Origin of the sequence: Streptomyces sp. NPDC001568 (assembly GCF_042893755.1) — a bacterium.
GTDB lineage: Bacteria > Actinomycetota > Actinomycetes > Streptomycetales > Streptomycetaceae > Streptomyces.
Map to the genome: position 1 here is coordinate 293,321 of NZ_JBIAVF010000007.1, position 55,157 is coordinate 348,477.

Below are 55,157 nucleotides of genomic sequence, written 5' to 3' on the forward strand. Positions count from 1 at the left end.
CCAGTACGTCCTGGCGCACAACCCCCCGCTGGACGACGTCCAGCGGGGGCTCGTCGCCACGACCTACGAGAAGTTCCCGCAGTCGGCGGGCATGCAGTCGGCGCAGGAACAAGGGCCGCTGCTGGCCTTCCTCGTCCGGCTCACGGGCGCCCGGCACATCGTGGAGGTGGGCACCTTCACGGGCTTCTCGGCCCTGTCGATGGCCCAGGCGCTGCCGGCAGACGGCCGCCTCATCGCCTGCGACGTGTCGGAGGAGTGGACGGCGTACGGCCGCGAGGCCTGGGAGGCGGCGGGCGTCGCCGACCGCATCGACCTGCGCATCGCGCCCGCGCTCGACACGCTCCGCGCGATGCCGGCGCAGGAGCACATCGACCTGGCGTACGTGGACGCCGACAAGCAGAGCCAGATCCTCTACTGGGAGGAACTCGTACCGCGGCTCCGCCCGGGCGGCCTGATCGTCACGGACAACACCCTGTTCCACGGGACCGTCCTCGACGGGTCCCCGGAGAGCCGGGGCGCGAGCGTGCACGCGTTCAACGAGCACGTCGCGGCCGACTCCCGGATGGAATCCGTCCTGCTGGCGATCTCGGACGGGCTGACGCTGTCGCGCAAGCGGTAGCCGTGGAGAGGTGGGCGGCGGGGCGGTAGGGGGTGGGGCGGGGGAGGCTTCGGGGAGGCTGAGGCGGGCCTAGCCGCAGGCGCCGCCGCCGCAGCAACCGCCCCCGCCGCCGCCACCCATCGCGGGGGCGGGAGCGGCGGAGCCGCCGCTGCCGCCGACCGCGACGGCGGAGAGCAGCTTGACGGTGTCGGCGTGACCGGCGGGGCAGTCGGCGGGAGCGGACGACTCGGCCATGGGACGGCTGACCTCGAAGGTGTCGTCGCAGGTCCGGCAGCGGTACTCGTAACGGGGCATGCACACCAGGCTATGCGGCCGGACGGCATCCCGGTATCCCCGAACCCCGGACACACCGAACCCCGGACACACCGGAGCCCCCGCATCGGGTCAACGGCAACCCTCGCAGCCGCCTACCGGTCCGGACCCCTGCGACCCGCCGCCCGCGCCTCGCGCGCGGCCTGTTCGGGGTGGCGGGCGCGCCAGTACGGATTGTCGTGCGGCAGGGCGCTGCCGACCCGCCCGTACATGCCGAACCACATCAGCATCACGCCGACGACGAAGCTGAACAGCACGTTCGGGATCTTGAAGGCCAGGAAGTTCAGCCCGGTGTCGAGCAACGCGAGGTTCACGAACCCGCTCGCGATGAACAGCAGGCCCAGCACGATGTTCAGGGTCGAGGCGACGTTGCCGCCCGCCACCATCCCGCCGAACAGCAACAGCCCGACCAGGATCGACAGCACGCTGAGCGCGCCGTTCGTGTTGAGGCCGGCGACCGTGTCGCCGCCGGTGTCGAAGAACCCGATCCGGTCGATCAGCCCCAGAACCCCGAACACCACCAGCAGCAGACCGGTCAACCCCGCACCCACCCGGTACACCTTGCTCAGCTTGTGGTCGACCGGAAGGTGCTCGTTCAGCCGTGCTCCCACCGGCCGGGGAATGCGCGGCGCCGCGTGCGAAACCATCACGGCCTCCTCTGCCTCGGGCCGCCCGTCCCTCCAGGATCCGCCGACCGGGGGTGGGGGACAACCGGGAGGGGCGGGGTCGGACCGACCGGGGGCGTACGTTCCGACGTCCGTGTCCGTTCGCGTTGGCTGCCGGGCCTGCCGGGCCTGCCGGGTTGACCGTTGCGGCGTCCGCGTCCGTGTTGCCCGTTCGGATCGGCCCCGGCCGTGCGTTCCTGCCGCTGGGCTCGCCTCCCCTGCCGCTGCGCTCGGGTCACGTTTCCGATCAGGCGTGTCCGCGTTCCGCCCGGATCTCGTTCACGACCCGGTTCACGGAGGCCCGTACGTCCTCCATCTCCTGGAGGAACGCCCAGTAGTCCGGGTGCCGCCCCTCCAGGCCCGCGAGGGCCCGCTCGACCCGCGCCACCGACTCGTCCAGCGGCCGGGCGTGCCGGGGATCGGGCACGCTGCGGCCCGCCATCGCCAGGCGCTGCGCGTCCCGGATCGCGAACCGCGTCCGCTGCACCTCCGCCTGCGGGTCCCGCGCCACCGCCTCCAGCCGGTCCAGCCGGTCCTGCGCCGCCGACACCGCCTCGTCCGTGGCGTCCAGGGAACCCCGAACCGCCTCGATGGCCGCCCCTACGTCCGCCCACCGCTGCTCGTCCCGCGCCCGGGCGGCCTCCGCCAGCCGGTCCTCGGCCCGCGCGACGTCCCGTACCGCCTCGTCAGGGACCTGCTGGAGGTCCTGCCAGCACGCCGCGCTGAACCGCCGCCTCAGCTCGCTGAGCACCGGATCCACCCGGTCCGCCCGGTTCCGCAGCGCCTGGGCCCGCGTCCGCAGGCTGACCAGCCGCCGGTCGATCTCCGCCGCGCGCTCCGGGAGCCGCTCGGCCTCGGCACGTACCCCCTCCGCGTCCCGCAGGATCCGGTCGGCCCGCTGCACGGTCTCCTGCACCCCGTGCTGCGCCGCCCCCTGGTTCAGCTTCGTCAGCTCCGGGCCCAGCGCCGCCAGTCGCGCCGCCAGGTCATCGGCCCGCATGCCCTTGGCGCGCACCGCGTCCAGCGCGTCACTCGCCGCGAGCAGCGCCGCCCTGGCCCGCTCGCGCGCCGGCGCCACCCGGGCCAGCTGCGTCTCCGCCTTGTCCAGCAGCGGTTGCAGCCCCTGCGCGAACCGCTCCAGTTCCTTTTGGACCCGCACCAGCTCGTCCCGGGCCCGCGTCAGCTGCTCCCGCGCCTGCGCGGCGACGGACCCCTCCAGATCGACCCGGTCCAGGTCGTGCGCGTCCACCGCCTCGATGTACACCTGGCTCACCTGGTCGATGCGCACACCCAGCGCGGCGAACCCGTCGGTCGCCTGCCGGGCCGCCGGCGACCCGTCCGCCGCGGCGATGGTCTCGATGGAGATCCGCAGATCCCGCTGCGCCGTGTCCAGCTCGTAGAACGCGGCCGCCGCGGCATCCTTCGCCGCCTGCGCGTCCGCCCGTCGACTCTCGTCCCGCCCGCCGAACCACCGCCGGGATGCCGTCGTCACAATCCCTCTCCCGTGCCCCGTCCGCCATGCCCCGGTCCATTCTCCCCCACCGGAACGGGTTTGCGTGGGGGGTGCGCCGTCCATGTAGGCTGTCCACTCATCCACGGGTGCGTAGCTCAGGGGTAGAGCGCTGCTCTTACAAAGCAGATGTCGGCGGTTCGAAACCGTCCGCGCCCACCAGCAAAAAGGCCCCTCGCCGATCATGGCGGGGGGCCTTTTGCATCCACATCTGACATCAACGGGAGCGGTCAGGGACGGCCGGGGCGCTGCCTCAACAGCCGGTCCATGTGCCCGATGGCCTCGCGCTGAGTGTCCTGGACGACGTGCGCGTACACGTTCATGGTGACGGCGATCTGCGAGTGCCCGAGGATCTCCATCACGACCCGGGGCGGCACGCCGGCGGCGGTCAACAAGGTGGCCGTCCCATGCCGCGCGTCGTGCAGCCGAATCACCCGAAGACCGGCGTCCTTGGCCACGCGGGTGAAGGACCGATAGACGTTCCGCGGCTCGATGGGCCGTCCGGTTCGGGTGGTGAACACGTATCCGGTCTCCTGCCAGGCGTCGCCGGCCTTGGCCCGCATCTCCGCCTGCTTCATCCGTTGCCAGCGCAGGGGAGCGACGCAGATTCCGGGCAGGGGGAGAGTCTGCCGGCGCCGCTTGCCCTTGGGGTCGTCCTCGTAGGCTTCGCCCCCGACGCGTTGCCGCTGGGTCCGGACCCGGATCTCGCGCTTGTCCAGGTCCACGTTCTCCCATCGCAGACCGACGATCTCACCACGCCGGAAACCGAGTGCGATCGCCAGCACGAAGGCGGCGAACAGCGGGTCCTTGCGGCCGGCGGCAAGGAAGTCCAACGTCTCCTGGAGGCTCCAGGGGGAGAGGTCCCGGGCTTCAACCTTCGGCGGCTCGACCAGCGTTGCGACGTTCCGGGTGACCAGCTCTTCACGGACAGCCGCGGCGAGAGCGGTCCGCAGGACGCGGTGGGACTCCTTCGCGGTCGCGGCGCTGGTCGTCTTCTGGAGCTGGACCAGGACCCGCCGGACGTCCCCCACGCCTAGGAACTCCACTCGCTTCGAGCCCAGAAGCGGCACCAGGTAAAGGAGCACGTGAACCTCGTACTCGGCCCCCAAGTCCGCAGACATGACGGCCGCCAACTCCTCACGGCGTGACGCGGGACGAAGCGGTAGCCCTGGTTGTACTCCGTCATGGACGGCAGCATCACCGACGAGTCCGCCATCAGCCGCTCAAAGACATGCCTCCGGCGGGGGTGCTCAGGCTCCGGGATGACCGGGCCACCGTGCGGCTGCGGGCCGGGTTGTGGCGGGGAGGTGCCATCCAGTCTGCCGTAGACCCAGGCAAGCCATAGCAGACCAGGATTCTGGGGCCCAGGTGGAGCGCCCTGCTGGACGAACCAACGACCTGGGCCCCAGAGGCCTGCCCCATTATCGCTCCGTGTGGTTGACGGAAGACGGGATGGCAAGGGGTCGACCACCTTATGCATTCGCTATTCTATTGGCCAGCTGTTCAACGCTCTCCAAGCAACGGGCCAAGCTCGGCGACGATTCAGCTGCAATTCGAGGTCGCCAAAGTCGCATACCGAAGTCCCGAATGTCAGACGCATAAGTTGGCCCAACGGATGCACCACTTCCCTGCCGGGGGACGATCCCTTCCCTGACATCTCTTCTTCGTGACTTCCTTGCCAGGTTTATGATCTCTTGCTTCGGATCGCGCAGTGTGTCTGGGTTGCGAGGGATCTTACTTACTGCGACACCAAGAAAATCTGCTATGGCTTCACGGTCGGCGAGTAGCCACGATTCAAGCTCTGCAATCGCCACCCTGAAAGTCATTAGCTCTGCAGGTGAGGGGAGCCACTCGCGTACCTTGGCGACGACACAGGCGTCCACTGAGTCCATGTCCACCAACACAAACCAAGGCATGAACTTGGCCGCCTGATTATAGGCCGGGAGTTTTTTAAGAAGTGATGATTTGCCGCTCTTTCCTTGGGTCATCCCAACGGACAGGCCAAACTCGCGGAGGATGGCGCGGACGGCTCCCTCGTCTGAGATGCCCTCTACAGCGATGGTCACCTTGCTCACTGATCACCCCACGAAGAAGCTAAGTTGCCCAGCCTCTTCCGGGGCTGTGAACTCCTTTAGGATATCCCCAAGGGGGACGCCGGAGTCGCGCATCAGATTAACCTGTCCATCGTCAGACAGGAGTGAAACTGCCGTCCCTTCGGACTCGGGTACCAGAATTAGGACCTCATCTGAGCCAATTCCCGAGTCGTTTAGGATTTCCGGCGAATGGCTGCTCACCAGGATCTGTCTCGAAGTTTTCCTCTGAACCCTGGCGAACATTTGCGGGATATTTCGGACGACCTCTGGATGGAGTGAAAGTTCAGGCTCCTCCAGGAGCAGGGGGCCTCTGGAGTCTGCTACTGCCCAGAGGAGCCCGAGCAGCCGAAGGGTCCCGTCGGAGAAGTGGTCCTCCGTCTGCCATGCACCGTTGGGGCGCCAATGTTGATACTTGCCCTTCAGGTGGGGGACGCCGCGGATGTCTGACTCCAGCTCCAGTTTCTGCAGTTGCGGCACTGCCACCTTTAGTGCGTCGACGATCTTGCGAAGACGAGCGTCTCGCGTGGCTTTCGGGGTGCGGGCGATCTGTTCCAGGAAATCGCCCCCAAACGGATCGTTCTTCTTGCCGACTGATCTGTCGGGCTCTCGTACGAGTTGGGGAACGATGTGCATGTAGCTCAAACTCGCGAAGAACTCAGAGACGACCCGAAATTTCCGGTTGACGTTCACCTGCTCTAGGTGTGTTTGGCGGAGGCGCTCTGCATCGCTACGATCCCCGGAGTCTGGCCTGCGAAGGATGTCCTTACCCCTGTATTGAACCACCTCTGATTCAATAACGGGACGTCTATTATTGTCCTGCTTGAATTTAAGCTCATAGCTCCACTCGTTCGGAATGACGTCATTCCCTAGTGTTACTTTGAGTGAAATGGATGGATAGCGTCGAGCTGCAAAGGAGCGAATCATGCTCACTCCGCCGCGTTTGGCTACAGCGGCTTCAAAGCCGCCGCCCACCGAAACGATCTCGGACAGAAACCGGAAGCAGTCGAGAAAGTTTGATTTTCCGGCTGCGTTGGGTCCTACAAGGAACATTCGCTGACGTAGGCCTACGGAGAAGCTGGTGAAATTTCGCCAGTTTGCCACCTGGAGACTCGTGAAACGCATGCTTCGGCGCTCCAACGGCTCATGCTCATCGTCGTAATCCACCTGACTCACGAATCCATCCTGGCTTGTTCAAGGCTCTCGTCACTGCAATACGGATGATAGCGCTCCAGGATGTGGTTCGGCTGAAAACGCTAGTTTTCTGGGTAAGTGCCCTCTGAGGGCAACGGTCGGATGCCCTGAGTCGGCGTGCCCCCGGGCTGAGTGCGGAACGGGTGCCGGCCACATACGGAACGAGGGATGCGGCGTAGACATCATCTGGCCCCTTGAGGACCTAAGACTCCCTACGCAAGGTACCTCCGGGTCCGTGTGACCGTAGTGCTCCCGTCCGTGCTGCTGCGCCTGGCAGGTCGCTGCGGTCGGCGGGACCGTTCCGGGGGCAGATCGTCGCTGAAATTAGGAGGTGGTGGCACGCTGACTCAGCCCAGGTGTGGGGCGCCGACGACCAAGAATCTTCTCCGTGCGAGGCCTGCGATCATGAACAGCTCTCGATGCCAGGACCATCAGGGCAAATGGTCGAAGTGTGAGGTGGAGCGACGTAGGGAAAGGCGGCTGAGGCCAGATGCGCGAGCTCCGGAAGAAGAAGTGGGGCGGCAGTCGACTAGCGGCTGACATCCGCAACTGACATCAATGGTGGCGCATGCCAGTAGCTCTAGCCGGTCGCGTAGATGCTTTGCGGGCCGGACACGGCCGTCGCTGCGCCCGTCCTGGGCGAGCTCACAAAGCAGATGTCGGTGGTTCGAAACCGTCTGCGCCCACCAGTGGAAGCCCCCAACCAATCATGGTGGGTCGACAGTTCCGAAGCGGGTTCGGGCAAAGTCCGGCCGTCCGGTGGAGAGCACGCCGCCGATTGAGGCGCGGGGGTTTTCGGCCGCGTGGGCGGGTTTCCGGCCGTTCGGGGGAGATGCGGGCGCCTTCGGTGGGTGCCTGGTGCGCGGGGGCATTCCTTGACGGAATGGAAGGGAGATCTCGTGCCGCTCTATCTGTCGCGGTTCAGCTACACGCCGGAGACCTGGGCGCGGCTGACCGGCCATCCCGAGGACCGGTCGGAGGCCGCTCGGTCGTACATCGAGTCCGTCGGCGGGAAGCTCCACGGCTTCTGGTACGCCTTCGGCACGCACGACGGCTACAACCTCTGGGAGGCACCGGACAACGTGTCCATGGCGGCCGTCGCCCTGGCGATCAGTGGTGGCGGGGCGCTCAGCTCGTTCGAGACGACGGTTCTGCTCACCGTCGACGAGACGTTGGACGCCCTGCGCACGGTCGAAAGGGTCCGGTACCGGGCGCCCGGCGCCTAGGCGGGGGGCTTGAGGTGGGCGCGGGGGCCCTTGGTGATGGCTCCCGGCGGGCTAGTGGAAGAGGGGGAGCGGGATTCGGGAGCAGGGTGCCGGCGTCGCGTACCGGATGCGGGCGTCGGTCTACGCGGCGCGGGGGTTCGCTCGGGGGAGGAGCGGCTCGTGGTGGTGCCAGAAGAGGTGGCGGTTTCCGTGCAGCAGACCGGCCGAGCCCCATTCGACCCTCATCACGCCCTGCTCCATCGAGCAGGCGTACGCCACGACGGTCAGGCGCAGGTCCGGGGGGAGGAGTGCCACGTCCGGGTGCAGGTTCTCCTCGTCGAGTCCTTCGATGCCGAGGTCGAGCGTCAGTTGGGTCGGCTTCGGGCCGTGGCGTCGGATCAGGTCGGCCCGGAGGCCGTACGCCTTGCGGAGCTGGGCCTCGGTGACCGGGAGGTCCCTCTTCGCGTAGCGGATGGGCAGGATCGCGTTGCCGCCGATGGCCATCAGCGTCCGGCCTTGCAGCCGTACGGGAGTCGCTCCGTCGAGGGGTGCCAGGCCGGCGGCGAGGGTCTCGTACTGCGCCGCGTGGAGGCCGTGACCGTACGCTTCCTGCATGCGTGTACCCACCTGTTCGTGGGCGAGACGGGCCCGCGCGTGGGCTTCCACGAGGCAGGTCGGGATGGTTTCGGCCAGCCGGTCCGCCGCGCCGCCGAACGTTCTCCTGGCCCAGAGTGACACCGAAGCCTGCATGCGTCGCCCTCCCCCTGCGTTGGCGGAACGCCGAGCCACGTCCTTCCCAAGGTGTGGGCGCCGGGCGGGGAGCGCAAGGGGGGTACGGGTGCACGGGCCGCGCACGGGTGCGAAGGCCGGCCTGCGCGCAGGACGTGACGGTGGATGAGGAGGCCCCCCGTCGGTCACGGCGGGGGGCTCGGGGTCAGGCGTTGGGGCGCTTGCCGTGGTTGGCCTTCTTCTTCTTGCGGGCGCGGCGCTTGTTTCCTCGCTTGGCCATGGAGCGTCTCCCTCATTACCGACAATTCGGGCGATCGCCAGTCTAGGTTCGGGGCGGGCGGCCCGCATCAGGGGCGGGTGGGTTTCCCGCGCCCGGTGACGGGGATCCCCGGATGGGGGTGAGGGACGTGACCGGTGTGGGGGAGTGGCTCTGGGCGATCGGGGCGGGGGTGCTGGTGGTCGCCGGGCCGGTGGTGTTCGGGTGGTTGGGCGCCGACCGGTTCGAGCGGAGGCGGGACGAGGAGCGGGCGCGGCTGCTCGCGTCCCTGGAAGTCGTAGCGGGGGCCGGTGGGCCGAGCGCGGGTGAGTCGCGGGCGGGTGGGTCGAGGGCGGGTGATCCACGGTTCCTGGACGCCGGGGCGAGCCGGCGGGGTCATGCCGAACTGGGCGACCGACGCGACGACTTCACGCCGATCCTCGTCGAGTACTACGCCTACGGACTGACCCAGGCCCGCAGCAGCTTCGCGACCAGCCAGTTGTTCTCGGCGATCGGGGCGGCCGTGCTGCTCTTCGGTGTCGGACTGGCGGTCTGGAAGGCGGAGAGCTCGGGGGACGCGTACGTAGGAGTGGTCACGAGCTCGGTCGGCGTGGTCGTCACCCTGATCGGGCAGCTGTTCCACCGGCGGGCCGACATCGCCCTGCGGCACATGGCCGCGCAAACGGCCTCCCTCCGTGAGGACCGGCGGGCCGCCGAGAGCACGCAGCAGGCGATCGGATTGCTGGAGGAGGTCGCCGATCCGGGGCTGAGGGCGCGACTCCAGGCCGGATTGATCATGAAATTGTCCGGGGCCGAGCTGCCGCGGTAGCGCCATGATGGAGGTATGTGCCGCTCCATTAAGACCCTGCGCCCGCCCGCCATCCCCGAGAAGGCCACCGAGGAGGAGATTCGCGCGGCCGCGCTCCAGTACGTACGGAAGGTGTCCGGGTTCCGGGCGCCCGCCGCGCACAACCGGGAGGTTTTCGACGCCGCCGTGGACGCCGTCGCGGAGGCGACGAGAGTGCTGCTCGACGGGGTGCACGTACGGGGGCGGGCCGCCGCCGAGGCGTGACCGCCACGGTCTGACCGCCCGGCGCTGTCCGCCTGGCGCTGTCCGGCCTTGGCCGGGCGGGTTCCCCGCGTCGGCCGCAAGGCCGGAATCGCACCTCGGGCCGGGGGTGCCCCGGCCCTGGGTCGGCGTGCGTCGGGTGGTGACGGGGTCGGTTCGGGGCCGGTGGTGGCCCTTCGGTCGGGTGGTGGGCCGATCGACCGGCTGACCGGCCGATCGGCGGAGCCGCCGGTGTGCCCCGCGTCGGTTCAGCCGACGGACGTCGAGCGGCGGCGCAGCACCCACACGCCGGCGCCGAGTGCGCCCGCGGCGAGCGCCCCGCCGATGGCGATCTGGCCGCTGCTGATCGAACCGATGCTGCCGCCCACGCCGCCGCGGGCGGCGCCCGAGGCGACCTGGAGGGCGACGGTGACGCGCTGGCCGCCCGTGCCGCCGCACTCGAAGGTGACGGGGTGGGAGCCGGCGACGGCGTCGCGGTAGACGGTGGCGGCACCGAAGAGGTTGGTCGCCTCCAGGTTGCCCGGGGTCAGCGTCACGTCGCCGAAGGCGCGGGAGGTGGCCCGGCCGGTCTTGGTGCCGCAGCCCTCGATGTTGAGGCTGACGCGGGCGCCGGGAGCGACGGTCCCGGGGGAGACGGTGGCGAAGGGTGCGGCGGCGGCGAGTGTGGCCGGGGTGACGGCCGCGACGGCGAGTGCCGCGGCCGCGACCCCTGCCAGGCGGTGCCGGTTGCGCGTGCGGGTCATGGAGAAAACTCCTCGGGCTCCTCGAAACGGCGCGGCCAGGGCACGGATGTGACGCGGATTCGGTTGCACGCCGTGCTCTGGACGCTAGAAGCCCCGCCCGGACGCGGCGATCGCTGCCGGGTGAACGGGTGACCGAGTGCCCCACTCGGGCTACTCCCGGGGCGGGCGCGGTACGCGCGGTGGTCGGGCTGCCCGTGGTGGTTCGGGGACCGGTGCCCGGGCCGTGGCCTCGGGGTGGCGCGGTGGACCCGTCTTTCGGCGTCGGGGGCTCGGAGGGGTGGCGGGACGCCCCTGCGGACGCCGCGGTTCGGGGCGGCGTACAGGAGGCGCAGCGGCGGCTCGGCCGGAGTGGGACCGGCGTTCTATGTTGCCGGGGCGGGGGACTCCGGGGGGCGGCGGATGAGGTAGGCCGCCAGGGAGCCGACTGCGAACAGGGCGATCAGGGAGACCGCGCCACCGAGCCAGGTCGTTCCCAGCCACTGGGTGCCGTAGTAGCCCAAGGCCACGCTGTAGCCGGCCCAGCTCATGCCCGCCAGTACGGACCAGGGCAGGAACTCCATCACCTTGCGCTGCGTCTTGCCGGCGCCCAGCGACACCACCGAGCGGCCGGCCGGGGCGAAGCGGGCGATCACCACCAGGGCGCCGCCGCCCCGGGCGAGCGCGGAGCCGAGGCGTTCGTGGGCGCGGGTCAGCCGACGTGAGCGGGCGATGGCCCGGTCCAGTCGGGCTCCGCCGCGCCTTGCCAGCCGGTACGCGGCCATGTCACCCAGTACGGAGGCGGTCGTGGCGATGACCAGCAGCGCCAGGATGTCCGGGACCTCGGCGGGAGCGCCCGCGGCTGCCGCGGCGGCCGCAGCCATGATCACCAACATGCCGCTCGGCAGCACCGGAAGGAACACGTCGAGCACGACCGACACCGCCACCACGACATAGATCCATGGGCTCGCGGTCAGCGACCCCAGCGTCTCAAGCAAAGCGGAACTCCCCAGTCCGAAGCGCCGCGTCGTCGCGGGGAGCGGCAGGGGCGGCTTGACAGCCATACAGCGTACGCCCGGAGCCCGCCCCGCGGAGCCGCGGGGCGGCCGTGATGACGTGGCTCCGGGCCACCCCGGCCCGGGCGGGCACCGGGCGCCGCCGCCCGTGCCCGTCGTACGCGAAGCGGCCGGTGTTACTCCGCATCGGTGAGTTCACGGTCCAGCACCGCCACCAGGCGAGCCCCCGACCGCCCCTTGCGGCTCTGGTCCAGCCGCAGTCGGGCGCTCCGGCCCGCCAGCGCCAGCGTCATCAGCTGGTTGCCGAACCACGGGCCGCCCGTACGCTGCCAGCTGAGCGGCGGCCGACCCGTGCGGCCGTGCCGGGAGAAGCCCCGGCCCAGCCATCGGCCCACGCGAGACCAGCCCAGCCGGAAGCCCAGCTTCACCGCTGTGTGGATGGAGTTGTGCACCGGCGAGCAGGTCAGCTGGAACACCCGCGAGGTGCTGGGTATTCGGGGCTCGGCCACGTAGGCGTGGTGGACGTCCCCCGAGAGCACGCACACCGTCGCCGGGGCGCGCGGGCCCGTCCCGACCTCCTCGATGAGATCGCTCAGCGCCTCGAACGAACTCGGGAACGCCGCCCAGTGCTCCAGATCGCTGCGCCGCCGCAGGTCCTCTCCGATCCGCGCCCACCGGGGACCCCGCTCGCCCCGGCACAGGGCGGCGTTCCACACCTCCGCGTCGTGGATGAGGGGAGGCATCAGCCACGGCAACGAGGACCCGATCAGCAGGTGGTCGTACCCGCCGTGCCCCGCCAGCGCGTTCTCCCGGAGCCAGTGCTGCTCCGCCGGGTCGAGCATGGCGCGGCCGTCCTCGGCCAGTACCCGGGCCGCCCGGGTGTCGACCATCAGCAGCCGCGTCCGGCCGAAGTCCCGCCGGTAGCTCCAGCGCACCGAGGCCGGGTCGGCGTCGGCTCGGGCGGCGAAGGTGCGCAGCACGTCCGTACCGTCCGGGGTGGCCCGGACCGCCGCGTACAGCGGGTCCGCAGCCAGCTCGGCGGGGGAGAGGTTCCCGAGGTGCTGGTGCACCCAGTACGACATCAGCCCGCTGAGCACCCGCTCCGGCCACCACGGCGTCGCGCGCATCTCCGCCAGCCAGGCAGCGCTGGTGTTCCAATCGTCGATCACGTCGTGGTCGTCGAATATGTGCAGGCTGGGAACGGTCGACAGCAGCCAGCGGATCTCGGGGTCGAGCCAGGACTCGTAGTAGAGCCGGGTGTACTCCTCGTAGTCCGCGACCTGCGCACCCGGTGCCTCGCGCAGGTCGCGGCGGGCCGCGAGCCACCGCCGGGTGTCCCGTGACAGTTGGTCGGCGTACACCTGATCGCCGAGCAACAGCAGGACGTCAGGCCGGACGGCCTCCGGCTCGGACGCCAGCTGGGCCGCGAGCGTGTCGAGGGCGTCGGCGCCGTGCGGCCCGCGTTGATCGGCGGGCGGTGCGGCCTGTCGGCAGGAGCCGAAGGTGACCCGTACCCCCGGCGCGGGCCGGCCGGAGCCGCCGCCCACCGCCGGCGCGCTGACGGTGCTCGGAGGGAAGGCGCTGTCGGCCACGGGCCAGACGAGGACCCCGTCGAGCAGGACCTCGTAGGCCGTGGTGGTCCCCGGGGTCAGGCCGGTCACGGGGACGAGCGCGTAGTGGTGGCCCGAAACCTGGAACGTGCGGGTGCTGCCGCCGGCCCCATCGGCGCAGCGCACCTCGGCGGTACACGGGCGGTCCGCCTCCACCCATATGGTGGCGGAACCCCCCGTGTCCCAGTCCACGTACCGCAGCAACGGCCCCAGACGCAGTCCGGCCATCCCCATCCCCCTTGTCGGCATCCCCTGTGATCACGGTACGGGGTGGAGGGTGGGCGTGGCCTCCCCCTGGCGGGGGAGAAATGGCCGGTTCGGGTGAGGGGTCAGCAGCCGTTGAGGACGTTCGTCAGAGCGGTCTTCTCGGTGGAGTCCATGCGCAGGCCCCAGTACTGCTTCACCTGGACCCACATGCGGGCGTAGGTACAGCGGTAGGCGGTCCGCGAGGGCAGCCACTTGCCGGGGTCGAGGTCGCCCTTGGCCTGGTTGACGTTGTCCGTGACCGCTATGAGCTGCGGGCGGGTGAGGTCGTTGGCGAACTGCTGTCGCTTGGTGGTGGTCCAGGAGTTGGCGCCCGAGCGCCAGGCCTCGGCGAGCGGGACCATGTGGTCGATGTCGATGTCGGACGCGGCGGTCCAGGTGGCGCCGTCGTACTCGGAGTACCAGCTCCCGCTGACGGCGGCGCAGGAGGAGTCCTGGACGACGTTCACGCCGTCCCGCTTGAGGACGGTCTCGCGGGTGTTGCAGCTGCCGGAGACGGTGCTCCAGTGCGGGAACAGGTCGCGGCTGTAACCGCTGGTGGAACCTTCCGCCGCGGGCGTGACCGTGGCCAGGTGGGCGCGGGCGGCCGACGCGCTGATGGGGGTGGGGGGAGCCGCCAGGGCTCCGGGGGCGTTGACGAGCGAGGTGAGCGAGGCGAGGGCGACCGCCGACGCGAGGACTCCGGCGCGGCCGACGTTACGCGCGTAGAGGGAGGGCGTGCGGAAGGAGGCGAGGGCCATGAGGGCTCCGTGGGTGCGGGGGGTGGTGGCCGTGCTGCCCCGGCGGGACGCGGCCATGCTGGCGCCGTGGGGTGTCGTCCGGGTGGGCGCCAGGTGACAGGGTGCCGACATGCGCACGTCACATCAAGGAGTCCAAGACCTTTTACTCAAGGGGAAGTTGAGATTCCGCACACGGGGGAGGGGCAAGGCGGGGTCAAACTCGCATTCGGGGTGCCAGGAGTGGCTCCGCGGGGGGCGATGGTGAGGTTTCGGCCGTGTCGTGCAGCGCGGTGCAACGGGGGCCGGGCGGGCGGACGCGGCGCCCCGATGGGAAAACTCCTTGCGGGCCACAGGGATTCGAGGGCACGCTCGCCCGCGTGATCACACCTGTGCCCGACCGTCGTTTCGGCTGGTCCAACATGTTCGTCCACCCCGGTGACGACGCCCGCTCGGACGGCGGCTTCCAGGGGGAACGGGACGTGCTCGTCGGCTACTTGCGCGACCAGCGGCTCACCTTGGAGATGAAGTGCGCCGGCCTCGACGCCGAGGGAATGGCCCGCCGGTCGGTGGCGCCGTCGAACCTGTCGCTGCTGGGGCTGGTGCGGCATCTCGCGGGGGTCGAGCAGTACTGGTTCCGGCAGGTGATGGCGGGGGAGGTGATACGCCGTCACTACCGCTCGGCCGACGACCGCGACGGCGAATTCACCGGTGCGGTCGCCGACCCGGAGGTCGTCGCGCAGGCGTGGGCGACCTGGCGGGCGGAGGTCGCCTTCGCCGAACGGTTGGTCGCGCGGGCCCCCGACCTCGATGGTGCCGGACGTGGTGGCGAGGAGCCGATGCAACTGCGCGAGGTCCTGGTGCACATGGTCGAGGAGTACGCCCGCCACAACGGCCACGCCGATCTCCTGCGGGAGTGCGTCGACGGGCGCGTGGGGCAGTAGCGGCGGGCCGCCGCCGCGCGCACTCGCTCCCCCGGTCGACGGGGGCGCGGGCGGGAGGCGGGCGGGGCGGGGCGAGTCGGAGGCGGCGGGCCATCGTCACCCGCTGCACGGTCCGGATCGGACCTCGGCCGCGGCCGTGCTGCCGCGGGTCCCGGGGCGTTGCCGTGCTGCCGTGCTGCCGTGCTGCCGTGCTGCCGTGCTGCCGTGCTGCCGTGCTGCCGTGCTGCCGTGCGGCCGTGTGTGCCGGGCCGTTGCCTTGAGGCCCTGCCGTGCTGCCGCATGGGCCCGGCTGCCGCTGCCGTGCTGCCGCGGGGCGGCCTGTCGTCGCGCTGCCCTTGGTTCGGGTCGTCGCGTCGGTCAGGTCGTTGCGGCTCCGTGCGGCTTCGGTGGTGATGTGGCGGGGAGAGGGGTGGTCGGGGCGCCCTGGTGGCTTCAGGCGGTGGGCGGGGTGAGGGTGAGGTGGATGGCGCCGTCCGGGGTGGTGTCCACGCGGATCGCGGTCAGGTCGGCGACGTGGGCCGTCGGGCCGTGTGCGGCGGCGCGGGGGCCGATGCCGATCACGCGCATGCCGGCGGCGAGGCCTGCGGCGATGCCCGCGCCGGAGTCCTCGAAGACGATGCAGTCGGCCGGGTCCATGCCCAGTTCGGCGGCTCCCTTGAGGAAGCCCTCGGGGTCGGGCTTGCTGGCCGAGACGGATTCGGCGGTCACGCGCACCCGCGGCATCGGCAGTGCGGCGGCCGTCATCCGGGCCGTTGCCAGTGCGGCGTCGGCGGAGGTGACCAGGGCGTGCGGCAGGGCGTCGATCGCCGCCATGAACTCGGGGGCGCCGCCGATGGGGACCACGCCGTCGGTGTCGGCGGTCTCGCGGGCGAGCATCACCGTGTTCTCGGCGTAGTTGAGTTCCATCGGTCGCTCCGGCAGCAGGATGGCCATCGTGGCGTAGCCCTGGCGGCCGTGGACCACCTTCAGCGCCTCGTGCGGGTCCAGCCCGTGCGACACCGCCCACTCGCGCCAGCAGCGTTCGACCACCGCGTCGGAGTTGACGAGGGTGCCGTCCATGTCCAGCAGCAGGGCCTTGGCGGTCAGGACGACAGGGGTGGCGATGGTGCTGGCCGGCATGGGAGGGGCTCCAGACGGGGCGGGGCAAAAGAGAACAAGTGGTTCCGTCCCCCGGTCAGGGGATGAGGACGGAACCACTTTGTTCCCACACGATACAAAACGCGGGGCGGTCCGCGCCACCGCGAGGGACGTGACCTATCCCTCCAAAGCTCGCCGGGTCGCCGGGCCGTAGACACCCCAGGGGTCGTCGTGGATGCCGAACTCCGCTTGGAGGTCTTCGACGGCGTTACGGACCGAGCGGCCGAACTTGCCGTCCAGCCTGCCGCGGTACAGCCCCTGCTCCGCGAGGAGTCGCTGCAGCTTCTCCACCTCGGCGCCGGAGTCGCCGTACCGCAGTGTGGGCGCCAGGGCGGCCGGGGGTGGCGGCGCGGAGGACTGGGGCGGACTGGCGGAGCGGCTGGCGGAGGCCGACGGGGTCGTGCTGGGCGGCGCCGACGAACGGGACGTGCTGGGTGAGGCGGACGTCGACGCGGAGCGGGACGCGCTCGGCGAAGCGGACCGCGAGGCCGACGAGGACGGGCTCGGCGTCGGACTCGACGCCCCCTCCGAAGGGCCGGTCGGATCGACCGGGACCACGCTGACCGCGGGGGCCGACGGCTTCGGGTCCGTCAGGGCCCGGTCGTCCGTCCCGGAGCCGGTGAACCCCAGGGCCACGGCCGCCGCGCCCGCCACGACCAGTGCGCCGACACCGGCCAGCAGGGGCAGCACCAGCCGCCGGGAACGCTTCCCGGTCTCCCGGTCGGCGCCGCCCAGGGCCTGCGCGGGCGGGGCGGACCGGGCGCCGGGTGCGACGTGCGGGGGAACGGCCCGCAGCTGGACGGTCTGATCCGGCCAGGCCAGTACGGGTATCCCGTACGCGGGGGTGTGCGGCTGAGGCTCCGACGGGCCGGCCGGTGGCACGAGCGGCAGCAGCGTCGTGGCCTCCCCCTCGGGGCCAGGAGCGGCGGGCGGGGCAGGGGGCGGGGGCGCAGCCGGGCCGGGGCCGGGAGCTGGTGCCTGAGCCGGGCCCGGCGCCGGGGTCGAGGCCCGGGTCGGGTTCGGCGTCGCGGCCGGGTGCGGGGACGCCGGCGGGCCGGCGTGTTCGGGCGGTCGGGGCGGAGCGTGCCCGGGCTGCGGGGGCGTGGCCGGCCCCGGCGCCGGGGCCGGCGTGGCCGCGCCCGGTACCGGAGCAGGGCTGGGTGGGCCCTGCTCCGCGGACGCGCCCGGTGGGGGCGGGTCGGAGGGGAACGGCGGCCGGTCAGGGGCGCCGGAGGGCTGGGCGACCGCGCCCAGGACGGGCTGCGGGGACGCCGGGTCCGCCGCCGCCCGCCCATGGTCCGGCAGCGCCACGTACGGGCGGATGCGCAGCGGGTTGAATCCCACCCCCGGCGTGCACCGGCATTCGACGCTCACGGCGCCGCATTCTGGACAGCGCTCAGCGCTCACTGGTACCCCTCCCTGGCCAATGCCTGCGATTATGCAGACCCCTCAGGCCTCCCCCAACCCGCCCGACGGGCCATAACCGGACAGACCGCTCAGGATGGAGATGTTGTTCCGGCCCGAGGAGGAGCCGATGGCTCAGGAAGTGACCACGCCCGCCGTGGACCCCGGTCCCGGCGCCGAGCACGCCTCCCGCGAGGTGCTCGTCTCGATCGGGGCCCTGCTACTGGGCCTGCTGATCTCCGCTCTCGACCAGACCATCGTCTCCACGGCGCTCCCCACGATCGTCAGTGAACTGGGCGGCATGGATCACCTGTCGTGGGTGGTCACCGCCTACATGCTGGCGGCGACGGCGGCCACTCCGCTGTGGGGCAAACTCGGCGACCAGTACGGACGCAAGAAGCTCTTCCAGTACGCCATCGTGATCTTCCTGGTCGGATCGGCCCTCTGTGGCCTCGCTCAGAACATGCCGCAGCTCATCGGGTTCCGCGCCCTCCAGGGTCTGGGCGGTGGCGGACTGATGGTGCTGTCCATGGCGATCGTCGGCGACATCGTCCCGCCGCGGGAGCGCGGTAAGTACCAGGGCCTGTTCGGCGCGGTGTTCGGCGCGACCAGCGTGCTCGGGCCGCTGCTGGGCGGTCTGTTCGTGGACCACCTCTCCTGGCGTTGGGTCTTCTACATCAACCTCCCGATCGGTCTCGTGGCGCTCGTCGTCATCGCCGCCGCCCTGCGCATCCCGGCCCGTTCCTCCCGCCACACGATCGACTACCTCGGCACCTTCCTCATCGCGTGCGTCGCCACCTGCCTGGTGCTCGTGGCCTCCCTCGGCGGTACGTGGGGCTGGGGATCGGCGCGCATCATCGGGCTCGCCGTCCTCGGCGCCGTGCTCCTGGTGTGCTTCGTGGTCGTGGAGCGGCGGGCGGCCGAACCGGTCCTGCCGCTCGGCCTGTTCCGCATCCGCACCTTCACCCTCTGCTCCGTGATCAGCTTCATCATCGGGTTCGCGATGTTCGGCGCGATGGTCTACCTGCCGACCTTCCTCCAGGTGGTCCGGGGCATCTCGCCGACCATGTCCGGCGTCCACATGCTGCCGATGGTGATCGGCCTGCTCATCGCCTCCACCGGCTCCGGGCAGATCGTCAGCCGCACCGGGCGGTGGAAGGTCTTCCCCATCCTGGGCACCGGCATCACCGCCATCGGTCTGCTGCTCCTGCACCAGCTGCACCGTGACAGCTCCGACCTGGTGATGGGCGTGTCCTTCTTCGTCTTCGGTGCGGGACTCGGTCTGGTCATGCAGGTGCTCGTCCTGGTCGTGCAGAACTCGGTCAGTTATGCCGACCTCGGCGTCGCCACCTCCGGCGCCACCTTCTTCCGTTCCATCGGAGCCTCCTTCGGCGTCGCCATCTTCGGGACGATCTTCACCAACCGGCTCGGTGATCAGCTCGCTTCCGCCCTGGCCGGCGTGACGCTGCCGGCAGGAGCGAGTGCCGCCCGGTTGGAGGCCGATCCGCGCGCCATCGGCACGCTGCCGCCCGAGGTGCGGACCCGGGTGTTGGACGCCTATTCCGACTCCATCACCGACGTGTTCCTCTATGCCGTGCCAGTGGTGCTGATCGCCTTCGTGATCGCCTGGTTCCTCAAGGAGGACAAGCTCCGCGGCTCCGTCACCGCACCGGACGTGACGGAGACGCTCGCCTCCAACCCCGTTCACCGCTCCTCACACGAGGAGGTCGCCCGAGCCCTGTCCGTTCTGGGCACCCGCGAGGGGAGACGGCACGTCTACGAGAAGATCACCGCGAAGGCCGGCTACGACCTGCTCCCCGCGGCCAGCTGGCTGCTGCTGCGGATCAACAAGTACGGCTCCGCCGAACCGGCGGTGCTCGCGGAACGCACCATCGTTCCGCTCCGGGCCATCACGGAAGCGGCCCGGCAGGTCGAGGAGCGCGGGCTGGCCTCCCGCGACGGACTCGCACTGATCCTCACGGACCGGGGGCGGGTGGCCGCCCGCCGGCTGTCCGACGCCCGGCAGGAATCCCTGGCCGAACTGCTCGGTGACTGGTGGGGGCCGGACCGCCCGACCGACCTGGTGAAGCTGGTCGCGGAGATCAACCGCGAGCTGTGCGGGTCCGACGCGGAGGAGCCCTACGACACGTTGCCGCGTCGGGACCACTCCGCGCACTGAGAGCCGGTGCTCGGGTCGGGGTCGGGGTCGGCCGGCGGGCCGGACGGATGAGCCGGCCCGGCCCCGCCCGGCTCGGCCGGCCGGCCGGCCGAGCCGGTCAGGTCAGATCAGGGGCTTCTCGAACCAGTGCTCGGCGTACGGCCCGGAGTTGTAGGCCGGTATTTCCCGGTACCCGTGCCGCGCGTACAGGGCTCGGGCCTCGACGAGGTCGGAACGCGTGTCCAGGCGGACCCGCTCGGCGCCCAGTGACCGACCGGCCGCCTCCAGGGCGGCGAGCAGGGCCGCGCCGCCGCCGGTGCCGCGAGCGCGCGGGTCGACGTACACCCTGGTGAGTTCGGCGGTGACGGGGTCGATCAGGCGTACGCCGCCACAGGAGAGCGGTACCCCGTCCAGCCGTCCGACCAGGAAGCGACCCGAGGGTGGGGCGAGGTCGTCCGCCGGGAAGTCCAGCATGCCCTGGTCTATTTCGGCGACGGTGACGGCCCGTTTCCAGTACCGGCCGGCGACTTCGGCGTAGTACGCGCGGCGCAGGGTGGTCGCGTCCGGGGTGGCGAAGGGTTCCTGGACCACGAGCCAGGTGCCGGGCGCGGTGGTCAGGGTGGTCATGGTGATGGAGGTCGCGGGCGTCGTGGGCGTCGTGGGCGTCGTGGGGGTGGTCGTGATGATCGTGTTGGTGTCCATGGCGCCATTGTGGGCCGCCCCTCGCGTCGCCCGCGTGGAATATCCACAGGCACGGGCCGATGATGAGGAAAGGTGAAAATACGGCAAATGGAGGGTGTGAGGGTCATGTCGGAGCATCCGAACTGTGCCCTGGTGCGTCGTGGCTACGAGGCCTTCGGCAAGGGAGACATGGAGACGCTGGGCTCGCTGATGACGGCCGACGTCATCCACCACGTGCCGGGCAACAGTCCGCTCTCGGGGCACCACAAGGGGCGGGAGGCGGTCCTGGACCTCTACCGTCGGCTCGGCGAGGAAACCAACGGCACCCTCCGGCTCGACCTGGACCGGGTCCTCGCGGACGGCCGGGGGCACGTGATGTCGTTCCACCTCATGCGCGGCGACCGGGGTGACCGGGGCATCGAATTGCACGAAGGGCTCTTCTTCACCATCGTCGGCGGGAAGATCACGGACATCGACGAGTGCGTGGAGGACCTGGACGAGTCGGACGCGTTCTGGTCGTGACGACGCGCCGGCCGCGCGGTGGTGGTGGGTGCCGACGGGCCGGGGTCAGGCCTTCCCCCCGGCCGGCCGCACCCCCCGATCAGGCCTGCTTCGGGGCTGCCTGCTGGACCACCTCGAAGGACCAGACCGACGAGCCCGAGGCCGCCGGCTTCGGACGCTCGCCACCGGCGGCGGAGTCGCCGCCCTGGTGGGCCGCCTTCATGGGGCCCTCCATCCACGCCTGGAAATCCGCCTCCGAACGCCACCGCGTGTACACGAGGTACTGGTCGGTGCCCTCGACCGGCCGCAGCAGCTCGAACCACTCGAACCCGTCCGAGTTCTCCACGGTGCCCGCCCGGGAGGCGAAGCGCTTCTCCAGGACCTCGCGCTGCTCGTCGGGCACGGTCAGGGCGTTGATCTTCACGATGCTCATGGACGCCATCCTAGGGATCGCGCGGGGGATATCGTCGTCCCGGTGAGGAAACGCGGTACGAGGCACGGCAGCCGGGCGAAGTCGGGGTTGCGGTGGACTGGCGGGAGGACGGCGAGGCGTGGCCAACACGGCGGAGCGCGGCGGTGCGAACGGACATGCCGGGGTCATAAGCGGTAGCGGCAGACTGGGGGCGGCGCGTCTGCTCCTGTGGGGCCTCGCGGGCGTGCTGGCCGTCAGACAGGCGACCGCCGTGCTGCGCGTGCCTCCCGCCGAGTGGCTCAGCGGCTTCCACCTCCCCACCAGCCTGCCCGGTTCGCTCTACGACGAGGGCCAGTTCACCGGCACCCCCTTCGCCGGGCTGGTCCTGAAGCCGCTGACCGGCCTGGCCGCGCCCTCCCTCGAGGTGGCCTGGACCTGCGTGACCCTGCTGTTCGTCGCCGGGATCGGGCTGGTCGCCGCGCGCGGCCTGCCCGACCCCGTGCCGCGTCGCACCGCGCTGTTGGCCGCGCCCGTGCTGGTCGCGGCGATGATGGTGTCGCTGCCCGTCCGCGAGGCCGCTTCCCCCGGGCAGACGGCCGTCCTGCCCGTGCTGCTGGTGCTGCTCGCCGTGTTCCGGGTGCCCGGGGACCGCCCCGCCGGTTTCCTCCTGGGCCTCGCGGCCGCCCTCCAGCCGCCCCTGTTGCTCTTCGGCGCGCTGCTGTGGCTCACCGGCCGGCGGCCCGCCGCGCAGGCCGCAGCCGTGACCTTCGTCGGGGCGACCGCGCTGTCCTGGGCCGCCCTACCGCGCGACTCCTGGACGTACTGGGTCGAGCACGTCGTCGGCACCGGCCTCGGCGGAACCCCCGGCAGCCTCGCCAACCAGTCCCTCCACGGAGCCCTCCTGCGCCTCGGTCTCGGCGGCCCCGCCGAGATCGGCCTGTACCTCGCCCTCGCCGCGGCCGTCACCTGGTTCGGTCTGCGCCGCGCGGCCCGTTACGCCCGCGACGGGCAACTGCTCCTCGCCGTCGCCGTCACCGGCTGCGTGGCCGTCGCCGTGTCCCCGGCCGGCTGGCGCCACCAACTGCTCTGGGTGCTCCTCGCGGTGGCCGGCAAGGTGGGCAAGCGGGCCGCGGACCGGCGGGTGTGGCCCGTCGCCGTCGTCCTCGCCATGACCCTGCCGAGCTCCGTGCTGTTGCCGAACATGGCCGCGTTGGCTCCCGTACGGGACAACGTGCCGCTCCTCGCGGCGCTCGCCGCGGCCTGCGCCGTGCCGTTCCTGCCGCGGTCCTCGCCCCACTGGCGCGAGCCGGTCCCCACCGTCCACGGGCGGCCCGCCGCGGCCCGCTGGTCCCGGGTGCCGCTGCTGCCGTTCTGGCGTCGGGTGATGTCCCGGCCCAACCTGCTGCTGGAACTGCTGCTGATACGGGTCGGCTACTCGCTCTACTCGCACATCCGCGCCGCCGCCCCCACCAGCCGCCCGCTCGCCGAGGGCAACGCCCGCCGGATCCACGGGATCGAGCAGGTCCTCGGCATCGACATCGAGCACGCCGTGAACCACGCCGTGGTGAACACCCCTTGGCTGGAGGCGTTCTTCAACTTCTACTACACCTCCTTCCACTTCGTGGTCCCGCTCGGCATCCTCGCCGTCCTGTACTGGCGTCGCCCCGGCGACTACCGCTGGGCCCGCGCCTCGCTCGGACTGGCCACCGTCCTGGCCCTGTTCGGGTTCTGGCTCTACCCGCTCGCGCCGCCGCGCCTGATGCCCGGCCTCGGCTTCATCGACACCGTGCACGGGGTGCAGGACCTGGCGAACCCCTCGTACGGGGCGATGACCGCGATCTCCAACCAGTACGCGGCGATGCCCTCGTTGCACTTCGGCTGGTCCCTGTGGTGCGGGATCGTCATCGTGGTCCTCGCGCCGAAGGGCCGGTACAAGCTGCTGGGCGTGCTGCACCCGCTGATCACGGTGTGCGCGATCGTCGCCACCGCGAACCACTGGGTGCTCGACGCGCTGGGCGGCGCTGCCGTCGTCGCCGCGGGCTTCGGCCTCGTCCACGTCCTGTCCGGCCCGCGGGGCGTGCAGGTGAGCCTGCCGGCGCAGCGCGCGTCGGCCGCCGAGGAGACGCGCGCCCCCGCCCGTACGTAGATCCGGCCGGCCCCTACGCATGCCAGAGCGAGCCGTGCCGGTGGCGGGCCGGCGGTACGTCCACGTCGACGGCGTCGGCCAGGGCGGCCACGCCGGCCTCGGCGTCCGCGCCGCGCACGGCGGCTTCGGGTGCGCGTCCGGCCGGGTGCAGCAGGGCGAGGAACGCCCCGACCCGGGCGCGCAGGAGCTGCCGTGCCCGGCGCTCCTCGATGTTGGACGCCAGGGCGACGGAGGCGTCGCGGTTGTGCCGGGGGAAGGAGTGGACCTCCACCCGGCGGCGGACCCGGACCGGACGCGGCCTGGTGGACTCCCGCTCCGCGTCCGCGAGGCTGCGGGCGCTGAAGCGGAGGTCGTGGAGGACCACGACGTGCCAGGGGCTGCCCGCCGGGCGACCGGGCGGGAGCTCCTCGCCGTGTGACGGGGGGATGTGATGAGCGGTGCGTGACATGGGACTCCGTCGGTCGCAACCGCCAGGCATTTCCTGGCGGGCTACCTGAAGCCCGTGGGTCCCGTCGCTCGCGCTTGTGACATGAGCACACCTTAACCGCGCGGGTGCCGCCCGCCCGTTACGGCTGCGGCGTCCCCCGGCGCCGCAGCAGGGCGCGCAGGGGGCCGGGGCCCTCGTACCCCACGCGCCGGGCGACCGCCGCGAGCGGCAGGCCGGTGGTGCGCATCAGGTGTTCGGCCCGTTCCAGCCGCAGGTCCTGGACCAGCCGGACGGGGGTGCAGCCGAGGGTCCGGGCCATGGTGCGCTGGAGGGTCCGCTCGCTGACGCCGAGGTCGCGGGCCGCTTCGGCGACGGACAGGGGTTCGGCGATGCGGGCCCGTACCCACTGTTCGAAGGCGGCGACCAGCGGATCGTGGCGGGCCATCGCGCCGGGGATGACGTACGCGGCCTGCGAGGCCCGGTCGTCGACCACGAGGTAGTGCCGGACGAGATCGGCGAGGGCCGGACTGCGCATGCCGACGACGGCCAGCGCGAGGTCGAGGTGGCTGAAGGCGGCGCCCGCCGTGGTGACCCCGTCGGAGGTCGTCACCATCCGGGTCTCCTCCAGGGCGACCCGGCGGTAGCGGTCCCTGAACACCGGGGCGAGCCACCAACTGGTGGTCGCCCGAAGGCCGTCCAGCACCCCGGACTCGGCCAGCAGGAACGTGCCGGTGCACGAGGAGGCGAGCGGTGTGCCCCGCTCGCGGGCCCCGGCCAGCAGGCGCCGTACCGGCCGGTGCGCGTCGGAGGCGACGGCCTCCACCAAGGCCGCCGGTCGGCGTTCCATCAGCGCGGGCAGGACCAGCAGACCGGCGTCGTGGGCGGTCGCGGCGGGCTCGGTGTCGATGCGGTGCCCCAACCCGGTGCGCACCCGGCGACGGACCCCGACGGTCCGGATGTCGAAGGGCGGCGGGGCCCCGTCGAGCTGGTCGCGCAGGGCGTTGGCGGTGTGCAGGACGTCCAGCAGGGCGGAGATCCCGGAGTCGAACACCCCGTCGAGGGCCAGTACGGCGACTTTCATCCGCCCACCCTAAACGGCCCGGATCCCGCACCCGGGGCATGTCGGAATCGGACCGCAGACGGTCGGATCCGACACTCGCGCACGAGGCCGCCGCTGCCTAGGGTCGGTGCCATGACCACGTACGAGACCACCGGCGCGGCCGATGCGCCCCGCACCCGCACCCACACCTGGCAGCCCAGGCCCGAACCGACCCCGGAGCTCCTGGCCATGAGCGGACTCGACGTCCTGCGGGCCGCCGCCAAGGGTGACCTGCCGGCCGCTTCGATCATGAGCACCCTGGGGTTCCGGCTCACCGAGGTGGGCGACGGGTACACCGTCTTCGAGGGGGACCCGGGGGACCACCTCCTGAACCCCATGGGGACGGTGCACGGCGGGTTCCTCGCCACGCTGCTCGACTCGGCGCTCGGCTCGGCCGTGATGACCCGGCTGCCGGCGGGCACCGCCTACACGACGGTGCAGTTGGGCGTGCACATGATCCGCCCGGTGTTCGCGGACACCCCCACGCTGCGCTGCGAGGGCACCGCCCTGCACGTCGGCCGGACGACCGCCACCGCCGAGGCCCGGGTCACGGGCACGCGCGACGGCAAGCTGTACGCGCACGGGACGACGACCTGCGCGGTCCTGAGGCCCTCCTGACCGCGACGGCCGAAGGGGCGCCGGGGGCGTCGGGCCCCGGCGCCCCTTCGGCGGATCGTCGCGTCCTGTCAGGATCGGGCCCCGGACGCGATCGCGCCACTCGGGCGGGTCACGGGGGCGCGGCGGGCGCCGTGACCCCGGTGGGCGGCAGGGGCCGGGGCGTGGGTGGATCGGCCCCTGCCGCTCCGGAACCGGTGCGGCCGCGCGTGCTCAACCGCGGCTGACCCGGAGCTCCTTGATGCCGTTGAGCCAGGCCGCCCGCAGCCGGCGCGGGTCCTCGCCGGTCAGCCGCAGGTCGGGCAGGACGTCGGCGAGGGCGTTGAAGATCAGGTCGATCTCCATGATGGCCAGGGACTTGCCGAGGCAGAAGTGCGGGCCACCGCCGCCGAACCCGAGGTGCGGGTTCGGGTCGCGGGTGATGTCGAAGCGGCCGGGATCGGTGAACACCTCGGGGTCGTGGTTGGCGGAGGAGTAGAACATGCCCACCCGGTCGCCCGCCTTGATCTTCTGGCCGCCCAGTTCGGTGTCCTGGGAGGCGGTGCGCTGGAAGGACACGACGGGGGTGGCCCAGCGGACGATCTCCTCGGCCGCCGTGGCGGGCCGGGTCTCCTTGTACAGCTCCCACTGGTCGGGGTGGGTGAGGAAGGCGTGCATGCCGTGGCTGATGGCGTTGCGGGTGGTCTCGTTGCCCGCGACCGCCAGCAGCAGGACGAAGAAGCCGAACTCGTCGGAGCCGAGGTTGCCCTGCCCCTCGGCGGCGACCAGCTGCGTGACGATGTCCTTGGCGGGGCACTCCTTGCGCTCGGCGGCCAGGTTCATGGCGTAGCCGATGAGTTCCATCGCTGCGTTCGCGCCGACCTCTTCGGTGATCGCGTACTCGGGGTCGTCGTAGGCGATCATCTTGTTCGACCAGTCGAAGATCCGGGCCCGGTCCTCCTGCGGCACGCCGATCAGCTCGGCGATGGCCTGGAGGGGAAGTTCGCAGGCCACCTGCGTGACGAAGTCGAAGCTGCCGTCGGCGGACGCGGCCAGCGCCTCCTCGGCGATCTTCCGGGCCCGGTCGCGCAGGGCCTGTTCCAGGCCGCGGATGGCGCGCGGGGTGAAGCCGCGCTGCACGATCTGGCGCACGCGCGTGTGTTCCGGCGGATCCATGTTCAGCATGATCAGTCGCTGGGCATCAATGGCATCACGCGGGACGTGCTCGTTGAAGCGGATGATCGCCGTATTGGTGGTGGAGGAGAAGATTTCCGGGTGCGTGGAGACGTACTTGACGTCCGCGTGCCGGGTCACGACCCAGTAGCCCTCGTCGTCGAAGCCGGTGATGCCCCGCCGCTGCGGGCACCACCACACCGGGGCCGTCTGCCGCAGCTGGGCGAACTCCGGCAGCGGGACGCGGCTTTGGAGGAGGTCGGGGTCGGTGGCGTCGAAGCCTTCGGGCAGCGCGGGACAGGGCATCGGGGCGACTCCAAAGTCTGACGGAGCATCAGAAGCTGCAAGCTGGCTTGAACGTAGTAACGAGTTCTAGAAGAGGCAAGGGTCGGAGCGCCACCTGTTGCGTGTGGAATCCGTGTAAGCCGCGTGCAAGACCCTTGCGTGCCGGGGGTCCGGGTCATAAGACTGCGGGGGAGAACTAGAACGCGTACTAGTTCGGGCGGGGCGCCGGGACGGCCCGCCGCGCTGGCGCTGTGCAGGAGAGGACGAGCTCATGGCCGCGGAACCCGTCATCGTCGAAGCCGTACGCACCCCCATCGGGAAACGCGGGGGCGCGCTGGCCAACCTCCATCCCGCCTACCTCCTCGGCGAGACCTACCGCGAGCTGCTCGCCCGCACGACCATCCAGCCCGACTGCGTCGAGCAGGTCGTCGGCGGCACCGTCACCCACGCCGGCGAGCAGTCGATGAATCCGGCCCGCAACGCGTGGCTCGCCATGGGGCTCCCGTACGAGACCGCCGCGACCACGGTGGACTGTCAGTGCGGCAGCTCCCAACAGGCCAACCACATGGTCGCCAACATGATCGCCGGCGGGGTCATCGACGTCGGCATCGCCTGCGGCGTCGAGGCCATGAGCCGCGTCCCGCTGGGATCCGGCTCCAAGCACGGCCCGGGCAAGCCCTTCCCCGACGAGTGGAACGTCGACCTCCCCAACCAGTTCGAGGCCGCCGAACGCATCGCCCGCCACCGGGGCCTGACCCGCGAGGACGTCGACACCCTGGGGCTGCTCTCCCAACAACGGGCCGCCGCCGCCTGGGCCGAGGAACGCTTCAAGCGCGAGACCTTCGCCGTCCAGGTACCGACCACCGAGGCGGAACAGGCGGCCGGACAGGGCATGTGGCGCCTGGTCGACCGCGACGAGGGGCTCCGCGACACCAGCATGGAGGCCCTCGCCCGCCTCAAGCCGGTCATGCCGACGGCCGTGCACACCGCCGGGAACTCCTCGCAGATCTCCGACGGGGCCGCCGCCGTGATGTGGGCCTCCCGCAAGATGGCCCGGGCGCTCAAACTGCGCCCGCGGGCCCGGATCGTCGCCCAGGCACTGGTCGGATCCGACCCGCACTTCCACCTCGACGGGCCGATCGACGCCACACGGGCCGTACTGGGCAAGGCCGGCATGTCGCTCAAGGACATCGACCTCGTCGAGATCAACGAGGCCTTCGCCTCCGTGGTCCTCAGCTGGGCCCGGGTCTTCGACCAGGACCTGGAGAAGGTCAACGTCAACGGGGGCGGCATCGCGCTCGGCCACCCCGTCGGCGCGACCGGCGCCCGCCTGATCACCACCGCGCTGCACGAACTGGAGCGGCGCGACAAGGAGTTCGCGTTGATCACGATGTGCGCGGGCGGGGCGCTGGCCACGGGCACGATCATCCAGCGGCTCTGAGGCCGTCGGGTGGGGGCGGGGCCCCGAGGCCCCGCCCCCACCACCGGGTCACGGCAGCGGCCGGGTGCTCACCCGGTCCAGCAGGATGATGTTCGGGTTGCAGTCCGCCGCCCGGACCGCCACGGAACCGTCCGGCCTCCGGTCGACCAGCAGCAGGCTGAAGTCGGCGAGCGCCTGGAGCTGCGTCGGCTCGACCGCGTACTCGTACACCCGCTGCTCGCCGCGGGCGTGACTGGTGCTGGTGCCCTCGCTGGTCGTGTGCGAGGTCGAGTCGTTCGTCGTGTGCGTCGTGCTCGTCGACGTACCGGTCGTCTCGCTCCAACTGCCGCCGGAACTGCTCGAACCGCCCGACGAGAACGGGTTCGGCCCGCTGTCGTAGTTGCTGCTGCTGCCCCAGTTCGAGCCCCGGGACACCGACTCGCTGTGCGTGATGCCCTTGCTCACCGAGGACCCGACGGTCTTGGCGAGGGAGGTGCTGACCGTCGTACCGTCCGTGTCCGTCAGCGAATGCAGGACGAACGAGTACTGGCGACCCAGGAAGTCCGCCGCGATCCCCGCCTCCTGATGGTTCCCCAGCTTCATGAACCCGACGGTGCCACCGCCGATGACGTCCTTCGAGCTCTCGCGCAAGTGCGGGTGCAGGACCGTCAGCTGCGCGCCGCGCCGCTCGCAGACCCCGGCCAGCTGCTCCAGGTAGCGCCGCTGGATGCCCTGTTCGCCGAGCGCGACGACCACCGACGGCGCCGTCTCCGGGAAGGAGGCCAGGCGTCGGGTCACGCTCTGCACCGCCAGGTCGGCCAGCATCTCGGTACTGGCCGATCCCGTGACGAAGTCCAGCGCGATGCAGGTGAGGTAACCCGGACCGCGCCCGGCACGCTCCGCGCCGAGGCGTTCCAAGGGGTGCAGGAGGGACGCGAGCCGCAGCAGGCTGTCCCGCATCTGGTCCTTGTTCTTGTCGCCCACCAACTCGTCCGCGATGCGGTTGCGCTCCGCCCGCGTGAGGGCCTCGGTGTCGTCGATCTCGCCCATCAGCGCCCGCAGACCCGCACCGAGGCGAGCCGGAGTGACGTCGTCACCGAGCGCCCCGCAGAGCTGCTGGAGGATCCTGGTGTCGAGGGCCCGACCGGCCCTGTTGGGCTCGGAACCGTCGGCGTACACAGCCTCGACCAGGCTGTCGACCAGCTCCAGCGGCGTCAGACCGCTCACGATCCCGCTCTCGGCCATCCGGCTCGGCAGCAACTGCACGTCGACGGGCACGTCGGCGAGCTCGGCGAGCGAGGCCAACTCCTCGCAGATGAGGGCCTGCGTCAGGTCGAGGACGATCAGCGGCTGCTGCTGGAGCGTCGAGGCGCCGAAGACCGTGAGGAATCCCTCCCGGCTGCGCTGGCTGCCACCGAAGAGGTCCAGGCGCCGCGCGTTCGGACCCGCCGGGAGCGCGCCCCACGCGTCGTGGCCGCGCACCCACGCGTCCTGCGCCGCGGCGTGCTGCGTTCCGCGCTGCTGCCAGTCGTGCCAGGCGTACTGGAAGTGCTGCTCCAGTTCGGCGTGCTTGGCCTCCAGTTGCGCGGTGGACGTCGCCGCCGTCCGTCCGGAGTGGACGACCAGGACCAGGCACACCGCCACGGCCGCGACCGCCAGTACGGCCATGGCCGCGCCGGCCGCGGCGGTCAGCAGCAGGAACAGCAGCACGATCCCGCCGCCGGCCTTGGTGACGGAGCCCTTGCGCGCCTCGTGGGCCAGCCGGGCGGCGTGCGCCCGGTTCTGGTACGCCACGGGCACGGGATGGCGCTGCGGCTCCGGCTCGGGGAAGGGCGTCCGCAACGACTCGGGGTCGCGGTAGGTCCAGCCCAGCCGCTGCCCGGCGGCGAAGAGCCGCAGGAAGTGCTCGGGCAGGGACGCCCCGGGCTCGGCTCCGGGCGGCCCGGCAGGGGGCTTGGTACCGGTATCGGTCTGCGGGGACGTCATGCGACCGGACCTCCGGTGGGTGCGGGGGGCGCGGTGGGTCCGGCGGGGCCGGCCACGAACGGTTCCAGGGCACGGATGCGCTGGACCAGCGGCGGGTGCGTGGCCATCAGCCGGGCCGTCAGGCGCTGCCCGCGGTGATCGTCGTCGTGACCCTGGTCGTGCCATCCGGTCAACGTGGCCAGCAACAGGGGCCCGTAGCCGATCTCCGCGGCGAACCGGTCGGCCCGCAGCTCACCGAGCCGCCCCGCCCAGGCGAGGAGGAACGGGACCGCGAACAGGGCCAGCGCGGGCGGGAAGGCTGCGGCCAGCGCGATGGCCACGGCTCCGACGATCAGGGCGAAGAGCAGCGCACCGAGGCAGGCGATCTGCGCGGCGACCAGGAAGACGAACGTCACCACGAACTTCACGACGTACATCACGATCCGGGCCGGGAACGCGTACCAGACGCCGAGCAGCCCGGACCAGGCGTGACCGCCGACATGGTGTCCCAACTCGTGGGCGAGTACCGCGGCGAGCTGATCCGGCGGCAGGCCGTTCAGCGACTTGCGCGTCACGCTGACGATGTGGCCCGCGGCGGCGAAGGCGTTGACCTGGTCGCTGTCCTCGACCCACAGGTCGTAGCCCGAACCGTCCACCCCGGCCTGCCGGGTGACGCCCTCCCAGAGCGGCTGGAGCCTGGCCAGCTCGGCCGCCGTGGGTTCGCGGACCTTGAACAGGATCCGGGCCAGCGCACGTTCGGTCGGGCGGTGGAACATCAGCGCACCGGACGCGAGCCACGCGCCGATGAAGAGGAGGCCCAGACCCGGCGGCATCATCCGGGAGATGAGCCAGATGATCAGGAAGCTACCGCCGAACAGGGGCAGGTTGAGCAGGAGCGTGGTGATGGACGACGAGTCCGCGCCGCGCCGCGTGGGCGGCGGAGCGGTCGGGTCGTACGCGGGTGCGTGGGCGGGGGCCCCGCCGGCTATCGGCGGCAGCCCCGGCTGCGGGTGCGCGAGCGTGGGCGCCACGGGCGGGGGAGGCGTGCTCGGGGCGGGGTATTGACCCGGCACCTGCCCCGGCGCGGGCGCGGGCGCGGGCGCCGGAGGATGCTCGGTGCTCTGGAAGCCCGGGGTGGGCAGCGCCCCGAAGCCACCGGGTGCGGACGGCTGACCGTACGGCGCGTACGGCTGCTGAGGTTGCTGCGGCGGGGCGGCCGGCCGGCCCACGGCCTGCGCTGGGGGCGCGGCGGGGTAACCCGGCAGCTGCGCCGGGGGAGCCGGCGGCGGGCCCGCCGGGTGGGCGGGGTAGGAAGGCGGCTGCGACGGGCTCGGCGGTGCGGCCGGGTACGCCGCAGGCGCGGCGGGCCGGCCCGGAGCCTGCGCCGGAGGAGCCGGCGGGTACGGCTGACCCTGCTGCGGGTGGGGAGGCATCCCCTGAGGTGCGGGCTGGTGCTGCCCGTATGGGTGGGGCGGAGGCCCCTGAGGAGGGTTCGGCGTGTCGGATTCGCCGCCACCCGAAGGGTTTTGCGGCTGTCGAGGATCGACGGGTTGGTTCACGGAAGTCCGCCCTGTTGGTGCAAGGCGCGCAAATGGCGCTGATATCGAAACAGTTGGACAGATGCCGACCCGGCAGACGATCCACGGGACACCCCAGTGATTCGACTCGCCCCCGAATCCGCCGAAGCGGAGAGTCATTCATCGGCCTGTAGGCGAGACATGCTGCATCACCCGTGACGCGGCGTCCAGTTCACTTCCGCGTACTGGACGACCTTCGCGCAAAGGTGTGGGAAGCGCCCCTTGATCGACTCTAGGATGCTGTCGACGAGACCGATCGACTGGGGGGCGACTGTGTCGACGATGCCGCGCGACCACGACCTGGCCCGGGCCGGGGACGGCGAGGCATGGCACCGCCTGCTGAGCATGCCCACGTACGCCCTGGCCGAAGTGCCGCGCCGACGGCCCGACGCCTCCCACCCGTCCGGACCCGACGACGACCTGCGCGGACACCGCTACGCGGCCCTGGTCTCCGCCTTCCACGCCCGCGACCCGTACGACCCGGGCCGGGGCGGCGTCCTCCTCGGCTGGTCGCGGCCCTCCGCGGCCCACCCCCTCGACGTCTTCCTCGGCGGCGCCTCCCTCGCCGGCGGTGACGACGCCGCCGACCCCGGCACCGCCCTGCTGCGCCTGCCCGCCGGAGCCCGCGCACGACGGCAGCCCCCGGGCGCCATCGCCGGCACGCTGGCGCACTTCCCCCACTGGACCGCCGTCGCCGGAGTCGCCGACGGACTCCTCATCGACGACGAACCCCGGGACCAAGGGGCGCCCCGACTGAGCCCCACCCTGGAGGACTGCCTGCTCGGCGTGTGGCAGGACGCCTTCGCCTGGCTGGTGTTGGCCGACCCGGTCCTCCCGGGCGACCTGGAGGAACTGACCGGCGACACCGCGGACCGCCGGCGCCGCGCCCAGTCCAAGGCCGACGGCTCTCCCGAATACGGCCTGGAGGCGGCCCGGTTGGAGCGCCGACACAAGGAGCTGGCGAAGGCCGCGGCCACCGGGCTGTGGCGCATCCGCCTCCTGGCGGGCGGCCGGATGCCCGAGGACGCCCAACGGGTGGCCGCCCTCGTCTGCGCGTCCGCCGACCTCGAAGGGCTCCCGTACGCGCTCAAGCCGACCGGGCAGGTGGGCGACCTCCCCACCGTGTTGACGGCCGGCCCCGGCGGCCGCCACCTGCCGGAATCCGGCAGCACCCCGTTCCACGGGAGTTCGGAACTGCTGGCCGCCCTGGCCCGGCCCCCGGCCCACGAGGTGCCCGGCGTACGGTTCGCCCTGCGCCCCGACTTCGACGTCACCCCGGAACACGCCGCGGCGCGTCCCGCCCCGCCGGGAGCCGGCCCGATCCGGCTCGGCACGATCCTGGACCGCAACCGCGGCCCCGTCGGCGCCCTGGACCTGCCCCGCTCCACGCTCAACCGGCACACCTTCGTCTGCGGGGCGACCGGCGGCGGCAAGTCCCAGACCGTACGCGGCCTGCTCGAAGCGGCCACCCGGGAGGGCCTGCCCTGGCTGGTCGTCGAACCGGCCAAGGCGGAGTACCGGTTCATGTCGGCCCGGCTGGGTGACGAGCACGAGGTCATCGTCATCAAGCCCGGTGACCGCGACGCCCTCCCCGCGGGCCTGAACCCGCTGGAGCCGTCCGTCTTCGCGAACGGTGAACGCTTCCCCCTGCAAACGCACCTCGACATGGTCCGCGCCCTCTTCCTGGCCTCCTTCGACCCGCAGGAGCCCTTCCCCCAGGTACTGAGCGCCGCACTCACCCGCTGCTACGAGGACCTCGGCTGGGACCTCACCCTCGGCGAACCGCGGCACGCCGGGACCGAGCCGCGCTACCCGACGCTGGAGGACCTGGAACACACGGCCCTCAAGATCGTCGCGGAGATCGGCTACGGCAAGGAGATCACCGACAACGTCCAGGGCTTCATCAAGATCCGCCTCGCCAGCCTGCGCCTGGGCACCACGGGCCGGTTCCTGGAGGGCGGCCACCCCATCGACTTCGGCGAACTGCTCAGCCGCAACGTCGTCTTCGAGATCGAGGACGTCGGCGACGACAAGGACAAGGCGTTCCTGATGGGGACCATCCTCATCCGGCTCGTCGAGTACCTGCGGATGGAACAGCGCACGACCCGCCGGATCTCCTTCCCCCTGCGACACCTGACCGTCTTCGAGGAGGCGCACCGGCTGCTGCGGCGCTCGGAGGAGGGCGGGGCGAGCGCGCACGCCGTGGAGATGTTCGCGGGGCTGCTCGCCGAGATCCGCGCGTACGGGGAAGGCCTGGTGATCGCCGACCAGATCCCCGCCAAACTCGTGCCCGACGTCATCAAGAACACGGCGGCCAAGGTCGTCCACCGGCTCCCCGCCCAGGACGACCGCGAGGCCGTCGGCGCGACGATGAACATCACCGAGGCGCAGTCGGAGTACCTGGTCACCCTCAAGCCCGGTGAGGCCGCGGTGTTCACCGACGGCATGGACTACCCCCTGCTGGTCCGCATGGAGGACGGCACGGCGCGCGAGGACGCGGCGGCCATCCGACCGGCGTCCCCCGCCCCGATGGTGGCACCGCGCAGCGGCGCGTGCGGCGAGGGCTGCTCGACCGCCCCGTGCACGCTCCGACAGCTGCGCACCGCGGAGCGGCTGACCGACGAGGCCGAACTGCGCATCACGCTCTGGGCCGAAATGGCAGTCGCCGCACACCTGTTGGGTTGGGTGACGCCGCTGCCGGGCGAGGCGATGCGGCGTTCGCTGGACCCGTACCGGACCGGGGACCGGCGCTTGGTGGAGTGCGCCATCGGTCAGGCCGTCGACCGGGCCGTGCACAGCCGCGTCGGAGCCCCCGGCTCGCCGGGGGCCCTGGCCGGGCACGTCGCCGCGATGATGCGGGCCCAGCTCGACGGCCACGACCCGTGCCCGGTCGCCGAGCCGCGCTGGAAGGCCCGTAAGGGGACCAAGACCCGGCAGTACTACCACGGGCGCGGGGCGCCGTCCGTCCTGGAACGCGCGGTCGGCTGTGCGGACCCGTCGGAGGACTGGTCGAAGCGCTTCGCCGCGGTACTCACATGCTTCGAACGCAGGCCGCGCAAGCCGGCGATGCCCGAACCGTCCACGGGGGACACGATATGAGCGAGCTCGACACCGCGCCTTCGGACGCCCCACAGCCGGCCCCGCCGCCGGACCTCCCGGAGCCGGAGCCGGTCGGCGAACCCCAGGAGGCGCCGGAGGCACCGGAAGCGACGGCGGAAACCACCGACGCCTCCGACGCCCCGCCGACGAACGACGACGCCGAGCCGGAGGAGCCGGAGGACCCGGAGGACCCGGAGCACCCGGAGGGCTCCGAGGAACCGGAGAACTCGGAGAGTTCCGAGGGCTCCGAGAGGCGCGAGGAGGCGGAGGAGCCGGAAGAGCCGGAGGAGCCCGAGGAGCCCGAGGACCTGGACGACGCCGAGGGCGTGGAGGAACCCGAGGTCCCGGAGGAGCCGGAGGGCGCGCAGGAGTCGGACGAGGCGGAGGACCCGGACGAGGAGTCGGAAGCCGTCGGGGATGACGGGGACGCCGACGCCACGGAGGACTCCGAAACCGCCGACGACGGCGCGGGCGAGAACGAAGACGGCGAAGACGGCGACGACGAGGTCGACGGGGATGCCGCCGACGACTCGGCGGTGGAGGCCGCCGCCGACGCGGAACACCCCGAAGCCCCCGCGGATGTGGTGGAGTCGGAGCGGGAGCCGTCGACCGTCGATGCCGCTCACGGCGGCGATGACGCCGCCCGTGTCGACGACACCGCGGACGCCGTCGCACCGACCACCGAAGCCACCGCCACCGCAGATGACCGGGTGGCGGACGACTCCGCGGACGCGGACGCGGCTACGGGGAAGCCGGAAGCGGACGCGGGGACGCCGGAAGCGGACTCCGACGACCCGGTGGACCCCGACGGGGCAGCCGTCGTCGAGGGCGAGGCCACCGACGAGGTCGAACCCGGCACGGACGGCACGGACGGCACGGCCGGCGACGACGTCACGGACGCCGCCGCCACCGTGGACGCCAGGAAGCAGGAGGCGCAGGCCAACGGGCTGATCGACCAGGACGGACGCGTTCCGGTGGAACATCTCGACTCGGGCGACCGGATGCGTGGCCGGCCGGTGGACGACACCGGGTACGAGATCCGTGACGAGGACCTGAAGTTCCTGGGCCTGGACGAGAAGCAGGTGGAGGCCTGGCAGCGGTTCGAGGCGCCCCTGGGCATGTCGCCGGAACAGTTCAAGGAGTTCAAGTCCAGCTTGAACGAAGCCCTGGTGGCGGACGGGATCGATCCCGCCGGGGTGGACATCCGGCTCCAGGGTTCGTCGGCGCAGTTCTTCTCGGGCTCGCACAAGGACTTCCCCACGGAGCGGGACCTCGCCGACCAGCCCGAGGCGCAGAACAGGTTGACCGAGTGGATGGGTGACCGGCCGGAAGGCGAACGCCCCGCCCGGATACCCTTCGACGCCAAGCATCTGATCGGCGCGGAAGGCAATGATGGACAGGCCGAGCCGCCGAGCGACTACGACGTCCAGCTGTCCTCGGACAGCATGGTCGGGAAGGCCACGGAGGCGTGGGAGGCCGCCGACCCGGACGACCGGAAGGCCGACGTCATCCACCCGAAGTACAACTTCGTGGACAAGGAATCCATGGAGGCCGCGTTCCCGGCCATGGGCGCGTGGGCGGCTCGCTGGGAGGGCGCGACGGGCCGGGAGGTCGCGCCTGCCCTGTTCTCCGCGGACGGGCCCCCGGACCGGAGCGGCGTCGGCACTGGCATCTCCACGCATTTCCGCGAAACCGACTGGATCATCAACCGCCCGGGAGGCGACCCGTATGAATAAGCAGCTGAGCATCCGGCTGAAGGGAACCTTCGGGAAGGGGGAGCTCGCAGCCTTCCGGGACCAAGTGGGGCTGACCCCGCGCGGTCGTATCGACGACGACTGGGACGAGGAGTTCGGCAGGCGCGAACTGCGCCCGAAGGAGGCGGGGAAGGTGGAGCTCTCCCTGTGGCGCTACGCGGACGACGACTGGAAGCTGTCGCTGCGGTACGAGGGCGACCCGTTGCCCGCCGCGGAAGTGGAGGAGCTGCGGCGGACGGTGCTGGACGCGGCGGCCCGGGCGGGGCTCACCGCGACCGTCCGGAATCCCTCGTAACGACGGTTCGTGGAGGAGAAGGCGATGGCGAAAGCAGAGTTCTACGTGTCGGCCGACGTGGAGGCGGACGGGCCCGTGCCCGGGCCGTTCTCGATGTCGAGTTTCGGGCTGGCGGTCGCGGGGGTTCGGGACGCGGACGGGTTCCTGGCGGTCGATCCGGCCGAGCGGACCTTCTACGCCGAGCTGAAGCCCATCGCTGACGCCTTCGACCCGGAAGCCATGGCCGTCAGCGGCCTGGACCGGGACAAGCTGGTGCGGGAGGGTCGGGATCCGGCCGAAGCCATGAACGCCGCGGCCGCCTGGCTCGCGGCGGTGTCCGAGGAACTGTCCGCCACTCCCGTGTTCGTCGCCTACCCGCTGGGCTACGACTGGATGTGGATGTACTGGTACTTCGTGCGGTTCGCCGACGCCGGCTCACCGTTCGGGCACTCCCGCTGCATGGACCTCAAGACGCTGTACGCGGCGAAGGCCGATGTGCCGCTGCGCGACGCGACGAAGCGGTCGATGCCGAGTCACCTGCTGTCCACGCGCCCCCATACGCACAACGCGTTGGACGACGCGATCGAGCAGGGCGAGCTGTTCCAGAACCTCATGCGCTGGGAGGGCTGACGCGCCCGAGCGGATCACGGCCGCGGAGGGCGGCGAACCGGGTCCGGATACGCAAAAACGCCCAGCTGGAGTTCCAGCCGAGCGTGCATGCGTCTGTGCGTGTGGGGGTGTGACCGCCGGTGGGCTTAGTACCAGTGGTGGGTCTGCCAGAAGTTCCAGGCGCCGACGGGGCTGCCGTAGCGGGAGTTCATGTAGTCCAGGCCCCACTTGATCTGGGTGGCGGGGTTGGTCTTCCAGTCGCTGCCGGCGGAGGACATCTTCGAGGCCGGGAGGGCCTGGACGAGGCCGTAGGCGCCCGAGGAGGAGTTCGTCGCGGTGTGGTTCCAGCCGCTCTCACGCGAAACGATGTTGTTGAACGCCGCGAACTGCGCCGGGTCCTTGATCATCTGCTGGGCAACGGCCTTGGCGCTCATCGGGGCCGCCTGGGCGGGGACCGTGGCGAGCATGGAGCCGGCGACGCCGAGGGCGACGACGGTGCCCGCGAGGGCCTTCTTGGAGGCGGCGATGCAGCGGATGACGGTGTGGGACACGGATGCACCTTTCGAAGGGGACAGGACGGTCGCCCGCACGTCGAGGACGTGCGTCAGCCACTCGGGTGGTGCGGAGGGGCTCGTCCGCGGCGGGTGAAGCACCCGTGCCGCTCGGCGACTCATCCAGTTCTACAGATGCCCGAGCACCCTGGCAACGAGCCTGCCTACTAGCGGACCTCGCAGGTCGGGCCCGGCGACCCCCTCCCGGCGCCCACGGCATCGACGCAGGTGGAAGGCCCTATCCGGGGGGTGGTTCGGGGGGTTCCGCGGCTACTATCCCGGTTCGTGTGTGACGTGGGCCCTATGGGGCGGCTCACCTCGCGGGACCCCGGATCTCACTCTGCGTGGCGATCCGTACCCCTTCGAGGGGGGTGGTTCGGTGTCTGAATCGGGTGGGAATCGAAGGAAATCGGTGGGTCGAAGGCCGCTTTTCGTGTGGCCCGCCGCAGAGCCTTCAGCAGCGTGGCGCCCAGGGTGAGGGTGAGGACGACCGTCAGGGCGGCCCGGCCCAGGTCCCAGCCCACCGACGTCGCCAGGCAGTACGCCACGAAGCGCGCGAGGTTCTCCCCGACGGGGTCCCCGGGGTGGAAGGAGATGCCCTGGCCCATGCCCTGAAGGATCACCCAGCCCTGCAGGTTCATGATCGTGCCGTACGCGAACGAGCCGAGGAACCCGTACGCCGCGAGCATCGCCAGCTCGGCCCGCCCCCGGATCCGTACGGGACCCGGCAGGAGCCCGGCGCCCAGCGAGAACCAGCCCAGGGCCAGCATCTGGAACGGCATCCACGGCCCCACCCCACCCGTGAGCAGGGCGGACGCGAACATGGTGACGGAGCCCAGGACGAAGCCGAAGCCGGGGCCGAGGACCCGGCCGCTGAGCACCATCAGGAAGAACATGGGCTCCAGCCCGGCCGTGCCCGCGCCCAGCGGTCTGAGCGCCGCCCCGACGGCGGCCAGTACGCCGAGCATCGCGACGGCCTTGGCGTCCATGCCCTGGTCGGCGATGGTCGCGACCACCACGGCCACGAGGAGGGGCAGCAGGGCGGCGAAGAGCCAGGGGGCGTCCTGGGAGTGGGCCAGCCCGGACCGGCGGTCCGCGAGCAGGGGCCAGCCGAAGGCGGCGATCCCGATGAGCGTGACGAGGACGAGGGCCGCGGCGGCCCGGGGACCGACGCGGACGGGACGGTTCGAGGCCGGACGGCCCTCGGTGGACCGCGTCGGCGTGGACCGCGTCGGCGTGGGGCGGGTCGGCACGGGGCGGGTCACGTCGTCCGCTCCCCGTCCCGCGGGGCCGCGTCGGAGTCGATCGTGTCCAGGGCGGCCGCGACCTGGTCGACGGTGAGCCAGTGGCCCGGGGCCAGGACCTTCGCGACCTGCGGGGCGAAGGCCGGCGAGGACACGACGACCTCGGCGGTCGGCCCGTCCGCGACGACCTCGCCACCCGCCAGGATCACGACCCGGTGCGCCAGATCGGCGGCGAGTTCGACGTCGTGGGTGGCCAGCACGATGGCGTGGCCACCGCCGGCCAGTTCCCGCAGCAGCCCGACCAGCCGGGCCTTGGCCGCGTAGTCCAGGCCACGGGTCGGCTCGTCGAGCAGGAGGAGGGCGGGGCGGCCGGTGAGGACCAGGGCCAGCGCGAGGGTCAGCCGCTGCCCCTCGGACAGGTCCCGCGGGTGGGTGTCGTCGGGAACGTCGGGCAGCAGGGCGCTCACCAGGTCGCGGCAGGTGCCCGGCGCGGCCCCGGCGTCGGCGTCGGCGGCGGCGCATTCGGCGCCGACGGTGTCGGCGTAGAGGAGGTCGCGGGGCTCCTGCGGTACGAGGCCCACCCGGCGCACCATCTCGCCCGGCGGGGTGCGGTGCGGGGCGAGGCCACAGACCGTGACGGAGCCGGAGGACGGGGGGAGCGTGCCGACGAGGGCTGCGAGCAGGGTCGACTTGCCGGCGCCGTTGCGGCCCATGAGGGCGACGGTCTCGCCGGGTGCGACGGTCAGGGTGACGTCGCGCAGCACCTCGACCCGGCCGCGCCGGACTCCGAGCCCGTCGACGACCGCGGCCGGCGCGCCCACGGCCCCGCCCGCACGATCCGCAGCGGTGGCCGGACCCGAACCCGGACCCGAACCCGGACCCGAACCCGGACCTGACCCCGAACCCGAGGCAGACCCCGGGGACCGCCGCAGCAGCCGCCCCAGGAACCGTCCGACACCGGAAGCCGGGGCAGCCCCCGCGCCACCCGCGCCACCACCCCCACCCCCCAGGCCCGGCCCCGCCACGACGGGGGCGGCGCCGGCCGCAGGACTCGTACCGTCCAGCCGCGCCCGGAGCGGGGCGGCCAGGCGGCGGGCGTCGCGGACCGACAGGGGGAGCGGGGACCAGCCGGCGAGGCGGCCCAGCGAGACCACCGGCGGGTGGACGGGGGAGACGGCCATGATCTCCGCCGGGGTGCCGAGCACGGGAGCCGCGCCCGGCGACGGGAGCAGCAGCACGCGGTCTGCGTACTGGACGACCCGCTCCAGGCGGTGCTCCGCCATCAGCACGGTCGTCCCCAGGTCGTGGACCAGGCGCTGCAGGACGGCCAGGACCTCCTCCGCCGCGGCCGGGTCCAACGCCGACGTCGGCTCGTCCAGGACCAGCACCCGCGGGTGCGGCGTCAGGACCGAGCCGATCGCGACCCGCTGCTGCTGACCGCCGGAGAGGGTGGCGATGGGACGGTCGCGGAGTTCGTTCAGCCCCAGCAGGTCCAGCGTCTCCTCCACCCGGCGCCGCATCACCGCGGCCGGCAGCCCCAGCGACTCCATGCCGTACGCCAGCTCGTCCTCCACCACGTCCGTCACGAAGTGCGCGAGGGGGTCCTGGCCGACGGTGCCGACCACGTCCGCGAGCTCGCGCGGCTTGTGGGTCCGCGTGTCGCGGCCGGCGACCGTGACGCGTCCGCTCAGCCGGCCGCCCGTGAAGTGCGGGACCAACCCCGACACCGCTCCCAGCAGGGTCGACTTGCCGACGCCCGACGGGCCGACCAACAGGGTCAGCTCGCCCTCCGGGACGACGAAGTCGGCGTCCCGCAGGCACGGCCGCCCGGCGCCCTCGTACGTCACCGACACCTGCTCGAAGCGGATCACCGGGAGGACTCCTTGGACGGTACGGGTGCCACGAAGGCGGGAAGCAGGCCGATGAGGACCGCCGCGGCGGGCCACAGCGGGAGCGCCGGCCACACCAGCGGCACCACCCCCGGCCGCAGGCCCTCCGGATCGACCGAGCCCGCGTGGATCAGCAGGGCCGCGACCGCCGCCCCCGAACCCGCGACGAGCCAGGCCCGCGGCCCCCACCGGTCCGGCCGGTAGCGGGTACGGATGCTGCGCCGTCCGCCCAGCCGCAGCCCGGCCAGGGCCAGGGCCAGGCCGATGCCGAGCACGGGCAGCCCGTACGCGGCGCCCTCGGCCGCGAGCAGTCCGTACGTGCCCGCGCACAGGCCGAGCAGGCCGCCCAGGGTGAGGACGTTGGTGGTGTGCCGGACGGCGGGCGGCACCTGGGCCGTGCGGCCGTAGCCGCGCGCGTCCATCGAGGCGGCTACGGCCACCGACCGCTCCAGCGCGCCCTCCAGCACCGGCAGACCGATCTGCAGGACGGCCCGCACCCCACCCGTGGGGCGCCCGCGCAACCGGCGGGCGGTCCGCAGCCGGACCACGTCGGCGACCATGTTCGGCGCGAACGTCATCGCGACGACCACGGCCACGCCGGCCTCGTACAGGGCGGCGGGCAGCGACTTCAGCAGCCGCGCCGGATTGGCGAGGGCGTTCGCGGCGCCGACGCAGATCAGCAGCGTCGCCAGCTTCGCGCCGTCGTAGAAGGCGAACACCAGCTGTTCGGCGGTGACCCGTCCGCCGAAGCGGATGCCCTGCGCCCAGGCGGGCAACGGCACCTCGGGCAGGGTGAACAGGAGGTGCGCGCCCGGGATGGGGGAGCCGAGCAGCATGGAGAAGACGAGGCGCAGGCCGATGACGAACAGGCCGAGCTTGACGAACGCCCCGTAGGAACGGGCCCAGGGCGCGTCGGTGCGGCGCGCGGCGACCACGTACCCGGCGACGCCGACGATCATCCCGAGCAGCAGCGGATTGGTGGTCCGGGAGGCGGCGGTGGCGAGCCCGAGGGCCCACAGCCACCAGGCCCCCGCGTGCAGGGCGTTGCCCCGCCCGGCCTCGGGAGCCCGCCACGGCAGGCCCTTCTCGTACGAGGACCCGTGCACCCCGCCCACCCGCGACCCGGCACCGGGCCCGGCCGGGGCCGTGCGGTCGGCCGCGGGGCCGTGGGGGGCGGGCGCGTCCGCGCGGCCCGTCATCGCCTGCGGCGGCGGGACTGCCAGACGCCGGCCGCGGCCAGGGCGGCGATCGCCGCGATGCCCGCGACCAGCCCCACGGAGGGGCCGGAGTCCTGAGCGCCGCCGGCCGCCGGCGGCGGGCTCTGCGCGGCCGGAGTACCGGAAGCCGTCGGGGCGCCGGCGCCGGACCCGGAGTCGGCGATGGGCTCGCCGCACCCGGTCCGGGGGAAACCGGAGATCCCGCACAGCATCGCCGAGCCGTTGTAGCGCAGCGGCTTCGCGACCTCCGCCAACGCCTCCGCGGCCGTGGCGGCGGGGGCCACCTGGGCGCAGACGGCGCGCGGGGCGTCCTGCGGGAGGCGCTCACCGGCGGGGGCGTCCTCGGGCACGCCGAAGTCGATGACCAGTGCCACCCGCTTCTTCCCGGCGGCCGGGGCGGTGTCCGCGCAGACGGCCGCGAAGTCCGCGGCGGCGCGGGGCTGCGCCGCCTCGGCGGCGGCGTCCTTGCTCACGGAGAAGCGGAAGCCGATCACGGCGCCGTCCGCCGGGCGGGCCGTCGACGGGCCCTGGGTGGCGTAGGCCCACCGGGCGTCCGCGCCGTCCCAGAACGACCAGTAGCGGTAGCTCGCCGCCACGGCCGGGGAGGCGGCGAACAGGGTGAGGACCAGGCCGAGGACACCCAGGACCGCGCCGGCGAGGGCCGACGGACGGCGGCGGCTCACAGCTGGTTCTTCTTGCGGCGGCCGCTCAGCAGGATGCCGATGCCCATGCCGGCCGCGGCGCCCGCACCGACGATCCACCAGATGTTCTGGTTGCCGGAGCCCTCGTCGTCCTTGGACTCGACCTTCGTCGCGTCCGTCTTCGACGCCTGCGGCGCGGGGCCCGTGGCGTTCAGCGCCGACACCAGGTCGGTGCCGCCGAAGGCCTTCGGGTCGGTGCCCGTGGCGTGCGCGGCGAGGATCAGGGTGCCGAGCGCGGCCGGGTTGCCCTTGGACCACTCGGCGGAGTTGCCCTTGAGCCACTCCAGCGCGCCCGCCGCCGATTGCCGGTGCCCGGCCGCGGCCAGGGCGATCACCGCGTCGGCGGTGTTGCCGGTGTCGGCGGTCGGCTGGTCGGCGCCCGGGGTGACGGCCGTCAGCCGGCCGTCCTTCTTCAGCGCCTCGGCGAGGTAGCCGGCCGCGCCCTGGGCGGCGCCCGCCGGATCCGTCGCACCGGCCGGGCAGGCCAGGGCGGTGGCGGGGGTGTCCGTGGCGGCCGGCTCGACGACGATGCCCTTGCCGAGTGCGGCCAGCGCGGCGGCGGCCGTGGCGTCGGCGTTCGCGGCGAGCTTGCCGTCGGCCGGCTGGTACCCGAAGGCGCCCCGGTCGGCCGCCGGCTCGGTGGCGCAGCCCAGCTGGAAGGAGAGCAGACCGTCGTAGGCGGACTTGCCCGCCTTGGACTTGACGTCGGCCGGCTTCTCACCGGCGACGGCCAGCGAACTGATCACGAGCGAGGTGGAGCTGCCCTCGCTGGGGGAGCCGGGCACGTAGCTCCAGCCGCCGTCCTCGTTCTGGACGGTCTTCAGCCAGTCCACGGCCTTCTTCACCGTGGCGTCCTGGCCGCCCAGCGTCTTCAGGGCCTGCACGGCCACGGCGGTGGCGTTGGTGTCGAGCATGGTCGTCGCGTCGCAGGCCTTGGCGGCGTCGGCGCGGAAGGAGGCGAAGCCGCCGTCCGCGCACTGCTGGGCGACGAGCCACCGCACGGCCTCGGGGGACGGCTCGGCGCCGGCCGTCCGCTGGGCGAGCAGCGCGACGGACTGCCGCCACACGCCGTCGTACGTCGGATCGGCCTTGCCGAACAGGCCCGACGGGATGACCGGGGGCGCCGACGGGGACGGAGGCGCGGTGTCGGCGAGGGCTGCGGGAGCGGCACCCACGCAGAGCACGGCGGAGGCGGCGAGCGCGGCGGCGCTGCGGCGGACGTTCATGGGGGGCGGGTGCCTCTCGTGCTGGGGAACGGAGACAGGCACACGCGGGTACCGGGCTCCGGCTCCGTTTACCTCGACGGTGCCGGCCGTCGGAGGATCCGACGGCACGAGCCGCGCACCTCCGCCACGGGGCAATCCGGCTTCCCGCGCGGGCGGGTCACGGTTGCGGGTCAGCGCCGGATTCGCACCGGCTTCCCCCCGTACGGAGATGTGGACGACGCCTTCACTGTACCGGCCCGTAACCGGCGGCCCCGGGGGCACCGCCCCGCCGGGACGCGGGGGCGGGGCCGGGCGCACACGGGGGCCGGGCCCGGGCCCGGTCGCTCACACGGCCCGGTACGTCACCGGGTCCGTGCCCGGTACCGCTTCCGCCCGACCCTGCTTGACCAGCCGCCGCAGGTGCGCCTCCGCTTCCGAGACGGCGATGGTGCGGGAGCCGTACGGGATCTGCTCCCAGGGACGGTTCCACTCCATCCGCTCCGCCAGCGCCCACGGGGTCAGGGGTTCGGCGAGCAGCCGCCACAGGCCGGTCAGCCGGTCCTCGTGGTGGTCGAGGAGCTCCCGGACGCGGCCCGGGGCGTCGGTGAAGGCGTGCTGGTGCGCGGGCAGCACCTCGGCGGGGTCCAGCCGGCCGATGCGTTCGAGGGAGTCGAGGTAGTCGCCGAGGGGGTCGGTGACCCGCTCGTCGGAGGGGTCCTCGTAGAGGCCGATGTGCGGCGAGATGCCGGGCAGCAGGTGGTCGCCGGAGAACAGGCGGCCGTTGCCGGGGAGGTTCGCCGGGTGCTCCTCCTCCAGATGGAGGCAGACGTGGCCGGGGGTGTGGCCGGGGGTCCAGATGGCCCGCAGTCGGCGTCCGGCCAGGGGCAGCAGCTCGCCCGGGACGATCTCCCGGTCGGGCACGGCGGCCCGCAGCCCGGGCAGCGTCCGCAGCCGGCCGCTCGCGCGGGCGGCGCGCAGCGGGGCGACGTGCTCCTCGGGAGCGCCGGCGGCGGCCAGCTTCTCGCTCATGTAGTCGTACCAGACGCCGGGTTCGGCGGAGCGGGTGCGCACGACGACCTCGGTGTCGGCGGCGTGCATCGCGATCCAGGCCCCCGAGGCCTCCCGTACCTGTCCGGACAGGCCGTGGTGATCGGGGTGGTGGTGGGTGATGACCACGCCGTGGACGTCGGAGACGGCCAGCCCGAGCGCGCCGAGCCCGGCGCCGAGGGCGTCCCAGGAAGCGGGGTCGTCCCAGCCGGTGTCGATGAGGACGGGACCGCGATCGGTGTCGAGGACGTGGACGAGGGTGTGCCCGAGCGGATTGTCGGGGATCGGGACCTTGATGCCCCGGACACCCCCGCCGTGGTCGGTGACCTGCGGTGTCACGTGTGCCGTGTCCTCCGGCATGTCCTCTGGCATGAGGCTCCCCTGTCCGCTGACAAGAACTTGTTCCAGTAGTAGCCCAAGTCGACCATCATCGGGGCTCCCTGACTAGTCGTAACCGCCCCTTGGATCTTCGCGGCGGGTTCGGCCCGACGGTTCCGCCCAAGCCACCGCGGCGGTTCCGTCCGGGCCGTGGACTCCTCTAACTAGAACTGGTATCAGTTCGGGAACGCCAAGCCCCAGGAGGCCTCAGCCATGACCGAGCTCGTGGAACACGGACAACTGTTCATCGGCGGGCAATGGACCGACCCGCTGGGCACCGACACCCTGCGCGTCGTCTCCCCCCACACCGAGCAGGTCATCGGCAGCGTCCCCCACGCCTCCCGCGCCGACGTGGACCGCGCCGTCACCGTCGCCCGCAAGGCGTTCGACGAAGGCCCCTGGCCCCGCATGACCCTGGACGAACGGATCGCCGTCGTCACCCGCATCAAGGACGCCATCGCCGTCCGCCACGAGGAGATCGCCCGCTCCATCAGCTCCCAGAACGGCTCCCCGTACTCCTGGAGCATCCTCGCCCAGGCCCTCGGCCCGATGATGGTCTACGACGCCGCGATCACCGTCGCCCGCGACTTCCCGTACGAGGAACACCGCCAGGGCGTACTCGGCCCCATCCTCGTGCGCCGCGAACCCGTCGGGGTCGTCGCCGCCGTCATCCCCTGGAACGTCCCCCAGTTCGTGGCCGCCGCCAAACTCGCGCCCGCGCTGCTCACCGGCTCGACGGTGATCCTCAAGCCCTCCCCGGAGGCGCCGCTCGACTCCTACATCCTGGCCGACATCGCACGGGAGGCCGGGCTGCCCGAGGGCGTCCTGTCGATCCTGCCCGCCGACCGCGAGGTCAGCGAGTACCTCGTCGGCCACCCCGGCATCGACAAGGTCGCCTTCACCGGCTCCGTCGCCGCCGGCCGCCGCGTGATGGAGGTCGCCGCGCGCAACCTGACCCGGGTCACCCTGGAACTCGGCGGCAAGTCCGCCGCCGTGATCCTGCCCGACGCCGACCTGGACACCACCATCGCCGGGATCGTCCCGGCGGCCTGGATGAACAACGGCCAGGCCTGCGTCGCCCAGACCCGCGTCCTGGCACCGCGCGCCCGCTACGACGAGATCGCCGGCGCCCTCGCGGCGGCGGCCGGCGCCCTCGTCGTCGGCGACCCGCTGGACCCCGCGACCCAACTCGGCCCCCTCGTCGCCCGGCGCCAGCAGCAGCGCTCGCTGGACTACATCCGCATCGGCCAGGAGGAGGGCGCGAAGATCCTCACCGGCGGTGGTCGTCCCGCGGGCCTGGAACGAGGCTGGTACGTGGAGCCCACCCTCTTCGGCGACGTCGACAACTCGATGCGGATCGCCCGCGAGGAGATCTTCGGCCCGGTCGTCTGCCTCATCCCCTACGGCGACGAAGCGGAGGCCGCGCGGATCGCCAACGACTCCGAATTCGGCCTGAGCGGCAGCGTCTGGACGGCCGACACCGAACACGGCATCGACTTCGGCCGCCGCATCCGCACCGGCACCTTCAACGTGAACACCTTCAGCCTCGACATGCTCGGCCCCTTCGGCGGCTACAAGAACAGCGGCGTGGGCCGCGAGTTCGGCCCGGAGGGCCTGAGCGAGTACCTGGAGCACAAGATGATCCACCTCCCGGCCGGCTACGCCCCCGGCGCCGCCGAGGCGGGAGCCTGATGGGGGACCGCTGGCAGGTCGAGGTCGACCGGGGCGTCTGCATCGGCTCCGGCATGTGCGTCAACCACGCCCCGGACGGCTTCTCCCTCGACTCGGCCCGCCAGTCGCACCCCCGCACCCCCCAAACGGACGCGAACGAACCCACCCTCACGGCAGCCGAAGGCTGCCCGGTGGAAGCCATCCTGATCACCCTGGCCACAACGGGCGAACCGGTGTTCCCGCCGGAGGAGTGAGGGGGTGGGGGCGTGATCATGGCGGTCGGCCGGGGTCGGGGGTGGTCGGTGCGCCCTGGGTCGGGGTCGGGTGTGGTCCGGGGGCTTCCCGCCAGTCCACTGTCCTTCCGTTTCGGTCCGGTCCCTCAAGGGCGCTCCCTGCGGTCGCGTCGCTTCGCGATGGCCTTCGGCCACCCTTGACCGACCGGCCCGAAACGAAATGCCAAAGACTGTCGGGAAGCCCCCGAGGAACGGCATGGGGGACGAGTAGGCAGGAGCGGGCCCGTCAGTGACGAGACGAGGAGACGGGCGTCGGCCGGCAGGGCATGCGGGCACGTCACAGCCCCTCTCCACGCCCGACAGACGACCCAAGACCCCCTACCCGCCCGTCAGGACGACCACATCAACCGGGATTGCGCGCATCCCCGCCTCCATGCACTCCAGGTTGATCTGGTCGTCCTGACGGGCAGGTAGTGGCCCTGGGCCGCGCTCGTGGTCCTGCCGCAGGACTGTGACGTCCCCACGTGCCCAATCGGCCGACGCCCGGCCCCTCGTCTCGTCACTGAGGGACCCGCTCCTGCTCATCCGTCCCCCGTGACCGTTCTTTTGGGGGGTTCCCGTCGGTCTTCGGATTTTCGTGGCGGGTCGGTCGGTCAAGGGTGGCCGTAGGCCATCGCGAAGCGACGCGACCGAAGGGAGCGCCCTTGAGGGACCGGCCCGACGCGGAGAGACGATGAGACCGGCGGGAACCCCCCAAACCCTCCCTGATCCGGATCACGGGCACCCCGCCCACCCCCGACCCCGCCCAGCAGGAACCGACCCCGCACCCCGGACCCCACCCACCGGATCCGGACTAACTTCCCGCAGCCCCCGCCACCCCGGCCCCCGCCCCCGCTCCCGCCCCCGTCAAGTCGATGAGGCGGCAGACCGTTTCGATGTCGATCTTCACCTGGGCGATCGACGCGCGGCCCGACAGCCAGGTGATGAGGGCCGAGTGCCAGGTGTGTTCGATGACGCGGACCGCCGAGAGCTGTTCCGCCGTCGGGGTGGCGTCCAAGCCCATCGCGTCGAGGATGATGGCCGTCGTCAGGCGGGAGACGGTGTCGACCTCCGGGCTCACGCTGCGGTCCGCGAAGGTCAGGGCGCGGACCATGGCGTCCGCGAGGTGCGGTTCGCGTTGCAGCGCGCGGAACGCGCGCATCAGGGTCTCCGCGACCCGGGCCGCGGGGTCGTCGCCCGCCGGCGGGCGCTTGCGCAGCGTCGTGTGCATGTGTTGGAGCTGGTCCTGCATCGTCGCGACGAGCAGGTGCACCTTGGAGGGGAAGTACCGGTACAGCGTGCCGAGGGCGACGCTGGACAGCTCGGCGACCTCCCGCATCTGCACGGCGTCGAAGCCGCCGCGGCTGGCCAGCTGCGCGCTCGCGTGCAGGATGCGACGACGGCGGGCCTCCTGGCGCTCCGTCAGGGGAGGGGACGCCGGCGTGGTGACGGCCTTCGCTTCCGCTGTCATGTGTCCCGCTCCATGGCGTTCCGTGGGCTGTTCCGTGGCGTCGCTGGTGGTGCTGCGCAGGGCTGATCCGGTCATCATCGGGGCATGATCCGGGATCAGCATGTCAGGCGCCCGAGTCGTGGCGCGAATCACCTGCTCCGCCTCTTACGGTGTGGTTTCCGGCCGGTAGATTCAATGGTCTTCAACGGATCAAGTCTGAAACTTGTTCTACATTATCCGAGCGGTTACGCTCCGGCGAAAGTCGCAGGCAGAAGGGGGCCGAGAGTGACCGCTGAGGCCATCGTGACGAGCCCTTTCGCGGGTTCCGCCACCGACGGCGACCGCCCGCTCCGCATCGCGCTCCTCACCTACAAGGGGAACCCGTTCTGCGGCGGTCAGGGCGTCTACGTCCGGCACCTCTCGCGTGAGCTCGTCCGCCTCGGACACTCCGTCGAGGTCATCGGTTCGCAGCCCTACCCGGTGCTCGACACGGGCGCCACGCTCACCGAGCTGCCGAGCCTGGACCTGTACCGCAGCCCCGACCCGTTCCGTACGCCGAAGCGCGACGAGTACCGGGACTGGATCGACGCCCTCGAAGTCGCCACGATGTGGACGGGCGGCTTCCCCGAGCCGCTGACGTTCTCGCTGCGCGCCCGGCGCCATCTGCGCGAGCGCGCGGGCGAGTTCGACGTCATCCACGACAACCAGACCCTCGGCTACGGGCTGCTCGGCGACCTCGGCGCCCCCCTCGTGACGACGGTCCACCACCCCATCACCGTCGACCGGCGGTTGGAGATCGACGCCGCCAGGAGCCGCAAGCAGCGCCTGTCCGTGCGGCGTTGGTACGCCTTCACCCGCATGCAGGGCCGTGTCGCCCGCAGGCTGCCGTCCGTGCTGACCGTCTCGGGCTCCTCCCAGCAGGAGATCGCCGAGCACCTCGGCGTCCGCGACGACCGCATCCACGTCGTCCACATCGGCGCCGACACCGACCTGTGGTCGCCCGACCCCTCCGTGGCCGAGGTGCCCGGTCGGATCGTGACGACCTCCAGCGCCGACGTCCCCCTCAAGGGGCTCGTCCACCTCGTCGAGGCCCTCGCCAAGCTCCGTACCGAGCGGCCCGACGCGCACCTCGTCGTCGTCGGCAAGCGTGCCGAGAGCGGACCCGTCGCCCGCGCGATCGAGACGTACGGGCTCCGGGACGCGGTCCGCTTCGTCAAGGGCATCACCGACGCCGAGCTCGTCGACCTCGTGCGCGGCGCCCAGGTCGCCTGCGTGCCCTCCCTGTACGAGGGCTTCTCGCTGCCGGCGGCCGAGGCCATGGCCACCGGCACCCCGCTGGTCGCCACGACCGGCGGTGCCATCCCCGAGGTGACCGGCGCCGACGGGGAGACCTGTCTGGCCGTGCCGCCCGGCGACGCGGGGGCGTTGGCCGCCGCGCTGGGCCGGATGTTGGGCGACGCCGCGCTCCGCGAGCGACTCGGGGCGGCCGGGCGGGAACGGGTTCTGTCCCGGTTCACCTGGGCCAAGGCCGCCGAGGGCACCGTCGCGCACTACCGCGCCGCGATCGCACAGGCGACCATCACACAGGCTGCCGTCGGCCGGTCCGCCGTCGACCCGACCGGGGCGGCCACCACCCGTACCCACGGGCCGCGCTGAGCTCGGACCGCCACCGCAGCTCCATGAGCAGTCCTTTCCACCCCTTCCACCCCTTCCACCCCCGCGACAGCGAAGGCAGGACCCCGTGCTGACCGTCGATTTCTCCCGGTTCCCGCTCGCCGCAGGCGACCGTGTACTCGATCTGGGCTGCGGCGCAGGCCGGCATGCCTTCGAGTGCTACCGGAGAGGCGCCCAGGTGGTCGCCGTCGACCGCAACGGCGAGGAGATCCGCGAGGTGGCCAAGTGGTTCGCCGCCATGAAGGAGGCCGGTGAGGCCCCCGCGGGCGCCACCGCCACCGCGATGGAGGGCGACGCGCTGGCGCTGCCGTTCCCCGACGACTCCTTCGACGTCGTGATCATCTCCGAGGTGATGGAGCACATCCCCGACGACAAGGGCGTCCTCGCCGAGATGGTCCGCGTCCTGAAGCCGGGCGGCCGCATCGCGATCACCGTGCCGCGCTACGGCCCGGAGAAGATCTGTTGGGCGCTGTCCGACGCCTACCACGAGGTCGAGGGCGGTCACATCCGCATCTACAAGGCGGACGAGCTGCTCGGCAAGATGGAGGCGGCCGGCCTCAAGCCGTACGGCACCCACCACGCGCACGGCCTGCACTCCCCGTACTGGTGGCTCAAGTGCGCCTTCGGCGTGGACAACGAGAAGGCGCTGCCGGTCAAGGCGTACCACAAGCTCCTGGTCTGGGACATCATGAAGAAGCCCCTCGCGACCCGACTCGCCGAGCAGGCGCTGAACCCGGTGATCGGCAAGAGCTTCGTGGCGTACGCGACGAAGCCGCACCTGCCCGTCGGCGCCACGCAGTGACCGCGCCCCGGCGCACCGCACCCGAGCACCTGGTCCTGGACGGCGTACTGACGGCCGAGGAGGCCGCCCTGACGGTGGAGGGGATCCTCGCAGCGCAGCGTCCGGACGGGGCCATCCCGTGGTTCCGGGGCCACCACCTGGACCCGTGGGACCACACGGAGGCCGCGATGGCCCTCGATACGGCGGGCGAGCACGAGGCCGCGGAGCTGGCGTACGACTGGCTGGCCCGGCACCAGAACCAGGACGGTTCCTGGTACGCGGCCTACGCCGACCGGCCCGAGGGGGTGGACACCGCGGAGCCGCAGGACGCGAGCCGGGAGTCCAACTTCGTCGCGTACATAGCCGTCGGCGTCTGGCACCACTACCTGGCCACCGGGGACGACCGGTTCCTGGACCGGATGTGGCCGGCGGTCTACGCGGCGGTGGAGTTCGTCCTGGCCCTCCAGCAGCCCGGCGGTGAGATCGGCTGGAAGCGGGAGGCGGACGGCGTCGCGGTGACGGACGCCCTGCTGACGGGTTCCTCCTCCATCCACCAGGCCCTGCGCTGCGCGCTGGCGATCGCCGATCACCGGGGGGACCCGCAGCCCGACTGGGAGCTGGCGACGGGTGCGTTGGGGCACGCGATCCGCAGGCACCCGGAGCGGTTCCTCGACAAGTCGCACTACTCGATGGACTGGTACTACCCGGTGCTGGGCGGCGCGCTGTCCGGCCCGCAGGCGAAGGCGCGGATCGAGGCGCGCTGGGACGAGTTCGTCGTCCCGGACCTCGGGGTCCGCTGCGTCCTGCCGAACCCGTGGGTGACCGGCGGGGAGTCCTGCGAACTGGCGCTGTCCCTGTGGGCGATGGGGGAGTCGGACCGGGCGCTGGAGATCCTGCGCTCGATCGGACACCTGCGCGCCGACAACGGCATGTACTGGACGGGCTACGTGTTCCAGGACCGGGCCGTGTGGCCGGTGGAGCAGACGACCTGGACGGCGGGGTCGCTGCTGCTGGCCGTCGCCGCGCTCGGCGGTGACGGCGCGACCGGCGAGGTCTTCGGCGGGCTCACGCTCCCGGTGGGCCTGGAGCCGGACTGCTGCCGCGGCTGAACGGGAACGCCGGCTGAGCCGGGCCCCCGGCCGAGCAGGAACGTTCGTGCCCGCCCCGCCGGGCTGCGGGGCGGGCACGGGTGCCCGGAGGACGGGGTCGGCGGGGTTGGCCCCATGGGCCCTCCGGGCGGGGTCGGTCACGCGGACCTCCCCGGTCGGGGGTCAGCGGCGGGCCATCCATCCGGCGATGGCGTGGCCGACGAGGACGTAGACGACGGCGGCCAGGCCGTAGCCGACGATGACCCGCGCCGTTTCACCGTCGATGGTGAACAGGTCTCGGGACCAGCTCGTCAGCCAGTCGGCGATGTCGCGCACGAGGGCGACCAGGCTGTTGCCCTGGTTGGCGTCCAGGAGCCACAGCACGATCCACAGGACGATGAGGAATGCGGCCACGTCCGCGACGAGGGCGATGGCTCGGGCGGGGCCCGCGCCGCGGGCGGCTCCGCGCGTATGTGCTCGGGTGTGTGGGGACATGACAAGCGTGTTGCCCCAGGATCGCGGTCCAAACCCGAACGGGTCGCCCAACTGGCGCAGCCGCACGGCCGGGGCGAGGCTGCGGGGGACACCCCCGTCCCCGGAGGAAACCGTGTCCGTACTCGTATCCAGTACCGTCCGATTCCGCCGCACCCTCACCGCGGTGATCCTGTCCTGCGCGCTGTTGGGCGCTGCGACCGCCTGCGGCGGCAGCAGCGGCGACAGCGCGCGGCAGCCGGAGCTGTCGTCCGCGGCGGCGGCCGAGCTGGCCGTCCTCGCGGCGGCGGAGCCGGCGGCTGCCGAAGCCGATGAGCTGGCCGCGGCGACGCCGACGCCGACCACGCCCGCCGAGAAGCAGAAGTTCGCCAAGACGCGCTTCGTCGCCAACGCCGGCCTCGCGGCCGGGGCGACGTACCAGTGGATCATCAAGCCGTACCAGGCCGGCAAGTTCAAGAAGGGCGCCTCGGGCCGTACCTTCGCGCTGATCAAGGCCGGTCTCGCCGGTGCCTTCGCCTACAACCGGCTGAAGGCGGCGGCCGACAACGCCAAGGGCGACCCGCTGCTGTCGAAGGCGATGGGCCCGCTGACGGCGGGCATCGAGTCCCTCAAGGGCCTCGGCACCAAGCTCCGCAAGGGTCAGGCCGGTGACGCGGACATCAGCTCCTTCCAGGACGTCATCAACGGGGTGAAGAACGCGGGCCAGAGCGCCGGCGCCCCGGTGAAGGACCAGGTGCCGAGCCTGTCGCAGCTCGGCGGTTAGGCAGGGCCGCGCCTCGCGCGCGGGCGGGCCGGACGGGGCCGGTGGGCCGGCGTCCGGCCCGCCCGCGTTCCCGGGCTGTTTCAATGGTCCGTGTGATCGAATTCGTGGTGTTGGCCGTCGTGGCCGCCGGAGCCGGCTGGCTCGTCCGCCGCAAGCACCGCACGCGCCGGGCTGCCGCCAAGCCGGCGGGCATCCCGTGCATGGCCCGCCACCCGGCCGGCGAGGGCCGCTGGCGGATGGGCCGGGTGTACGCGGACGGGGGCGAGGTGCCGCGCTGGGAACCCCGGCGCGGCGAGGCCGTACCGCTGGCGGGGGCCCGTTCGACCGGCGTACGGGTGCCGACCGTGCGCGAGGGCATCTCCATCAACCCCGGCTCGCGGATCGTGGCCTGTGTCCTCCAGGGCGGCGGGGAGATCGAGATCGCCGTCATGCCCCTGGACGTACGGGAACTGCTGGAGGCCGTCCCCGAGTAGCGGGGCTCCCGATCGGCCGGTGGGGGCCGAAGAGCCCGTTCAGTCGTTCAGTTCCGCCAGGACGCGCAGGGTGTGGGGGTCCGGGGCGGTGACGAGCAGGTCGGTGACGGGGCCCTTGCGCCACAGTTCCAGCCGTTCCGCGATCCGTTCGCGGGGGCCGACGAGCGAGATCTCGTCCGCGAAGGCGTCCGGGACGGCGAGGACGGCCTCCTCCTTGCGGCCGGCGAGGAACAGCTCCTGGATGCGCCGGGCCTCCTCCTCGTAGCCCATCCGGGCCATCAGGTCGGCGTGGAAGTTGCGGGCCGCGTGCCCCATGCCGCCGATGTAGAAGCCGAGCATGGCCTTGACCGGCAGCAGGCCTTCGGCGACGTCCTCGCAGACCTTGGCCCGGGCCATCGGGGCGATCATGAAGTTCTCGGGGAGGTCGCCGAGGGAGGCCTGGTAGACGTCGGTGCGGGTGGGCGACCAGTAGAGCGGCAGCCAGCCGTCGGCGATCCGGGTGGTCTGGGCGATGTTCTTGGGGCCCTCGGCGCCCAGCAGCAGCGGGAGGTCCGCGCGCAGCGGGTGGGTGATCGGCTTGAGGGGCTTGCCGAGGCCGGTGCCGTCCGCGCCGCGGTAGGGGTGGCTG

General features: G+C 72.2%; 53 protein-coding genes, 1 tRNA gene and 1 riboswitch (2 of these 55 running past the window's edge). Of the genes, 23 read left to right on the forward strand and 31 right to left on the reverse strand.

Translation table 11 applies throughout. The features are described from left to right. A protein-coding gene (locus ACFY0I_RS15620; RefSeq protein WP_388895058.1) for an O-methyltransferase crosses the window boundary here: on the forward strand, positions 1-619 show its 3' portion. Its footprint begins 41 nt before the window's first position; the window shows 619 of its 660 coding nt (coding positions 42-660); its start codon lies off the left edge, out of view; the stop codon is at positions 617-619. 69 nt (positions 620-688) lie between these two features. On the opposite strand, the gene ACFY0I_RS15625 is transcribed toward ACFY0I_RS15620, so the two are convergent. The 3 genes from ACFY0I_RS15625 to ACFY0I_RS15635 all read right to left on the reverse strand — a co-directional run bounded on the left by ACFY0I_RS15625 (position 689) and on the right by ACFY0I_RS15635 (position 3,088). Next, positions 689-913: a zinc ribbon domain-containing protein gene (locus ACFY0I_RS15625; protein WP_388895061.1), complete on the reverse strand. Its 225-nt coding sequence runs from the start codon at positions 911-913 to the stop codon at positions 689-691. 113 nt (positions 914-1,026) lie between these two features. Then, positions 1,027-1,578, reverse strand: coding sequence for a DUF4383 domain-containing protein (locus tag ACFY0I_RS15630; RefSeq protein ID WP_388895063.1), 552 nt, complete (start codon positions 1,576-1,578; stop codon positions 1,027-1,029). A gap of 265 nt (positions 1,579-1,843) precedes the next feature. After that, positions 1,844-3,088 carry a hypothetical protein gene (locus ACFY0I_RS15635; protein WP_388895066.1) on the reverse strand — a complete coding sequence of 415 codons (1,245 nt, stop codon included), beginning with the start codon at positions 3,086-3,088 and terminating at the stop codon, positions 1,844-1,846. A 105-nt stretch (positions 3,089-3,193) separates the two neighbouring features. On the opposite strand from ACFY0I_RS15635, the gene ACFY0I_RS15640 reads away from it, so the two are divergent. Continuing rightward, positions 3,194-3,268, forward strand: a tRNA-Val gene (locus ACFY0I_RS15640). Between the two features lie 68 nt (positions 3,269-3,336). Here the strand turns inward: ACFY0I_RS15640 and ACFY0I_RS15645 are convergent. The 3 genes from ACFY0I_RS15645 to ACFY0I_RS15655 form a co-directional block, all read right to left on the reverse strand. Further along, the gene (locus ACFY0I_RS15645; protein WP_388895069.1) at positions 3,337-4,227 is read right to left on the reverse strand and encodes a tyrosine-type recombinase/integrase; all 891 of its coding nucleotides are present in this window, start codon (positions 4,225-4,227) and stop codon (positions 3,337-3,339) included. A 351-nt stretch (positions 4,228-4,578) separates the two neighbouring features. Beyond that, on the reverse strand, positions 4,579-5,181 hold the full coding sequence (locus tag ACFY0I_RS15650; RefSeq protein WP_388895072.1) for a hypothetical protein: 603 nt from the start codon (positions 5,179-5,181) through the stop codon (positions 4,579-4,581). 3 nt (positions 5,182-5,184) lie between these two features. Next, positions 5,185-6,372 carry an AAA family ATPase gene (locus ACFY0I_RS15655; RefSeq protein WP_388895075.1) on the reverse strand — a complete coding sequence of 396 codons (1,188 nt, stop codon included), beginning with the start codon at positions 6,370-6,372 and terminating at the stop codon, positions 5,185-5,187. A 917-nt stretch (positions 6,373-7,289) separates the two neighbouring features. Between ACFY0I_RS15655 and ACFY0I_RS15660 the strand changes: the two genes are divergently transcribed. Next, a complete protein-coding gene (locus ACFY0I_RS15660; RefSeq protein WP_388895078.1) occupies positions 7,290-7,616 on the forward strand; it encodes a GYD domain-containing protein in 327 nt (108 codons plus the stop codon). Between the two features lie 120 nt (positions 7,617-7,736). Here the strand turns inward: ACFY0I_RS15660 and ACFY0I_RS15665 are convergent, their stop codons facing one another. Continuing rightward, the gene (locus ACFY0I_RS15665; protein ID WP_388895081.1) at positions 7,737-8,210 is read right to left on the reverse strand and encodes a hypothetical protein; all 474 of its coding nucleotides are present in this window, start codon (positions 8,208-8,210) and stop codon (positions 7,737-7,739) included. 319 nt (positions 8,211-8,529) lie between these two features. After that, positions 8,530-8,604 (reverse strand): 50S ribosomal protein bL37, encoded by a 75-nt coding sequence (locus ACFY0I_RS15670; protein ID WP_100661309.1) that lies wholly within the window; start codon positions 8,602-8,604, stop codon positions 8,530-8,532. Between the two features lie 127 nt (positions 8,605-8,731). Here ACFY0I_RS15670 and ACFY0I_RS15675 point away from each other — a divergent pair, with 127 nt between their 5' ends. Both ACFY0I_RS15675 and ACFY0I_RS15680 read left to right on the forward strand, forming a co-directional pair. Continuing rightward, a complete protein-coding gene (locus ACFY0I_RS15675) occupies positions 8,732-9,409 on the forward strand; it encodes a hypothetical protein (protein WP_388895084.1) in 678 nt (225 codons plus the stop codon). Between the two features lie 15 nt (positions 9,410-9,424). Next, positions 9,425-9,652, forward strand: coding sequence for a DUF2277 domain-containing protein (locus ACFY0I_RS15680; RefSeq protein WP_388895087.1), 228 nt, complete (start codon positions 9,425-9,427; stop codon positions 9,650-9,652). A 245-nt stretch (positions 9,653-9,897) separates the two neighbouring features. Here ACFY0I_RS15680 and ACFY0I_RS15685 read toward each other — a convergent pair whose 3' ends face one another. The 4 genes from ACFY0I_RS15685 to ACFY0I_RS15700 form a co-directional block, all read right to left on the reverse strand. After that, the gene (locus ACFY0I_RS15685) at positions 9,898-10,392 is read right to left on the reverse strand and encodes a hypothetical protein (protein ID WP_388895090.1); all 495 of its coding nucleotides are present in this window, start codon (positions 10,390-10,392) and stop codon (positions 9,898-9,900) included. A 362-nt stretch (positions 10,393-10,754) separates the two neighbouring features. Then, a complete protein-coding gene (locus ACFY0I_RS15690) occupies positions 10,755-11,366 on the reverse strand; it encodes a DedA family protein (RefSeq protein WP_388895092.1) in 612 nt (203 codons plus the stop codon). Positions 11,367-11,560: 194 nt separating this feature from the next. Further along, complete coding sequence (locus ACFY0I_RS15695) at positions 11,561-13,222, reverse strand: alkaline phosphatase D family protein (protein ID WP_388895095.1); 1,662 nt, start codon at positions 13,220-13,222, stop codon at positions 11,561-11,563. Positions 13,223-13,323: 101 nt separating this feature from the next. Beyond that, positions 13,324-13,998: an HNH endonuclease family protein gene (locus ACFY0I_RS15700; RefSeq protein WP_388895358.1), complete on the reverse strand. Its 675-nt coding sequence runs from the start codon at positions 13,996-13,998 to the stop codon at positions 13,324-13,326. A gap of 398 nt (positions 13,999-14,396) precedes the next feature. On the opposite strand from ACFY0I_RS15700, the gene ACFY0I_RS15705 reads away from it, so the two are divergent. After that, a complete protein-coding gene (locus ACFY0I_RS15705; RefSeq protein ID WP_388895361.1) occupies positions 14,397-14,918 on the forward strand; it encodes a DinB family protein in 522 nt (173 codons plus the stop codon). A gap of 432 nt (positions 14,919-15,350) precedes the next feature. On the opposite strand, the gene ACFY0I_RS15710 is transcribed toward ACFY0I_RS15705, so the two are convergent. Both ACFY0I_RS15710 and ACFY0I_RS15715 read right to left on the reverse strand, forming a co-directional pair. Further along, on the reverse strand, positions 15,351-16,037 hold the full coding sequence (locus ACFY0I_RS15710; RefSeq protein ID WP_388895098.1) for an HAD-IA family hydrolase: 687 nt from the start codon (positions 16,035-16,037) through the stop codon (positions 15,351-15,353). A 135-nt stretch (positions 16,038-16,172) separates the two neighbouring features. Continuing rightward, complete coding sequence (locus ACFY0I_RS15715) at positions 16,173-16,346, reverse strand: peptidoglycan-binding protein (protein WP_388895101.1); 174 nt, start codon at positions 16,344-16,346, stop codon at positions 16,173-16,175. Between the two features lie 28 nt (positions 16,347-16,374). Here ACFY0I_RS15715 and ACFY0I_RS15720 point away from each other — a divergent pair, with 28 nt between their 5' ends. Then, positions 16,375-16,863 carry a hypothetical protein gene (locus tag ACFY0I_RS15720; RefSeq protein ID WP_388895104.1) on the forward strand — a complete coding sequence of 163 codons (489 nt, stop codon included), beginning with the start codon at positions 16,375-16,377 and terminating at the stop codon, positions 16,861-16,863. Positions 16,864-17,562: 699 nt separating this feature from the next. Beyond that, positions 17,563-19,638 carry a DHA2 family efflux MFS transporter permease subunit gene (locus tag ACFY0I_RS15725; protein WP_388895364.1) on the forward strand — a complete coding sequence of 692 codons (2,076 nt, stop codon included), beginning with the start codon at positions 17,563-17,565 and terminating at the stop codon, positions 19,636-19,638. 102 nt (positions 19,639-19,740) lie between these two features. Here the strand turns inward: ACFY0I_RS15725 and ACFY0I_RS15730 are convergent, their stop codons facing one another. Further along, a complete protein-coding gene (locus ACFY0I_RS15730) occupies positions 19,741-20,244 on the reverse strand; it encodes a GNAT family N-acetyltransferase (protein WP_388895367.1) in 504 nt (167 codons plus the stop codon). 180 nt (positions 20,245-20,424) lie between these two features. On the opposite strand from ACFY0I_RS15730, the gene ACFY0I_RS15735 reads away from it, so the two are divergent. Then, positions 20,425-20,820, forward strand: a complete 396-nt coding sequence (locus ACFY0I_RS15735) for a nuclear transport factor 2 family protein (RefSeq protein WP_388895107.1) — start codon at positions 20,425-20,427, stop codon at positions 20,818-20,820. A gap of 79 nt (positions 20,821-20,899) precedes the next feature. Here the strand turns inward: ACFY0I_RS15735 and ACFY0I_RS15740 are convergent, their stop codons facing one another. Beyond that, on the reverse strand, positions 20,900-21,232 hold the full coding sequence (locus tag ACFY0I_RS15740; RefSeq protein WP_388895110.1) for an antibiotic biosynthesis monooxygenase family protein: 333 nt from the start codon (positions 21,230-21,232) through the stop codon (positions 20,900-20,902). A 118-nt stretch (positions 21,233-21,350) separates the two neighbouring features. Here ACFY0I_RS15740 and ACFY0I_RS15745 point away from each other — a divergent pair, with 118 nt between their 5' ends. Then, complete coding sequence (locus ACFY0I_RS15745; protein ID WP_388895113.1) at positions 21,351-23,357, forward strand: bifunctional glycosyltransferase 87/phosphatase PAP2 family protein; 2,007 nt, start codon at positions 21,351-21,353, stop codon at positions 23,355-23,357. Positions 23,358-23,370: 13 nt separating this feature from the next. Here the strand turns inward: ACFY0I_RS15745 and ACFY0I_RS15750 are convergent, their stop codons facing one another. Both ACFY0I_RS15750 and ACFY0I_RS15755 read right to left on the reverse strand, forming a co-directional pair. Then, complete coding sequence (locus tag ACFY0I_RS15750) at positions 23,371-23,805, reverse strand: hypothetical protein (protein WP_388895121.1); 435 nt, start codon at positions 23,803-23,805, stop codon at positions 23,371-23,373. 118 nt (positions 23,806-23,923) lie between these two features. Continuing rightward, positions 23,924-24,865: a GlxA family transcriptional regulator gene (locus ACFY0I_RS15755; protein WP_388895124.1), complete on the reverse strand. Its 942-nt coding sequence runs from the start codon at positions 24,863-24,865 to the stop codon at positions 23,924-23,926. A 111-nt stretch (positions 24,866-24,976) separates the two neighbouring features. On the opposite strand from ACFY0I_RS15755, the gene ACFY0I_RS15760 reads away from it, so the two are divergent. Continuing rightward, positions 24,977-25,501: a PaaI family thioesterase gene (locus ACFY0I_RS15760; protein ID WP_388895127.1), complete on the forward strand. Its 525-nt coding sequence runs from the start codon at positions 24,977-24,979 to the stop codon at positions 25,499-25,501. Positions 25,502-25,711: 210 nt separating this feature from the next. Here ACFY0I_RS15760 and ACFY0I_RS15765 read toward each other — a convergent pair whose 3' ends face one another. Continuing rightward, on the reverse strand, positions 25,712-26,956 hold the full coding sequence (locus ACFY0I_RS15765; RefSeq protein WP_388895130.1) for a cytochrome P450: 1,245 nt from the start codon (positions 26,954-26,956) through the stop codon (positions 25,712-25,714). 250 nt (positions 26,957-27,206) lie between these two features. Here ACFY0I_RS15765 and ACFY0I_RS15770 point away from each other — a divergent pair, with 250 nt between their 5' ends. Then, complete coding sequence (locus ACFY0I_RS15770; RefSeq protein WP_388895133.1) at positions 27,207-28,376, forward strand: steroid 3-ketoacyl-CoA thiolase; 1,170 nt, start codon at positions 27,207-27,209, stop codon at positions 28,374-28,376. A 48-nt stretch (positions 28,377-28,424) separates the two neighbouring features. Here the strand turns inward: ACFY0I_RS15770 and ACFY0I_RS15775 are convergent, their stop codons facing one another. Next, positions 28,425-30,341 carry a hypothetical protein gene (locus tag ACFY0I_RS15775; protein WP_388895136.1) on the reverse strand — a complete coding sequence of 639 codons (1,917 nt, stop codon included), beginning with the start codon at positions 30,339-30,341 and terminating at the stop codon, positions 28,425-28,427. Next, a complete protein-coding gene (locus ACFY0I_RS15780) occupies positions 30,338-31,351 on the reverse strand; it encodes a M48 family metalloprotease (protein WP_388895139.1) in 1,014 nt (337 codons plus the stop codon). The genes ACFY0I_RS15775 and ACFY0I_RS15780 overlap by 4 nt, the downstream gene beginning before the upstream one ends. An 828-nt stretch (positions 31,352-32,179) precedes the next feature. Between ACFY0I_RS15780 and ACFY0I_RS15785 the strand changes: the two genes are divergently transcribed. Genes ACFY0I_RS15785 through ACFY0I_RS15800 form a run of 4 tightly spaced genes read left to right on the forward strand, consistent with a single transcriptional unit; the run spans position 32,180 to position 37,654 of the window. Further along, positions 32,180-34,996 (forward strand): helicase HerA domain-containing protein, encoded by a 2,817-nt coding sequence (locus tag ACFY0I_RS15785; RefSeq protein WP_388895143.1) that lies wholly within the window; start codon positions 32,180-32,182, stop codon positions 34,994-34,996. Then, positions 34,993-36,732 carry a hypothetical protein gene (locus ACFY0I_RS15790; protein WP_388895146.1) on the forward strand — a complete coding sequence of 580 codons (1,740 nt, stop codon included), beginning with the start codon at positions 34,993-34,995 and terminating at the stop codon, positions 36,730-36,732. The genes ACFY0I_RS15785 and ACFY0I_RS15790 overlap by 4 nt, the downstream gene beginning before the upstream one ends. Further along, positions 36,725-37,045, forward strand: coding sequence for a hypothetical protein (locus tag ACFY0I_RS15795; protein ID WP_388895149.1), 321 nt, complete (start codon positions 36,725-36,727; stop codon positions 37,043-37,045). The genes ACFY0I_RS15790 and ACFY0I_RS15795 overlap by 8 nt, the downstream gene beginning before the upstream one ends. Positions 37,046-37,069: 24 nt before the next feature. Then, entirely contained in the window at positions 37,070-37,654 is a 585-nt protein-coding gene (locus tag ACFY0I_RS15800; RefSeq protein WP_388895153.1) for an exonuclease, read from the forward strand. Between the two features lie 125 nt (positions 37,655-37,779). On the opposite strand, the gene ACFY0I_RS15805 is transcribed toward ACFY0I_RS15800, so the two are convergent. The 7 genes from ACFY0I_RS15805 to ACFY0I_RS15835 all read right to left on the reverse strand — a co-directional run bounded on the left by ACFY0I_RS15805 (position 37,780) and on the right by ACFY0I_RS15835 (position 45,859). After that, on the reverse strand, positions 37,780-38,184 hold the full coding sequence (locus ACFY0I_RS15805) for a transglycosylase SLT domain-containing protein (protein ID WP_388895156.1): 405 nt from the start codon (positions 38,182-38,184) through the stop codon (positions 37,780-37,782). A 335-nt stretch (positions 38,185-38,519) separates the two neighbouring features. Then, complete coding sequence (locus ACFY0I_RS15810) at positions 38,520-39,449, reverse strand: ECF transporter S component (RefSeq protein WP_388895158.1); 930 nt, start codon at positions 39,447-39,449, stop codon at positions 38,520-38,522. Continuing rightward, positions 39,446-41,299, reverse strand: a complete 1,854-nt coding sequence (locus ACFY0I_RS15815) for an ABC transporter ATP-binding protein (protein WP_388895161.1) — start codon at positions 41,297-41,299, stop codon at positions 39,446-39,448. The genes ACFY0I_RS15810 and ACFY0I_RS15815 overlap by 4 nt, the downstream gene beginning before the upstream one ends. After that, positions 41,296-42,516 carry an energy-coupling factor transporter transmembrane component T gene (locus ACFY0I_RS15820; protein ID WP_388895164.1) on the reverse strand — a complete coding sequence of 407 codons (1,221 nt, stop codon included), beginning with the start codon at positions 42,514-42,516 and terminating at the stop codon, positions 41,296-41,298. The genes ACFY0I_RS15815 and ACFY0I_RS15820 overlap by 4 nt, the downstream gene beginning before the upstream one ends. Then, complete coding sequence (locus ACFY0I_RS15825) at positions 42,513-43,217, reverse strand: SCO2322 family protein (RefSeq protein ID WP_388895167.1); 705 nt, start codon at positions 43,215-43,217, stop codon at positions 42,513-42,515. The genes ACFY0I_RS15820 and ACFY0I_RS15825 overlap by 4 nt, the downstream gene beginning before the upstream one ends. After that, on the reverse strand, positions 43,214-44,461 hold the full coding sequence (locus ACFY0I_RS15830) for a prenyltransferase/squalene oxidase repeat-containing protein (RefSeq protein ID WP_388895170.1): 1,248 nt from the start codon (positions 44,459-44,461) through the stop codon (positions 43,214-43,216). The genes ACFY0I_RS15825 and ACFY0I_RS15830 overlap by 4 nt, the downstream gene beginning before the upstream one ends. 129 nt (positions 44,462-44,590) lie before the next feature. Next, positions 44,591-44,659, reverse strand: a riboswitch (cobalamin riboswitch). 126 nt (positions 44,660-44,785) lie between these two features. Continuing rightward, positions 44,786-45,859, reverse strand: a complete 1,074-nt coding sequence (locus tag ACFY0I_RS15835) for an MBL fold metallo-hydrolase (protein ID WP_388895173.1) — start codon at positions 45,857-45,859, stop codon at positions 44,786-44,788. Between the two features lie 219 nt (positions 45,860-46,078). Between ACFY0I_RS15835 and ACFY0I_RS15840 the strand changes: the two genes are divergently transcribed. Continuing rightward, entirely contained in the window at positions 46,079-47,557 is a 1,479-nt protein-coding gene (locus tag ACFY0I_RS15840; protein ID WP_388895176.1) for an aldehyde dehydrogenase, read from the forward strand. Then, positions 47,557-47,790 carry a ferredoxin gene (locus ACFY0I_RS15845; protein WP_362883843.1) on the forward strand — a complete coding sequence of 78 codons (234 nt, stop codon included), beginning with the start codon at positions 47,557-47,559 and terminating at the stop codon, positions 47,788-47,790. Before ACFY0I_RS15840 ends, ACFY0I_RS15845 begins: the two co-directional genes overlap by 1 nt. 832 nt (positions 47,791-48,622) lie before the next feature. Here ACFY0I_RS15845 and ACFY0I_RS15850 read toward each other — a convergent pair. Further along, on the reverse strand, positions 48,623-49,279 hold the full coding sequence (locus ACFY0I_RS15850; protein ID WP_388895179.1) for a TetR family transcriptional regulator: 657 nt from the start codon (positions 49,277-49,279) through the stop codon (positions 48,623-48,625). A 264-nt stretch (positions 49,280-49,543) separates the two neighbouring features. Here ACFY0I_RS15850 and ACFY0I_RS15855 point away from each other — a divergent pair, with 264 nt between their 5' ends. The 3 genes from ACFY0I_RS15855 (at position 49,544) to ACFY0I_RS15865 (ending at position 52,822) form a co-directional block, all read left to right on the forward strand. Beyond that, on the forward strand, positions 49,544-50,914 hold the full coding sequence (locus ACFY0I_RS15855) for a glycosyltransferase family 4 protein (protein ID WP_388895182.1): 1,371 nt from the start codon (positions 49,544-49,546) through the stop codon (positions 50,912-50,914). An 85-nt stretch (positions 50,915-50,999) separates the two neighbouring features. Beyond that, positions 51,000-51,734, forward strand: a complete 735-nt coding sequence (locus ACFY0I_RS15860; RefSeq protein ID WP_388895185.1) for a class I SAM-dependent methyltransferase — start codon at positions 51,000-51,002, stop codon at positions 51,732-51,734. After that, a complete protein-coding gene (locus ACFY0I_RS15865; RefSeq protein WP_388895188.1) occupies positions 51,731-52,822 on the forward strand; it encodes a prenyltransferase in 1,092 nt (363 codons plus the stop codon). Before ACFY0I_RS15860 ends, ACFY0I_RS15865 begins: the two co-directional genes overlap by 4 nt. A gap of 162 nt (positions 52,823-52,984) precedes the next feature. Here the strand turns inward: ACFY0I_RS15865 and ACFY0I_RS15870 are convergent, their stop codons facing one another. Then, positions 52,985-53,296: a hypothetical protein gene (locus tag ACFY0I_RS15870; RefSeq protein WP_362883834.1), complete on the reverse strand. Its 312-nt coding sequence runs from the start codon at positions 53,294-53,296 to the stop codon at positions 52,985-52,987. A gap of 112 nt (positions 53,297-53,408) precedes the next feature. Here ACFY0I_RS15870 and ACFY0I_RS15875 point away from each other — a divergent pair, with 112 nt between their 5' ends. Both ACFY0I_RS15875 and ACFY0I_RS15880 read left to right on the forward strand, forming a co-directional pair. Then, a complete protein-coding gene (locus ACFY0I_RS15875) occupies positions 53,409-54,056 on the forward strand; it encodes a hypothetical protein (protein ID WP_388895191.1) in 648 nt (215 codons plus the stop codon). A gap of 92 nt (positions 54,057-54,148) precedes the next feature. Beyond that, positions 54,149-54,529, forward strand: coding sequence for a hypothetical protein (locus ACFY0I_RS15880; RefSeq protein WP_388895194.1), 381 nt, complete (start codon positions 54,149-54,151; stop codon positions 54,527-54,529). Positions 54,530-54,568: 39 nt separating this feature from the next. Here ACFY0I_RS15880 and ACFY0I_RS15885 read toward each other — a convergent pair whose 3' ends face one another. Next, on the reverse strand, positions 54,569-55,157 hold the 3' portion of the coding sequence (locus ACFY0I_RS15885; RefSeq protein WP_388895197.1) for an LLM class F420-dependent oxidoreductase. The gene runs 422 nt beyond the window's last position; the window shows 589 of its 1,011 coding nt (coding positions 423-1,011); the start codon falls outside the window, past its right edge; its stop codon occupies positions 54,569-54,571.

What these genes read in the sequence shown, in the direction of transcription:
- ACFY0I_RS15625 (WP_388895061.1), bottom strand. Translation starts at nt 913, where the DNA reads ATGCCCCGTTACGAGTACCGCTGCCGGACCTGCGACGACACCTTCGAG.
- ACFY0I_RS15630 (WP_388895063.1), bottom strand. Translation starts at nt 1,578, where the DNA reads ATGGTTTCGCACGCGGCGCCGCGCATTCCCCGGCCGGTGGGAGCACGG.
- ACFY0I_RS15645 (WP_388895069.1), bottom strand. Translation starts at nt 4,227, where the DNA reads ATGTCTGCGGACTTGGGGGCCGAGTACGAGGTTCACGTGCTCCTTTAC.
- ACFY0I_RS15665 (WP_388895081.1), bottom strand. Translation starts at nt 8,210, where the DNA reads ATGCAGGAAGCGTACGGTCACGGCCTCCACGCGGCGCAGTACGAGACC.
- ACFY0I_RS15680 (WP_388895087.1), top strand. Translation starts at nt 9,425, where the DNA reads ATGTGCCGCTCCATTAAGACCCTGCGCCCGCCCGCCATCCCCGAGAAG.
- ACFY0I_RS15685 (WP_388895090.1), bottom strand. Translation starts at nt 10,392, where the DNA reads ATGACCCGCACGCGCAACCGGCACCGCCTGGCAGGGGTCGCGGCCGCG.
- ACFY0I_RS15695 (WP_388895095.1), bottom strand. Translation starts at nt 13,222, where the DNA reads ATGGCCGGACTGCGTCTGGGGCCGTTGCTGCGGTACGTGGACTGGGAC.
- ACFY0I_RS15700 (WP_388895358.1), bottom strand. Translation starts at nt 13,998, where the DNA reads ATGGCCCTCGCCTCCTTCCGCACGCCCTCCCTCTACGCGCGTAACGTC.
- ACFY0I_RS15705 (WP_388895361.1), top strand. Translation starts at nt 14,397, where the DNA reads ATGTTCGTCCACCCCGGTGACGACGCCCGCTCGGACGGCGGCTTCCAG.
- ACFY0I_RS15710 (WP_388895098.1), bottom strand. Translation starts at nt 16,037, where the DNA reads ATGCCGGCCAGCACCATCGCCACCCCTGTCGTCCTGACCGCCAAGGCC.
- ACFY0I_RS15725 (WP_388895364.1), top strand. Translation starts at nt 17,563, where the DNA reads ATGTTGTTCCGGCCCGAGGAGGAGCCGATGGCTCAGGAAGTGACCACG.
- ACFY0I_RS15730 (WP_388895367.1), bottom strand. Translation starts at nt 20,244, where the DNA reads ATGACCACCCTGACCACCGCGCCCGGCACCTGGCTCGTGGTCCAGGAA.
- ACFY0I_RS15735 (WP_388895107.1), top strand. Translation starts at nt 20,425, where the DNA reads ATGTCGGAGCATCCGAACTGTGCCCTGGTGCGTCGTGGCTACGAGGCC.
- ACFY0I_RS15740 (WP_388895110.1), bottom strand. Translation starts at nt 21,232, where the DNA reads ATGAGCATCGTGAAGATCAACGCCCTGACCGTGCCCGACGAGCAGCGC.
- ACFY0I_RS15750 (WP_388895121.1), bottom strand. Translation starts at nt 23,805, where the DNA reads ATGTCACGCACCGCTCATCACATCCCCCCGTCACACGGCGAGGAGCTC.
- ACFY0I_RS15755 (WP_388895124.1), bottom strand. Translation starts at nt 24,865, where the DNA reads ATGAAAGTCGCCGTACTGGCCCTCGACGGGGTGTTCGACTCCGGGATC.
- ACFY0I_RS15760 (WP_388895127.1), top strand. Translation starts at nt 24,977, where the DNA reads ATGACCACGTACGAGACCACCGGCGCGGCCGATGCGCCCCGCACCCGC.
- ACFY0I_RS15765 (WP_388895130.1), bottom strand. Translation starts at nt 26,956, where the DNA reads ATGCCCTGTCCCGCGCTGCCCGAAGGCTTCGACGCCACCGACCCCGAC.
- ACFY0I_RS15770 (WP_388895133.1), top strand. Translation starts at nt 27,207, where the DNA reads ATGGCCGCGGAACCCGTCATCGTCGAAGCCGTACGCACCCCCATCGGG.
- ACFY0I_RS15775 (WP_388895136.1), bottom strand. Translation starts at nt 30,341, where the DNA reads ATGACGTCCCCGCAGACCGATACCGGTACCAAGCCCCCTGCCGGGCCG.
- ACFY0I_RS15785 (WP_388895143.1), top strand. Translation starts at nt 32,180, where the DNA reads ATGCCGCGCGACCACGACCTGGCCCGGGCCGGGGACGGCGAGGCATGG.
- ACFY0I_RS15790 (WP_388895146.1), top strand. Translation starts at nt 34,993, where the DNA reads ATGAGCGAGCTCGACACCGCGCCTTCGGACGCCCCACAGCCGGCCCCG.
- ACFY0I_RS15795 (WP_388895149.1), top strand. Translation starts at nt 36,725, where the DNA reads ATGAATAAGCAGCTGAGCATCCGGCTGAAGGGAACCTTCGGGAAGGGG.
- ACFY0I_RS15800 (WP_388895153.1), top strand. Translation starts at nt 37,070, where the DNA reads ATGGCGAAAGCAGAGTTCTACGTGTCGGCCGACGTGGAGGCGGACGGG.
- ACFY0I_RS15820 (WP_388895164.1), bottom strand. Translation starts at nt 42,516, where the DNA reads ATGACGGGCCGCGCGGACGCGCCCGCCCCCCACGGCCCCGCGGCCGAC.
- ACFY0I_RS15830 (WP_388895170.1), bottom strand. Translation starts at nt 44,461, where the DNA reads ATGAACGTCCGCCGCAGCGCCGCCGCGCTCGCCGCCTCCGCCGTGCTC.
- ACFY0I_RS15835 (WP_388895173.1), bottom strand. Translation starts at nt 45,859, where the DNA reads ATGCCAGAGGACATGCCGGAGGACACGGCACACGTGACACCGCAGGTC.
- ACFY0I_RS15840 (WP_388895176.1), top strand. Translation starts at nt 46,079, where the DNA reads ATGACCGAGCTCGTGGAACACGGACAACTGTTCATCGGCGGGCAATGG.
- ACFY0I_RS15845 (WP_362883843.1), top strand. Translation starts at nt 47,557, where the DNA reads ATGGGGGACCGCTGGCAGGTCGAGGTCGACCGGGGCGTCTGCATCGGC.
- ACFY0I_RS15850 (WP_388895179.1), bottom strand. Translation starts at nt 49,279, where the DNA reads ATGACAGCGGAAGCGAAGGCCGTCACCACGCCGGCGTCCCCTCCCCTG.
- ACFY0I_RS15870 (WP_362883834.1), bottom strand. Translation starts at nt 53,296, where the DNA reads ATGTCCCCACACACCCGAGCACATACGCGCGGAGCCGCCCGCGGCGCG.